Origin of the sequence: Cellulomonas sp. HD19AZ1 (assembly GCF_004535805.1) — a bacterium.
Classification (GTDB): Bacteria; Actinomycetota; Actinomycetes; order Actinomycetales; family Cellulomonadaceae; genus Cellulomonas; species Cellulomonas iranensis.
The window spans coordinates 170,443-228,113 of sequence record NZ_SPHX01000001.1 but is presented as its reverse complement, the minus strand read 5'-3'; the positions used below and the strand labels follow the sequence as shown (position 1 = coordinate 228,113).

Here is a 57,671-nt window from a genome sequence, read left to right as displayed (position 1 = left end):
CCGCGCTGCGCGAGCTCGCGACGCACCTGCCGGAGATCGGGCAGGTCACCGTTACGCCCGACCTGCTCACGGGCGCCCTGGCGGCGCTCACGACCCGGCGGGGCGAGTGACGTGACGCTCGCACCGCGCGCGGTGGTCGTGCACCGCCGCTCGGAGCTCGACGAGCTCGTCGACCGGCACGGCACGCGCGGCCAGGTCGAGTTCTTCCTGCGCACGCGCGGGCGGGACCTGGCCGACGTGCAGGCGCGGCACGACGCGCTCGCCGACGCGCTGCGCACCGTGCGCGCGGCCGTCCCCGCGGACTGGCGGCGCGGGGACGTCGAGCGGGGCGACCTGCACCGGTTCGCGTTCGACCCCGACGACGTGTGCCTCGTGGTGGGACCCGACGGCCTGGTCGCCAACACCGCGAAGTACCTGCGCGACCAGCCGGTCGTGGGCGTCGACCCCGAGCCGGGGCGCAACGCGGGCGTGCTCGTGCGGCACCGCGCCGACCGGGTCGCGCACGTGCTGGGCGACGTCGTGCGCGGCACGGCCGTCGTCGAGGGGCGTGCGCTCGTGCGCGCGACCCTCGACGACGGCTCGGCGCTCGACGCGCTCAACGACGTCTACGTCGGGCACGTCGGCCACCAGTCGGCGCGCTACCGGCTCGCCGCGCCCGAGGGCGTCGAGCGGCAGTCGTCGTCGGGCGTCGTCGTGACCACCGGCACCGGCGCGACGGGCTGGGCGACGTCGCTCGCGCGCGGCCGCACGGACGCTCCCCCGCTGCCCGGGCCCGGCGACGACGCGCTCGCGTGGTTCGTGCGCGAGGCGTGGCCGTCGCCGGCGACCGGCGCCGACCGCACGGCGGGCCTGCTGGCCGCGCGGCAGGAGCTCGCGCTCGTCGTCGAGTCCGACGCGCTCGTGGTGTTCGGCGACGGGCTCGAGGCCGACCGGCTCACCGCGACGTGGGGCCAGACCGTGCGCGTGGGCGTGTCCGACCGGCGGCTGCGGCTCGTCGCCCCGTGACGGCGCAGTGACCGCGCAACGACCACGCAACGACCACGCAGCGACCGCGCCGTCCGGCGCCTGCCGGGGCACGGCGGGCGCGCGCGGGTCAGCCCTGGTCGGCGTCGTCGCGCGCGACGAGGTACACGCGGCCCGACGCGTCGACGACGCGCTCGAACCCGCCGCGCAGCTCGCCCTCGCGCGCCCGCTCGTCCTCGGTCACCTCGCGGCCGGCCCGCCGCGGGTCGGTGACCTGCGCGGGGCCGAGCAGGTAGCGCGCGAGCCAGGCGGTCGCGTCGAACCGGGCCTTGCGCTGCGTCATGGCCGACTCCGTTCGTGCACTCATGGTCAGTGCACTCACTATCGCATGCCTAGGATGGGGCGCGTGACCACGCCCGCGCCCGCCGACCCGCTCGCGGTCGAGGCGCAGGTCTGCCTCGCGCTGTCGGCCGCCGCACGCAGCCTCGTCGGCTTCTACCGGCCGGTGCTCGAGCCGCTGGGCCTGACGCACCCCCAGTACCTCGCGATGCTCGCGCTCTGGCAGCACGCGCCGCTGTCCCTGCGCGACCTCGCCGACCACCTGCACCTCGAGCCCGCGACCACGTCCCCGCTGGTCCGCCGCCTCGAGGCGCTCGGCCTCGTGACGCGCACGCGCGCCGAGGACGACGAGCGCGCGCTGCGCATCGACCTCACCGACGCCGGCCGGGACCTGCGCGCCCGCGCCGAGCAGGTGCCCGCGACGATGGTCGAGCGGCTCGGCCTCACGGTCGAGCAGATCGACGAGGTGCGCCGCGCGTCGCAGCTCGTGATCGACGCCTGCGAGCGCGCGCGCGACTGACCTCGCCCACCCCCTGTCGGCGCACGCCCGATCGGGTGTTGCATGGCTCCCGTGACCCCGAGCGACGCACCGGGCACCGACCCGAGCGGCACCCCGGCCCTGACCCCCGGCTTCCACGGGCGCCCGCGCCCGTCGGGCGTCGCGCTGCCGCCGGGCCAGTACGAGGTCCACGACTTCCCGGTGCTGTCCGCCGGGCCGACGCCGAACGTCGACACCGCGCACTGGCAGCTCGAGGTGCGCACCGAGGACCACGCGACGTGGCGCTGGACGTGGGCCGAGCTCCTGGCGCTGCCGCAGGACGACGCGGTCGTCGACCTGCACTGCGTCACGCGGTGGTCGAAGTTCGGCACGCGCTGGCGCGGCGTGAGCCTCGACGTGCTGCTCGCGGACGTCCCGTCGGCCGCGCAGTACGCGCTGGTCGGCTGCTACGGCGGCTACACCACGAACCTGCCCGTGGCGGACCTGCTGGGCGGTCGCGCGTGGATCGCCCACACGTACGACGGGCGCCCGCTCGACCCGCTGCACGGCGGGCCCGCGCGGCTGCTGGTGCCGCACCTGTACCTGTGGAAGTCCGCCAAGTGGGTGCGGTCGATCACGCTGCTGCGCGACGACCAGCGCGGGTTCTGGGAGCGGTACGGCTACCACGACTACGGCGACCCGTGGCGCGAGCAGCGCTACCAGGGCGACTGAGCGCGCGATGACGACGTCCGACGTCCCCCGGCTCGGCGAGCGCTCCGCGGTGGCGCATGGCTGGCGCACCGCGACCCTGGTCGACGCGTGGCACGAGACGGCCACGGCACGCACGCTCGTGCTCGACGTGCCCGCCTGGCCGGGCCTGCGCGCCGGGCAGCACGTCGACCTGCGCCTGACGGCCGCCGACGGGTACACCGCCACGCGCGCCTACTCCGCGAGCGCGCCCACCGACCCCGCGCACCCGACGCACGTGCAGGTCACGGTGCAGCGCGTCGCGGGCGGCGAGGTGTCGCCCTACCTCGTCGACGACTTCCCCGTCGGCGCCGGCATCGAGGTCCGCGGGCCGGTCGGCGGGTGGTTCGTGTGGGAGCCCGGCGCCGCGGGCGGCGCACCCGTGCTGCTGCTCGCGGGCGGGTCGGGCGTCACGCCGCTCGTCGCGATGGTGCGGGCGCGCCGCGCCGCGGGCGACCGCACGCCGTTCCGGGTCCTGTACTCGGTGCGCATGCCGACCGACGCGATGTTCCTCGACGACCTCACGGGCGCGCGCCTCGACGGCGTCGAGTCCGACGTGTGGTTCACGCGCGCCGCTCCCCCGGACGCGCCGCGCGCCGTCGGGCGCATCGGGCTGCGGGACGTCGCGCAGCACGGCTGGCCCGCCGACCTCGCACCCGTCTGCTACGTGTGCGGGCCGACGGCGTTCGTCGAGGCGATGACGCGCCTGCTGCTCGTGCTGGGGCACGAGGCGCGCGCGATCCGCGCCGAGCGGTTCGGGCCGTCGACGGACTGACGCGTGCCGCCCCGCGCCGCCGGGGGCCCGTGACCCTCGCGTAGGCTGCGGTGCGACCGGACCGGGAGGGGTGACGCACGTGCCACGCACCGACGCCGCGCGCGCACGCCACGCCCCGCGCACGCCCCGGACCCCGCTGACGGCCGTCGTCTCGGTCCGCCTCGGCGTCCTCGTGCCGGTGCTCGCCGGGCTGCTGCTCGCGCTCGGCACGTCGCTCGGCGACCCCGTCGCCCCACCGCTGCAGCTCGTGCTCGTCGCCGCCGTCGGCGCGACCGGCCTGGCCGTCGCGGGTGCGCTGCTCGTCCCGGTCGCCGCGGTCCTGCTCGGGGCGCTGCCCCGCACCGGACCCGCGCCGGCGTCCCACCCACGCGCGCCGCGCACGCCCGCGCGTCAGCAGGACCCGACGGCGGCTGGCCGCCCGCACCCCCGGGCACCGGGAGCGACGACGCTCCCGCGCGCCCTCCGGACCGTCTGACCCCTCCGGCACCGCCCTGACCGGGCGCGGCGCGCGGGACCTCGTCGTCCCGTCCCGCCGTCCTCGCTGGAGTCCGCCGTGCCCTTCCTCGTGCCCTTCGCCCTCCCCGTCGCCGTGCCCCTCGGCGCACCCGCCGCTGCGCCCGTCGCCATCCCCGTGGTGTCCACCCTCGTCCACCCGATCCGCGTCCTCGTCGAGCACGTGCTCGTGGCGTCCCACGACGTGCTCACCGACCTCGGTCTCGACCCCGTGGGCGCGGCGTGGTCGTTCGCGGTCGTCGTGCTGGTGGTCCTCGTCCGCGTCGTGCTGCTGCCGCTCGTGGTGCGGCAGGTGCGCGGCGCCCACGCCATGGCGCTCGTGCAGCCGCGGCTGCAGCAGGTGCAGGCGCGCTACCGCGGGCGCACCGACCCCGCGTCGCGCCGGGCGCTCGTCGCCGAGCAGCAGGCGCTGCTCGGCGAGGCCGGAGCGAGCCCGCTCGCGGGCTGCCTGCCCGCGCTCGCGCAGGCGCCCGTGCTGTACGCGCTGTACCTCACGCTCGCGGGCCTCGGGCACGACGGCGGCGTCGGACCCCTCACCGGTGCCCTCGCGCAGCAGGCCGGCGCCGCGACGCTGTGGGGCGCGCCCCTGGCCGGCACGCTGGGCGCCGCGGCGTCGACCGGCGCGCTCGTCGTCGGCATCGTCCTCGCGGTCGTGCTGTGCGGCGGGCAGGCGCTCGCGGGCTGGCTCGCGACGCGCAACCGGCCGCCGGTCGACCCGGAGGTGCCGATGGCCCGACTGTCCACGACGCTGCCGGTCGTGCTGCCGCTCGTGATGGGCGTCGCGGCGGTGCACGTGCCGCTGGGCGTGGTGCTCTACTGGGCGACGTCGGCGCTGTGGTCGGTCGGGCAGCAGCTCGTCGTCAACCGCGTCCTGCCGCACCCCGGGCGGGCGGGGCGACGCGCGGGCCGGCGCGTCTGAGCGGGGTGCGCCGCGCGCCGGCCGGGACCCGGCTCAGTGCGCGGCGCGGCCCCGGCGCTTGTGCACCTGGTGCATGACGAGCACGACGACGGCGCCGACGACGAGCCCGATGATCGCCGACGCGACGGTCTCGACGAGCCACGCGAGCACCCCGCCGATACCGGCGACGCCGTGCACGGCGTCCTCGAGGTGGTGGACCACGTCGTACAGGCCGTCCCACCCGAGCTCGTGCACGCCGACCAGCAGGATGTGCCCGCCGACCCACAGCATCGCCACGACGCCGACGGTCGAGAGCACGGTGAGGACCTTGGGCATCGCAGCGACCAGCCCGCGCCCGAACGCCGCGGTCGCGCCGTTGCGGGTCTGCGCGAGCCGAAGGCCGATGTCGTCCATCTTCACGATGAGCGCGACGACCCCGTAGACGAGGGCCGTGATACCGAGCGCGACGATCACGAGGATGATCGCGCGCGACACGATCGGCTGGTCGGCGACCTCGTTGAGCGCGATGACCATGATCTCGGCGGACAGGATGAAGTCGGTGCGGATCGCGCTCGACACCATGCGCCCCTCGGCCTCGGGGCCCTGCTCGGCGGCCGTGACCTCGGGCTTCGCGGCGTGGTGCCCGCTCACGGCCTCCCACAGCTTCTCGGCGCCCTCGAACGCGAGGTACGTGCCGCCGACCATGAGGATCGGCGTGAGCAGCCACGGCACGAACTGGCTGAGCAGCAGCGCGGCGGGGAGGATGAACAGCAGCTTGTTGCGCAGCGAGCCGCGCGCGATCTTCGCGATGATCGGCAGCTCGCGCTGGGCGGTGACGCCCTGCACGTAGCGCGGGGTCACGGCCGTGTCGTCGATGACGACGCCGGCCGCCTTCGCGCTCGCGCGGCCGGCCGCCGCGCCCACGTCGTCGACCGACGCGGCCGCGAGCTTCGCGAGCGCCGCGATGTCGTCCAGGAGCGCCGCCAGACCACCAGCCATGTGCCACCTTCTCCGTGCCCGTGGCCGCGCCCGTCGCGCGCCGAAGGACAGGGTAGGGCCGCGCGCGACGTCCACCCACCCGGGGGCGGACCCCCGCGCGGGCGAACCTCGGTGCCGTCCCCGGGCGCCGGGCTCGCGGCCGCCGCGGTCCTCGGCGAGACTCGGCCCGTGAACGCGGCGCACCGGTACGACGTGGAGATCGTCCACCTGCTCGTGTCGCCCGCGCACGCGTACTTCGGCCGCCCGCGCGACGGCGCCGCGGACGTCCCGACCACCGACGCGGACCGCGCCGAGGTCGTGGCAGACAAGGGCGTCGTCGGCGACCGGTTCTACGGCAAGGCCGTGCACCTCGACGCGTCGATCACGCTGATCGCCGCCGAGGCGCTGGACGCCGTCGCCGCCGAGCTGGGCGTGCCGCCGTTCGACCCGTTGCTCGCGCGCCGCAACGTCGTGCTGCGCGGTGCGCACCTCACGCCGCTCGTCGGCCGGGAGGTGGTGCTCGAGTCCGGGGGCGACGCCGTCACGCTGCGCGTCGGGCGCTTCGCGAACCCGTGCGCGTGGATGGACCGCGTGCTCGCGCCCGGCGCGCACCCGGCGCTGCGGGGCGGGCGCGGCGGCGTGCGCTGCCGTCCGCTGACCACCGGGCTCCTGCACCGGGGACCGGCCGTGCTCGTCAGCCCCGTCCCGCTGGACCCGGCCCGCGCAGGCGACGCCCTCCCGCGGCCGCGGCTCCCCTGAGGGTCACGGCGGGCGGGGCGTCCGCCACGTCGTGTCACCCGTCCGGTCGCGCGGGACGCCTCTTCCCCGGAGTCGACGTGCCGCCCGCGCTACTGTCCGCGCATGACCGATCAGCAGTCGCCCTACGCGTCGGGCCCGGCGGACCCGTCGGACCCGTCGCGCCAGCCGCCCGCGCAGGCGTACCCGCCGCCCGTGCCGGAGTACGGCTACGCCGAGCCCGTGGCCGGGCCGCCCGCTGCGCAGCCGGGCTACGCCGTGCCGCCGCCGGGTCAGCAGTCGTACGGGCAGCCGGGCTACCCGCCGCCGGGCTACGGCTACCCGGCGTACGGGCAGCCCGGGTACGGCGTCGACCCCGTGTCGGGGCAGCCGTGGTCGGAGAAGTCGCGCACCACGGCGGGGCTGCTGTCGCTGCTGCTGCCGCTCGTCGGCGTGTGCGGCGTCGGCCGGCTGTACGCGGGCAACATCGGGCTCGGCCTCGCGCAGCTCATCGGCCTGTACGTCGGGTTCGTGCTCACGTTCGTGGGCATCGGGTTCTTCATCGTCCCCGCGGTGTGGATCTGGTCGGTGGTCGACGGGATCGTCCTGCTCACCAACGGCGGCAAGGACGGCACGGGCCGCCCGTTGCGCTGAGGACGACGACGGGGCGGCCCGCCGCAGCGGACCGCCCCGTCGTCGTGCCGGCGGACGTCAGGCCGCGGGCTGGCAGACGTACTCGTAGACCTGCTCGCCGGACGGCGTGGCGTAGGTGTACTTGACCTTCGGGTCGACCGTGATGCCGCCGGCCTCCATGACGGGGAAGACCTGCGACTCGCAGCCGCTCTGCAGCATCGACTCGATGCTCGACAGACCCTCGCGCATCTGGTCGACCGTGGCACCGGCGACCGCGTCCTCGGAGTACGTGTACGAGTAGACCAGCGTGCTGGGCCCCTCCGAGGAGATCGCGATCTCGGAGTACATGCCGGGGAACGCGTCGTACAGCGCCGGGATCGACGACTGCGACTGCGCGACCATGTCCTCGAGCTTCGCCTGCTGCTCCGCGAGGTCCCCGCCGGCCGACTCCTGCGCCGTCTCGGCCGGGGTCGGCTCGCTCTGCGCCGACGTCGCGGCGGGCGTCGGCGTCGCGTCGGCGCCGGCGTCGTCGTCCGACGGGGACGAGCACGCGGCGACGCCGAGCGTGAGCGCGACGGCCAGCGCGAGCGAGCCGGTGGCGCGACGGAACGATGCGGTCATGAAGGCCTTCTCTCCTGCGGGGGCGACGGCATCCTGTGGGACACCTGTGAGAGGCATCGTGCCTGGTCGCGGCCTTGCCGACCACGGCTGGGCGGGTGAGATGCGGCAGACGCGACGAAGGTCACACGTCGCGTCCGACGCGTCTCGCGACGGTCAGGCCGGCAGCACGTACCGGTACACGAGCAGGTAGTGCAGCACCGCGGCGAGCACCACCAGCACGTGCCAGATCTCGTGGAACCCCAGCACGCCGGGCACGGGGTTGGGCCGCTCGACGACGAAGATGACGAACCCGACGCTGTAGAGCAGGCCGCCCGCGGCCATGAGCACGTACGCGCCCGCGGGCAGGGACACCCCGGAGCCGACCAGCAGCACCGGCATCCACCCGAGCGCGATGTACAGCGTGTTGGTGACGTACTTGGGCAGGTCCCGCACGAGCGAGCGCAGCACGATCCCGGCCACGGCCACCGCCCACACCGCGCCGAGCACGGTCCAGCCGTAGGGGGTGCGGAACAGCACGAGGACCAGCGGGGTCATGGTGCCCGCGATCAGCAGGAACACCGAGTCGTAGTCGAGCGTGCGCAGCACCTCGTTGACGCGCGGGCCGCGGTCGATGCCGTGGTGCAGCGTGCTCGCGACGAACAGCGTCAGCACCGACGCCCCGTACACGGCGACGCCGACGATCGTCCACGGGTCGCCCCCGAGGCTCGCCTGCACGACCAGCAGCGCGGCCCCGACGAGCGCGAAGCAGCTCGCGACGAGGTGCGTGACGGTGTTGATGCGCTCGTCCGTGACGTGCACGCTGCCGTCCCTGCTGCGCAGGTCCGACGTCTGGTCCGAGCCCGTGTCCACCGCCACCTTCTCCTGCGACGCGCCTCCGGCGGTCCTCCGCCCGTGAGCCTACCGAGCGTCGCTGTGACGGACGGCGCGTCCGCCGCCCTGCCGGCCGAGTCGTCCGGGGCACGGCAGCCGGCGGGCCTGGGGCACCAACGACGAAGGCCCGGACCTGACGGTCCGCGCTGCAGCACGGGTCCACTCTCCCGCGGCGAGCAAACGCGATCACGTCACGCCGATATCCGGCGGACTATGCAACAGTCGCAATGCCGATGGCTCCAGACAGAGCCACGTCCTCGCAGGCCAGGAGTCAGTCGGCCACCGGGGGTTTCCCTGACGCTCACGACGATACCGAACCGCGCCACGGATGCCCCGTAGGTCGTCCATGCACACTGCGCGCGACGCCCCTTGGAAGCTGGAGTGCTGGGCGGTGCCGTGCTGGCAGACCACCTGACCTGCGTCAACCTCCCCGAATGAGGTCGCGCCCGGTGGGCACAGCATTCGGAGATCCGGCTGCCTGTCACCGATCCGCCCGGCACGAGCCTCTAACGCCGGAAATCCACCCGCGAACTGCCCGAACGGCGTCGCCGAGATGCGGTTGACTTCCTGTCACGCAGACGACGACGTCGAGAGGCCATCGTGTCAGCAGATCAGGCGCCACCACTCGCGCTGCCTCACGTTCTCCAGCACCTCACCGGCTTGGGGCGCGCACTGGCCTCCCCGACAGGGCTGCCAGATGGCCTACGAACGTGGGTTACTGTGCCGACCTCCCGCCTCGCAGTTGCTGCGACCACGCTCGGCGCACTGTCGGCGACACCTGGGTGCGACGGCTGCTTTCACGCTGACGTGCAGGTCGGTCACCGCGCGGTCGCCTACGTGGACCGCAGGTTCGAAGACACGACCGTCACCCAAATCACCGACACTCACATCCGCATCAAGAGTCTCATCCCGCGCTCGACTGCCCCCGCGCCGCGCCTGCCCGACGGCTTCCCTGACCGGAACGCCGTCCGCCTCACCGATGAGGACCGCGATGAACTGGCTAGGGCATATGTCCGTGATCCGCTGCTCGTAGGTCATGAACATGTGCGCGCTTCCATACATCCCGTGATCGTCGTCGGACTGCCAGAACGTGTGCGCGACGACCTAGCGTCCTGGCGTCAGCTCCCTGGCAGCGACCGCCACGCAGTGCGTCGCGCGATGACCGCCACCGTCGACGACTGGTACCGGGCCCCGGTCCTGCCCATCGGTGTCATGCCGTCCCTCGCGCGGCGTCCCTGGCTCGTACAGGTCCGACCGCGACTTGTCATCACGACCACGACCGCTGCGGCACTCGCGGCGACACCTTGGCCGGAGGTACCAGTCCTGTCGCTGCTGTCACGGCGCTCCCCCTCAACCGTCGTCGCAGCCGAGCTCATCCAGCAGATGCATACGACGCCCGCGACCCCCACCGAGGACCACCTGCGCGCCGCCCTCACCCCGGGCCATGGGCTCGAGATTCACGCGGCACACCTGCCAACGGACCAGCCGATGCCGGTAACCGGCGACGACACCGACGAAGAGGAGGAATGGTGAGCACCCTCGCAACATGGCTCGCCGCCAGCTCCCCCGACATCGACGTCCACCGGGTGCCATGGCCGCAACTCGCCACCCTGACCCAGACTGTCCACGGCCTGCGCGAGTTCGATGCCGCCACCGTCGTCGGACGGGTCAGCGGAACCGCCCGCACCGTACGACGAACGCTCACCTCCACCCCGCTCCAACCAGACGACCCCGACGTCGGTCTGGGAAACCTCGTTGCCGACGTCCAGGCGTTCCTCGTCGACCACCCTCAGCACACCGCAACCACCGCCCTGCAAGCAGTTCTCGACGCTGCGACCACGCTGCTCGACCAGCCATCACCACTAACAGAGTGGGTCGGCGACGTCGCCAGCGAGTACGGTGCCGCCCGTCACGGACGCCCCGAAGCGGTCCTGGTCGTCCCGAACGACCGCCTCGTCGCGCCGACGCTCGCATGTCTCGAACGGGAAGGACTGACCTGCGTCGACGTCGCAACCGCTGCCAGCCTGCGCGACCAGTGCGGGCACCTCGCCGCGATAGTCCTCGGCCACCCGGCACTGACGTACTCGACGGCCTTCCGGACCCCCTACGTCGCTGCACGCGAGGCCGGGTGGCTGCTGACCGCACCCCCCGCCGGCCGGGTACGCCTCGCGCTGCTCACGGACGACCCGCCTCTGACTGAACGAGACGTCTGGGTCTGGCCTGACGCCACTGCACATCCCAGATGGCAGCTCAACGTACCGCCGCGCACGACCGCCGCACCCGCCCAGTCCACATGGTTCGTCGAGTCCCCCCCGCCCGAAGCGCCAATCGTTCGCCCTCGTCACGCAAGCGACGACGACGTCGCCGCCACAGCTGTCATCACCGCCTCCGGCCACACCGTCTACTTCGCACCCGACACCGGCGCCAAGCCGCGCTTCCTCGGCCTGGAGGACACCGGCGATGTCACGATCAGCACCATCGCCATCACCCAGCTGCGCCCCGGACGTGTCCTCGTTGAGCACACCAGCGGTGCCGCAAGAAACGAACTGATCGCACGGGCGAACCAGTGGCTGACCGACAGGAAGGACTGGACGCCTAACCGCATCGACGCGACCCGCGACGGATGCATGGCGCTCAAGTTCATCGTGCTGTGGGCCAAGCACCAGCTGACGAAGCCCGGGCTTGCACAAGAGCTCATTCGAACTGGGCTGTCACCTGACTACGCACGAGGCCTGCCCGACCGCGTCATGGATGAGGACTACATCGCGCCACGCCGCACCGGGTTCGACGCCATCGTGCGTGTCGGTGCCCGCCTGGACTGGTCCGGCATCGACCGGGACTTCATCGCCGCCGCCAGAGCAGCGGCGGACGACGTGCCGACGCTGCGGGCCGCGCACCAGCACGCAGGCGACATGGTCCACCGCGACCTACGCGACCGGTTGCGTGACCGTGCCTGGGAAGACGCCGTAACTACCAATGGATGGGCACTCATCAGCGACGACACGCTCGGCGACGTACTGCTTTCCACCGTTGTCGTCGTCGACGGCACCCACCCCGTCCCGCGCGCGTGGCTCGGCGTTCCCAAGCTCCAGGAGGACCGATGACGGCCGAACAGACCCGCGACCAGCTCGTCGACGCTCTGCGCCGCGACCTGCTGGGGCCGCTCGCCGACCCTGACGGGCACTACCCCGCCGCCGTACCCGTCACGCTCGCACCCGGCCATGCGCTCGCAGCCGTGCGGGACCTGTCCCACCTGTACGTCGCCCCCGACGGGTACGAGGTGCTCACCGGAGAGAGCCCGGTCGGCCGGTACGTCACCGGAGCGCTCTACCCGACGCTCGGAGCGCACGACGACACTGACATCGACGTCGCGCAGGCACCGAACGTCGGAGAAGTGCCCGAGACCGAACCTGCCGCCGTCGTGCCCGCGGTGGCCCCGGCCGTCGACGACGACACCCTAGAAGCGGCGACCGACGAGGACCTCGACGCGACGGCCACGACCGTCGACCGCGTGGGCCGCCCGTCGTCGATGGGAATCTCGTTCGTCATCGACGCCGACGTCACCACGCTCGAGGTGCACGTCCACGGCGCCCGGTACGAGTCCTACGACCTGACCGTCGCCGGGCGCCCCCAGCAGGGCTGGCACCGAATCCCTGTGACTGACACCCGAACAGTCGACCTGCCCACCCAGCCTGGACGTGTCACCCGGGACCTCGCGGAGGGTCCGCTGCACGCGCAGGTCGGCGTCGACGTCCGCGCCAGCGCGAACGGCACCCGTGTCGTGACCGCCTACCTGGTCAACCGCACCCCGCGCGGCACCGGGCCTCTGGCCCCACTCGTGCTGTTCACGGCCGCTCTGACGGTGACCATCCCGGCGGGGCACCTGCGCGACTACCCCGAGCCGGACGTGGACACCTCCCCCGAGGCTCGGACGCTTCGACTGCTGTACACGACCGCACCCGTACGCGCCGTCGGACACGGGTGCGACGCCGTCGTCGATGACGGGCCGGCGGGGCACGTCGTACGCACCGAGACGTTCCCGGTCGCACGAGTCGCCCCGACGACCCCGGACATCAGCGACGAGGCCGGCTCGCTCGCGGTGGACATGGACGACCTCGGCGAGTGGAAGGCCTCCGCGCGCGCCGTCGTGGACCGCACACTCACCGCGTACCGCGCCTGGATCGCGACACGTCGCGCCAAGGCCGCCACGCTGAGCGGGGAGGCTGCCGCGACGGCAGCCGAGCACCTGGCCGCGTGCGAGGCGTTCGCAGGCGACATCGAAGCCGGCTGGAAGCTCGCACAGACCGGAACGGTGCACATCGCACTGCGATACGCGTCGCTCGCGATGGCAACCCAGCGGCGGTCGTACTCCGCCAAGACCCGGCCCGTCACGTTCAATAAGGCCACGAAGACGTTCACCGTCGCCCCGGCCGCGGCCGCGACGGGCAAGCGCCCAGCGTGGCGGCCGTTCCAACTCGCGTTCATCCTCGCGAACCTGCCCCCCCAAACCGACCCAGCCCACCCACGTCGCGGCGCCGTCGACGTCATCTGGATGCCGACCGGCGGTGGCAAGACGGAGGCGTACCTCGGCCTTGCGGCTTTCACCATGCTGCACCGGCGACTGCTCGACCCGAGCGCCAAGGGCACGACCGTCCTGATGCGGTACACGCTGCGACTGCTGACCGCCCAGCAGCTCCAGCGCGCCGCGTCGCTGATCTGTGCGCTGAACGACCTGCGCGAGGACGGTCGAACCGGCGAACTCGGCAAGGCCAGGTTCAGCATCGGCGCGTGGCTCGGCAAGGCGTCCACCCCGAACACGCGCAAGGACGCGCAGGCCATGCTGACCGCGCTCGGAAAGGGCACCAGAGGGACACGCAAACGCCCGTTCCTGCTGTCCCGCTGCCCGTCGTGTGCAACCTCGATGGGCGACACGCACGACGGGAAGGTCGCCGGGTACGACATCGCGCCCGTCCCGAACGACCCGACCAAGAATCGCATGCGGGCCATCTGCCCGAACCCGGCTTGCGCGTACTCCAAGGGCGCTGGCCTGCCGGTGTTCGAGGTCGACGAGGACGTGTACGCCGCCCAGCCGACGTTCGTCGTCGCGACCGTCGACAAGTTCGCCCAGCTCGCGTGGAACGACAAGCCGCGCACCCTGTTCGGCATCGGACCGGACGGCACCCGCCGGCTCCCGGCGCCCGAGCTGATCATTCAGGACGAGCTGCACCTCATCTCCGGGCCGCTCGGCTCCCTCGTCGGCCTGTACGAGTCGACGATCGACCAACTCTGCCGATACGACGACGGTACCGCGCCCCGTATCGTCGCCGCGACCGCAACGACCCGCGCCTACGGTCGCCAGGCCCAGCACTTGTACGCATGCCCCGCCGAAGACGTACGACTCGTGCCCCCGCCAGGGCTGAGCGCCGACGACTCGTTCTTCGCGAAGGTGAACCCCGACGTCGCTCCCCGCATGCACATCGGCGTCTGCGCGACCGGGGTGTCCCGCTTTCAACACACCGAGATGCGCGTCCTGTCGTCCCTGACACACGCAGCCGCCGCCATCGAGCAGGCCGACTCGACCGCTGACCTGAACCCGTACTGGACGAACGTGGTCTTCTTCGGGTCTCTGCGAGACCTCGGGCACGCCAAGTCGCTTCTAGCGACCGACGCACGCTCGTACGCGTGGCGACTACACCGCTCCACCGGCGTCAACTCAGGCAACCCCCGCGCCGACGGAACTCGAGCAGCCGTTCGGCATCAGCACGATGTCGAGCTCACCTCAGCGGCGTCGGCGGACGCGGCAGTGAACCTCGACAAGCTCACCAAGGCGAAGGGCGAAGCCGGCTGCGTCGACCTCGCCCTCGCGACATCCGTCATCGAAGTCGGTGTGGACGTCGACCGCCTCGGGCTCCTCACAATGATCCGACAGCCGAAGACCGCCTCGCAGTACATCCAGGTCGCGGGCCGGGTCGGACGAGACGCCACCAACGGGCCAGGCGTCGTCGTCACCGTGCTGAACCCCGCGAACTCCCGCGACATGTCGCACTACGAGCGGTTCACCTCCACGCACGCACGCCTATACGCCGCAGTCGAACCCGCGAGCGTCACCCCGTTCACCGGTGCGGCGCTAACCCGAGGGCTGCGCGGCGCGCTGGCATCGACCGTCCGCCAGATCCGCCCAGTGACCAGCCCCGCCGTCACCGACGCCGACCTGGACCTGCTCGACACGGTGACAGACGCGGTGCGCGCCCGACTGTCGACGCTCCCGCACACGAGCACGGACGTGTTCGACGAGGTAGCCGCCTACGCGCGCGCGCAGGCCACCTCCGCGAACGGGCTGGCGCTCGCATGGGGCACACCGTTCAGCCCGGCGTTCCTGCGTCCGCCGGAGGCACCAGCGCCCGTGGACATGCCGTCGTGGTCGGTGCTGATGTCACTGCGGTCCGTTGACGGCGACGCAGCCGTCCACCTCGACGACCAGGCTCTGCCCGCACGCGCCACCCAACCCGCAGCACCCGTCACTGGCGAGGAGGACGACGCATGGTGAGAAAATACGTCGCGCAGGTGCGACGAGGACACCTCATCACCCCGTCCGGCCCCGGAGCACTCACGCTGCTGCCGAACCGGGTGTCGATCATCGTCACCGGACCGAAGTCGTGGATGCGAACCCGCCCCGTTCAAGAACCCGGTGCGGTCAGCCTCCTGGATCGGCTATCGATCGCCGACCGGCACTTGCAGGTCGCGACCGGCGTGAACCGGTTCGTGCAGCCACCGTCAGCGGACAGCCCACCGCAGGACGCGGACTGGGTGCTCCCCGGCGCTCGCTTCCCGCTGATGGAAGCGTGCATGAACCGTGACTGCCGGCGGATGGTCAAGCGCGACCTCATCGACCCGAACGAGGGTCGCTGCGACGTGTGCGGTGGGAAGCGGAACTGGCCGACGCACCAGGTCGCGACCGTGCTGGCATGCCCCGACGGTCACCTCGATGACGTCGACTGGGCCGGGTGGCTGCACGACGGCGACCCGTGCCAAACGCCTGTAATGAAGTACGCGGTCGCAGCCTCACCGGCGCGCCCGAAGTTGGAGTGCGAGACGTGCCACAAGCAGGCGCAGTTCGACCCGGACGTCGACTTCCCCTGCCCTGGTGCCCGCCCGTGGCTGCCGGGGACCGAACCGGAGCAGTGCCAGCAGCGCGCGCGGCCCCTGGAGCGGTCCTCGACGACGATGTACTACGCCCACCAGGAGACCTCGCTGACGATCCCGGTCGCCGGTACGACGAACCCGGTGCTGACGCACGCGCTCATGGACAACCCGGTCCTGTCGCCGCTGCGGATGCTGGACCAGAACGGGCGACGACAGGACATCCTGTTCCAGATGGTTCAGCTCGCCGGCCAGCTCGGCATCGTCACGAACCTCGACGACCTCGTGGGACACCTCGACGCGCTCGCCAACGAGCAGGACGTCCCGCCAGCCCGCGAGCTGGAGCTCGACGCACTCACGTCCGACCTGTACACCCCGTCGACCGCCGGGCACCTGCCAGACCTCATCGTCGAACAGCGAGACCCATCCGCGTACACCAGCACACATCTGGGCGAAACGCTGACCGGCGTGTCGGCGGTGCCGCGCCTGCGCGAGACCCGTGTCCTGACCGGATTCACCCGCGTCGAACCCGCCGTACCCGACCCAGCGCGCGGGTACGCGCAGATGTGGGGCAAGTCCCGCCCAGAGGTGTTCGCCGCCGGGTCGACGGACGACTGGCTTCCTGGCTACCGCGTGTACGGCGAAGGGATCCTTATAGTTCTCGACCAGGACAGGTGCTTGCGCTGGGCGAACAACTCCGCGCCGAACACCCGTATCACCAGCGCGGGGCGGGCGCTACCGAGCCGGCTCACGAATGACCCGTCCCGAGGCGTGCTCGCGCACACGTTTGCGCACCTGCTGATGCGTGCCCTCGCGCCAGAGTCAGGCTACCCGCTGCCCGCACTGCGTGAGCGACTGTACGTCTCGGACGAGCGGACCGCTGTGCTGATCTACACCGCCGCCGGTGACATCCACGGCACCCTCGGCGGCCTGGTCGATCTAGTGGAGCCGTCCCGGCTGTCGGTCCTGATTGATCAGGCCATCGACTCCGCGACATGGTGCGCGACCGACCCGGTGTGCGGTGAAGCAAACCCAGACCTGGGTGGACGCGGGACGACGCCAGGCGCGTGCCATCACTGCTTGTTCGTGCCAGAGACGTCGTGTGAGGCGTTCAACAAGGGCCTTGACCGGGATGTGGTGACACGCTTCGTGCAATCGCTGGCGTAAAGTCCCCGGCGCCTCGCCTGAGCGAACGCACGGCTACCCGGTCCGCCAAATGCATGCGGTGCAAACCCGCCGCACACCTCGCCGGGCGCGCAGGAGACGGAAGAGCAGATGGGGCGAGGTGTGGCACCGGCTGGGCAACACCACAGTGCCCAGCGCCAGGTCTGCATCTCCACAGGCCGCGTCACGCACCACGAGGATGAGCGGACCATCTGGAAACAAACGACGGCCCCCAGAGAGATCTCTGGGGGCCGTCGCCCAAACCTACACTCGAAGGTTTGCGTTGTAGCGGGGGCAGGATTTGAACCTGCGACCTCTGGGTTATGAGCCCAGCGAGCTACCGAGCTGCTCCACCCCGCGTCGGCTCTGTAACTCTACGTCAGGGGCGCGGGGAGTCCAAATCGGTTCCGCCCGGATCGGCCGTGACGGCCGTCACGGCGCCCGCCGCCCCTTCGGCGGGCACCGCCGGCACCGCACCCGCCCGGGCCCGCGCGGCGCCCTGCGCGACGACCACGCCCAGCACCACGAGCACACCGCCGACCGGCTCGTACCAGTGCAGCCGCTCCCCCAGCACGAGGATGCCGAGCACCACCCCGACCACGGGCGTGAGGTACGTGACGGTCGACGCGCGCTGCGCGCCCCACGCGACCACCACCCGGGTGTTCCAGACGTACGCCATGCCGGTGCCGAGCGCGCCGAGCGTGATCATCGCCAGCACGATCGGCCACGTGAGCGCGACCGGACCGGTCGCGATCACGGGCGCGGCGAGCAGCATGACGGCAGCGGCGACGACGACCTGCCCGGCGGCGACCGACTCGGCGGGCAGCCCGAGGGGCCGCACGAACCGGCGCAGGTACGTCATGCCCAGGCCGTAGCAGGCGGTCGCGCCGAGGCACGCGAGGACGGCGGGCAGCGGCGCCGCGAGCGCGCCGTCGCCGAGGTACGTCCACGGGCCGATGACGACCACCACCCCGAGCGCGCCGACCGCCAGCCCGAGCCGCTGCCGCGCGGTCAGCCGCTCCGCGGGCAGCAGTGCCGCGACCGCGAGCGAGGTCATCAGGGGCGTCGTGGCGTTGAGGATGCTCGACAGCCCCGACGCGAGGTGCTGCCCGGCCCACGCGAACAGCTGGAACGGGACCACGCACAGCAGCACGCCCAGCACCCCCAGGTGCCACCACGCGCGGCGCCCGCGCGGCCACGGCCGACGCAGCACCAGCATGACGGCGACGAGCGTGACCGCGCCGAGCCACAGCCGCCCGGACGCGACCTGGGCGGGCGACATGCCGTCCAGGGCGACCTTCATGAACAGGAAGCTCGAGCCCCACACGAGGGCCGCCGCCCCGTACTGCGCCGCCACGCGGCCGTCCGTCGTCATGCCGTGAGGATCCCCCGTCGCACCCACATGAGTCGAACTCATCACGGTCATGCCCCGATAGGTTCTGCTCATGCCCACCCTCGCCCAGCTCCGCGTCCTGGTCGGCGTGTGCGACCACGCCTCCTTCACCGACGCCGCGGCGGCGCTGGGCGTGAGCCAGTCGGGCGTGTCGCACGCGATCGCGGCGCTCGAGAAGGAGGCCGGCGGGCGGCTCGTCGAGCGCGCCGCACCCGCGCGCCCCACGGGGCTCGGCGAGCGCCTGCTGCCGCACGCGCGCGCCGCGCTCGCGTCGGTCGACGCGTTCGTCGCCGAGAGCGCCGCGCGACGGCACGTCGGCACCGTGCGCCTCGCCGCGGTGCCCACGGTGTGCCAGGGCCTGCTGCCCGGGCTGCTGCAGCGCTGGTCGCGCGACCTGCCCGACGTGCGCGTCCAGGTGTTCGAGGGTGCCGACGACGAGCTGGTCCCGTGGCTCGAGCAGGGCACGGTCGACGCCGCGGTGCTCGTCGACCCCGCACCGGCACCACCCGGGTCGCGGCTCGTCGCGCGCGACGACTTCCGCGCGCTCGTGCGTGCCGACCACCCGCTCGCGACCGAGCCCGCGATCGACCTCGCCGAGCTGCACGAGGACGGGCTGCTCGTCTCGGCGGGCGGGTGCGAGCCGCAGGTCCGCCAGATGCACGCCGACGCCGGCCTGGAGTTCCGCGTCGCGCAGCGCGTCCACGAGCTCGCGACGATGATCCGGATGGTGGCCGAGGGCATCGGCGTCTCGGTCATGCCCGCGCTCGGCGGCACGATGCTGCCGCCCGAGCTGACCATGCGCCCGCTGCGCCCCGGGCTCGTGCGCGAGCTCGTGCTCTCGGGCCCGCAGCACCGCCCGTGGCACCCGCTGGTCCACGCGCTCGTGGCCGCGACCGACGACCGGCCCGTCGACGCGACGCACCGCTGACCCGACCCTCCGCCCGCGACGCTCCCCCGGAGGTTCGCGTCGCGCGGCCCCGTCCCGCCCTGGACGCGACGGAGCCCGGGACCGTGGGGTCCCGGGCTCCGTCGTGCGACGTCAGCAGACGTCAGGGGCGTCAGCCGCCGAGGCCACCCTCGGCGTCCACCGCGTCCTGGATGGCCTGGTCGAGCCTGGCCTGCGCCTCGCCGTAGGCGGCGAAGTCGCCGTCGGCCAGCGCGGCCTGGCTGTCGCGGATCGCCTGCTGCGCCCGGCTCAGCGCCTCGTCGAGCGCCGCGCGCGCGTCGGGGCTGGTCGTGCCGCCGCCGGCGGGCGGCGCGGGCGTCGCACCGTCGGTGGGCTCGGCCGTCGGCGTCGGCGTGGGCTGCACGGCCCCGTCCTCGCCGGTGTCCGGCGCCTCCGGGTCCACGCCCGTGCCCGGGTCCGGCGCGCCCGCGTCACCCGCGTCCGCGCCCGAGTCACCCCCGAACACCTGGTCGAGCGCGCCGTCGAGCGTCTCGGCGTAGCCGATCTCGTCGCCGAACGACACGAGCACGCGCTGCAGCAGCGGGTACGTCGTGCCCGCCGAGGCCTGCACGTACACCGGCTGGACGTACAGCAGACCACCGCCGACCGGCAGCGTCAGCAGGTTCCCGCGTCGCACGGTCGAGTCGCCGCGCGCCAGGATGTTCAGCTGCTCGGACACGGTCGGGTCGGCCGTGAAGTTCGCCGCCGCCTGGCCGGGACCGGGCACGGTCGAGTCGCGCGGCAGCTCGAGCAGCCGCATCTTGCCGTAGTCCTCCGCGACCTCGCCCGGGGTGTTGCCGGCCTCGGCGTCCACCGCGAGGTACCCGGTCAGCACGTTGCGGGCCGTCGAACCACCCGGGATGAACGTCGACATCAGCGAGAACCGCGCCTGGTCCTCGCCCGGCATCTGCAGCGTCAGGTAGTACGGCGGCTGCGGGACGTCCGAGTTGGTGACCGTCGGGTCGGCGGGGTTCTGCCAGAAGTCGTTGCCCGAGAAGAACTCGGCCGCGTTGGTCACGTGGTACTGCCCGAGCAGCGCGCGCTGCACCTTGAACAGGTCCTCGGGGTACCGGATGTGGCTCATCAGGTCGCCCGAGATCTCGGACATCGGCTTGAGCGTCGTCGGGAAGACCTCGGTCCAGGCCTGCAGGATCGGGTCCTCGGCGTCCCACGCGTACAGGTCGACCGACCCGTCGTAGGCGTCGACCGTCGCCTTCACCGAGTTGCGGATGTAGTTCACCTGCTTGGGCAGCAGCGCCTGCACGCTCGCGCTGCGCTCGGTGAGCGAGTCCGTCGTCGCGTCCTCGAGCGACCGGACGGCGGCGTACGGGTACTGGTCCGACGTCGTGTAGCCGTCGATGATCCACTTGACGCGGCCGTCGACCACCGCGGGGTACACGCGGCCGTCGAGGTCGAGGAACGGCGCGACCTTGGCCACGCGGTCGCGCGGGTTGCGGTCGTACAGGATCTGCGAGTGCTCGTTGACGCGCTCCGAGAACAGGATCTGCTCGTCACCGAACTTCAGCGCGTACAGCAGCTTCTGCCACAGGTTGCCGACCGACGGGCCGGCCGACACGTCCTGCGTCGGGAACCGGTACTGCACCGACCCCTGCCCGCCCTCGTCGTCCGGGTAGTCGAACTCCCAGCCGTTGCTGCTCTCGGGGCCGCCGACGATCGAGTACGTCGGCGACTGCTGGCCGAAGTAGATGCGCGGCTCGTACTCGCCGAGCTGGCCCTGCGAGGGGATGCCGCCCTCCCAGAACGCCGGTGCGCCCCGCGCGCCGCGCGTGTTGCCGTACGCGGCGACGACGCCGAACCCGTGCGTGTACACCGTGGTGTCGTTGGTCCAGTTGCGCTGGCCCGCGTTGAGGCCGTTCTGGTCGAGCTCGCGCACGGCGATCACGGTGTCGCGGCTCTCGCCGTCGATCGTGTACCGGTCGACCGCGAGCGAGTCCGGGAAGCTGTAGAAGCCACGGATCTGCTGCAGCTGCTTGAACGACGGCGACACGATGTTCGGGTCCAGCAGGCGGATCGACGCGGTCGTCTCGGCGTTCGCGCGCAGCGCGCCGGGCTCGGCCGTGACGTTCGCGTCGTACTCGCTGGTCTCGACGTCCTCGAGCCCGTACGCCGCGAGCGTCGCGTCGATGTTGCGCTGGATGTAGTCCGACTCGGCGTCCTGCTGGTTCGGCTGCACCTGGAACCGCTGGACGATCGCGGGGTACACGCCGCCGACGACGATCGCGGCGACCACCATGAGGCCCACGCCGATCGCGGGCAGGCGCCAGTTGCCGGAGAACGCGGTCGCGACGAACGCCGCGGCGACCACGATCGCGGCGACCGCGAGGATCGCGCGCGACGGGATCACGGCGTTGACGTCGGTGAAGCCCGCGCCCTGCCAGCGCTGCTCGCCCGTCTGCTGCTTGGTGAGGATCGAGTAGCGGTCCAGCCAGTAGTTCGCGGCGACGAGCAGCAGCACGAGCGCGCCGAGCACCGACAGGTGGACGCGCGCGGCGCGCGTCGTGCGCGGCGTGCCCTGACCGCCGCCGATGCGCAGGCCGCCGTACAGGTAGTGCGTCGCGAGCGCCGCGATGCCGGACAGCACCACGACGGCCATGAGGAACGACACGACGAAGCGCAGCCCGGGCAGCGTGAACAGGTAGAAGCCGAGGTCGATGCCCCACTGCGGGTCGACGGTGCCGACCTCGCCGCCGCGCATCCACAGCTGCACGGTGCTCCACTGCTGCGACGCCGCACCGCCCGCGAACAGGCCCAGCACGACCGGGCCGACGATCAGCACGAGCCGGCGCAGCGGCTCGATCGCCTCGCGGTACTGGTCGAGGTTCGCCTGCTCCTGCGTCGACGGCGCGTACACCGGGCGCGCGCGGTACGCGAAGCGCAGCGAGAACCCGACGCCGGCGGCCATGACGACGAAGCCGGCGACGAACAGCAGGCCGCGCGTCACCCACTCGGTGCGCAGCACCTCGAGGAAGCCGAGCTGCGAGAACCACATCACCTCGGTCCACACCTGCGCGAGGACGAGCAGCACGACGACGAGCGCGGCGAGCGTGACGAGGGTCGGGACCAGCGGGCCGCGCCGGCGCGGCGTGGCGGGTCGGGGGCGGGGCGGGGAGGCGAAGGTCACGGCGTGGCGGTCCTCGTCGTCGGTCGGCGGTGCGGGTGGGCTCTCGGGCGGGCGTGAGCGCCCACCGTGGCAACGGGCCCGGCGCGTCCCAGGTTCCCACACGGTGCGACGATGGTCGCGTGAGCACGCCTTCGACTCCCCCCGAGCCCGCCAGCAGCCCCGAGGACCGCGCGACCCGCGCGCTCGCCGACGCGGTGCGCGAGATCGAGCACCACGTCGCCGCCGCGGGCTGGGACGCCCCCGTGCGCGTGTTCGCGCTCGTGCGCACGCAGGCCGCGCTGGCCGCCGAGCCCGGGCTCGCCGAGCAGCTCGCCCCCGAGGTGCTCGAGGCCGCGCGGGCCGACGACCAGCACCTCACGTCGGTCGAGCAGGAGGGCGTCCCCGCCGCCGAGGACCTCGAGCGCCTGCTCGGGGGGCTGTCGTGGCCCGCGACGGTGGACGGTGCGGCCGTCACGGTCGAGCGCGTCGTGCTGCCCCCGGGCGCGGAGGAGGACCTGCCGTCCGACCCCGACGCGGCCCTCGCGGCGCTCCTGGCGCACCCGCAGCGCCAGGACGTGCGCCTCGCGGTCGGCGTGCTGCGCGGCGGTCCCGCGTGGTGCGCGGTGCGCACGCGCGCGCACGACGCGGACGACGCCGTCGGTCAGGGACCCGACCTCGTCCCCGGGCTGGTCGAGGCCGTGCGCGCCACGCTGCTGTAGCGGGCGCTGCCGGCGGGCCCCGGCGGTCCGGGGCGTCAGCCCGCGGCGGCCGCGGTGCAGGTCGGGAGGTCGTCGGCCGCCCCCGCGCCGATCGCGACCACCGCCTCGCGCGCCTCGTGCAGCGTCGCGACCCGCACGACCCGCAGGCCGTCGGGCACGTGGCCGACGACCTCGTCGCAGTTGGCGGCGGGCGCGAGGAACCACGTCGCGCCGTCGCGCGCGGCCCCCGCGAGCTTCTGCCGGATGCCGCCGATCGGGCCGACCGCGCCCGTGACGTCCATGGTGCCGGTCCCGGCGATGTCCTGGCCGTTCGCCTCGTCCTCGGGCGTCAGCAGGTCGACGATCCCGAGCGCGAACATCGTGCCGGCGCTCGGGCCACCGATCCCCTCGATGTTGATCTCGACGTCGACGGGCAGGTCGAACGACGGGTCGATGTAGACGCCGATCTGCGCTCCCCCGTCCTCGCGCTCGCCCGTGACGACCGGCACGTCCACGGCGGCGCCGTGCCGGGTGACCGTCAGCGTGACGGTCGTGCCCGGCTCGAGGTCGGCGAGCCGCTCGACGAGGGTCTGGTAGTCGGGCAGCGGCCGGCCGTCCAGCGCGGTGATGACGTCGCCCTCCTCGAGGCGCCCCTCGGCGTCGGTGCCCTCGACGGTGCCCGCGACCACGAGCGTGGCCGGGACCTCGTAGCCCAGCTCGGCGAGCGCCGCGACGGTCGCGTTCTCCTGCGACGAGACCATCGCTCCCGCGTTCGACTCGTCGATCTGCTCGCGCGTCGCGTCCTGCGGGTACACGGCCTCGACCGGCTGCACGACCGAGGACGGCGAGAACCAGCCCTGCAGCACGTTCGCGAGGTACGTCGGGAAGCCCGGGCCGCCCGTGCCCGAGATGGTCGTCAGGCGCAGCTCGCCGCTCGACGGGTAGGTCTCGGCGCCCGTGACCTGGATCAGCGGCTCGCCGTCGACCTCGCCCAGCACGTCGCGCGTCGGCCCCGGGCTGTTCACGGCGTAGGGCGCCGGGACGACCGCGAGCACGCCGGCGAGGACCGCGGACACCAGCATCCCGAACGACAGCACGAGCGCGCGCGGCGTCGTCGCGGGGCGCGCGACGGCGTCCGCGGCGTGGTCCGCGGTGTCGCTCGCCCCGGGGGCGACGGCGTCCTGCGACGCGCCGGAGGGGTCGGGCGTGGGCTCGTGGTCTCGCACGGGACCGATCATCCACCACCCCGCCGTGCGTGCCGCGCGGACGACGGGCGGCGCGTGTGCGCCGTCAGCGAACCCGACCCCCCGACGGCGCCCTCGCACAGGCCACGCGGTTACCGTGAGATCTCCCCGGCAGCGCCAGGAGGCACGCATGAGCCCCGACGTCCCTTCCACCGACGGCCCCGACGGCGCCGGCCCCCAGCAGTGGGAGCAGATGCTCCGCGCGATGCTCGGACCCGCGGCCGACGACGCGATCCGCGAGATGCGCGAGCTCGGCGTCGACCCCGCCGCGATGGCCGCGGCCTCGGGCCTGCCCACCGACCCGGCCGCGCTGCAGCAGGCGATGGCCCAGGTCCAGCGCATGCTCGCCGCCTCGGGCGACCAGCCCGTGAACTGGCAGATGGCCCACGACCTGGCGCGTCAGCAGGCCGCGCTCGGCGGTGACCCGTCGCTGTCGCCCGGTCGCGTCAAGGACGTGCGCGACGCGCTGTCGGTGGCCGAGCTGTGGCTCGACGCCGCGACCGAGCTGCCGCCGTCGACCGGTGCCACGCACGCCTGGAGCCGCGCCGAGTGGGTCGAGGCGACCCTGCCGACGTGGCGCGTGCTGACCGAGCCGGTCGCGACGTCGCTGTCGACCGCGCTCGCCGGCGCGCTCGGCCCCGCGTTCGGCGAGCTCGGCGGCGCGCTCCCCGGCGGGCTGCCCGGCGGTGCGGCGGCCGACCCGTCGCAGCTGCTGCGCGGCATCGGCTCGGCCGTGTTCGGGCTGCAGGTCGGCCAGGCCGCCGGGACCCTCGCGCGCGAGGCGTTCGGCACGACCGACATCGGCCTGCCGCTGCTCGAGCGGCCCGCGCCCGCGCTCGTCGCGGCCAACGTCGACGCGTTCGCCGAGGGGCTGGACACCCCCCTGGAGGAGGTGCGCCTGTACCTGGCGCTGCGGGAGGCCGCCGCGAGCCGGCTGTTCGCGCACGTGCCGTGGCTGCGCGCGCACCTGCTGGACGCCGTCGCGGAGTACGCACGGGGCATCACGATCGACGTCGAGCAGCTCGAGGACGCCGTGCGGTCGATCGACCCGACCGACCCGAGCGCGCTGCAGGCGGCCCTCTCGGGCGGCGTGTTCGCACCGCAGACGACGCCCGCGCAGCAGGCCGCGCTGGCACGCCTCGAGACCGCGCTCGCGCTCGTCGAGGGCTGGGTCGACGAGGTCGCCACCGCGGCCGCGACGCCCCACCTGCCGCACGCCGTGCCGCTGCGGGAGATGGTGCGGCGGCGCCGGGCCGCCGGCGGTCCGGCGGAGCAGGCGTTCGCGAGCCTCGTCGGGCTCGAGCTGCGCCCGCGGCGCCTGCGCGACGCGGCGACGGTGTGGGCGCACCTCGCGGCGACGCGCGGGATCGACGGGCGCGACGCGGTCTGGGCGCACCCCGACCTGGTCCCGACGTCGGAGGACCTCGACGACCCGGCGGGCTACGACGCGCGCCGGCAGGCCGCCGTCGACGAGTCCGCCGACCTCGACCGTGCGCTCGCGCAGATCCTCGACGACGCGGACGGCGCGTCGGGCGACGCGCCGGAGGACCGCCCCGCGGGCTGACGGCCCACGGCGGCGGACGGCGGGTCGGCGACCCGCCGCCCGCCGCACGGGGCGGACGGCCTGGTCAGGCGTCGGGCCCCGCGCCGACCTCGTCCGCCACGGCCGGGTCGTCGGACGGCTCGTCGTCCCCGTCGTCGCGCGGCCCGTCGGCGCCGTCGCGCGCGAACGCGCACCCCTCGAGGAAGCCCCGTGCGCGCTGCGTGTGCGGGTACGCCTCGAGCTCGGCCCAGAACGCCTCGCCGTGCCCCGGCTGCAGCAGGTGGGTGAGCTCGTGCAGCAGCACGTAGTCGAGCACCCACCGCGGCATGCCCCGCACGCGGTCGGAGATCCGGATGGTGCCCTCGGACGGCGTGCACGAGCCCCAGCGCCGGCCCTGGTTGGTCGACCACCGCACGCTCGTCGGCACCGCCCGCCCGCCCAGGTACCGGCGGGACAGCTCGGTCGCGCGCGCCGCGAGCTGCGCGTCGGACGGGCGGCGGCGGCGCTCCTGCGCCGCGAGCCGTTCGACCATCCGCCCGACCCACTCACGCTCCTGCGCGCGCGTGAAGCGCGCCGGGATGGCGACGACCGTGCGACCGTCCTCACGCCACGCGCTCACCGTGCGCGAGCGGCGGCGCGACCGCCGGACCTCGACGAGCGGACCGCCCGTGGCGGCGTCGGGAGCCGCGGGCGGCGCGGCGTCACGGCGCGCTCGCGCGCGCGGCGTCGCCTCGCGCGAAGTCGGCACCCCCGCACGCTAGCGCGCCGCACCCCGCGACGGGGCCCGACTCCCCGGTTCACCCGCGCGCGGGTGCGCGGCGCACCCCGACGCGCACGTGCACGGCGGGGGCGACCACTACTGTGTGACCGCACGGCGGCCGATCACGGTCCCTGCCCCGGGCGCGATGCCACCGCCCGGTGACGAGCACGAGGAGGGACCACATGGCCGACACCTGGGCAGGCGAGTTCTACTGCGTGAAGTGCAAGGAGAAGCGCGAGACCGAGGGCGAGGTCGTCGTCTCGGAGTCGGGGCGCCGCATGGCCAAGGCCACGTGCCCCGTCTGCGGCACCAAGCTGAACCGGATCCTCGGCAAGGCCTGACGCACCGACGCACGCGCCGCGGCACGTCCGTGGCGGCACGAGGGCACCGTCGCACGGCGACGGTGCCCTCGTCGTTCCCGGGGGGGTGCCCCCTGTGGACGGGCGCCGACGGCCGACGTCGCGCACTGCCAGGGTGTCCGGCATGCGACGACCGGCGCCCCTCCAGCTGCGTCCCGGCCTGCCCGTGCTGCCCCGCGGCGACCGCGAGGTGCAGGTCGGTCTCGACCCCCGGTGGGCCGTGCGGCTGGTCGACCTGCCGCCCGCCGAGGCGGCGCTGTGGTCGACGGTCGACGCCACCACGGACCTGACGGCGCTGCCCGCGCGGGCCGGGGACGCCGGCGCCGACCCCGCGTCGGTGGCCGCGACGGTCGACGACCTGCGACGCGCGGGCCTCACCCGGGTGCCCCCGCCGGGGCCCGGCACCGCGGGGCCCGCGGGCGCCGACGCACGCGCGTGGTCCCTGCTGGCGGTCGACGGCGGCGGTGACGCGGTGGTCGCGCGACGTGCCGACGCCGTCGCGGGTGTCGTGGGCCTGGGCCCCACCGGCCTGGGCGTCGCGCGGCACCTCGCTGTCGCGGGCGTCGGCACGCTGCTGCTCGACGACGACGCGCCCGTGTCCCCCGCCGACGTCGCGGGCACCCACCGCTGGTCGGACGTCGGCACGCCCCGCGCGCTCGCCGCCGCCCGTGCGCTGCGCGACGCCGTGCCCGGCGTCCGGGTCGACGGCGACGCCGAGCCGGACGTGGTCGTGGTGGTGGAGCACCACGCGGCCGACCCCGGGCGGGCGATGCTGCTCATGGGCGCGCAGGTGCCGCACGTGCCGGTCGTCGTGCGCGACGCCGACGCGATCGTCGGCCCCGTGGTCCGGCCCGGCCTGGACCCGTGCCTGCGGTGCCTCGACCTGCACCGCACGGACGTCGACCCCGCGTGGCCGACGGTCCTGCGGTCGCTCACCTCGGCCCGCGCCCCGGCGGTCACCGAGGTAGGCGTGCTCGCGGGCGCGGCGGCCGCGCTCGCCGCGGCACAGGTCCTCGCCCTGCTCGCGGGGACAGTCCCGGCGCTCTGCTCGGCGAGCGTCGAGCTCGCGCTGCCGGACCTGGTCGCGCGCGAGCGCCGCTGGGCCACGCACCCGGCGTGCGGGTGCGTGACGCCACCGGGGACGACGGACGCCGGGCCGCGCGAGGCGTGACCTCGTGCGACCCGGCGTCATGGGCGGGTGCTGGTGGGTGCCGTGGGCGGGCACGTCCGTGGCCGTCCGGCCTCAGGCGGCGGTGGCGTCCTTGCGCGGCCGGCCGCGGCCGCGCTTGGTCGGGACGACCACACCACCGACGAAGACCTGACCGCCCCAGACGCCCCACGGCTCGGCCCGCTCGACGGCGCCGGCCAGGCAGCCCTCGATGAGCGGGCACTCGCGGCACAGCGCCTTGGCGCGTTCCACGTCGGCCTGGCGCTCGGCGAACCACAGCTCGGGGTCGCCCGAGCGGCACGGGATGAGCTCGGCGACCATCTGGTCGAACTGCGCATCGGTCGTCGCGGTGCTGCCGGTGGGCCAGGGGCCGGATCCGCCCTGGTTCACGGTGTCGAGCAGCGTCGTGAGCCGCACGATGTCCTCCTGGTGTCCTTGCGGGGTGAGCTGGGGGAACCGGATGCCGGGCCGCTCACCCCCGGCGACTGCCGGAGGACAAGAGAAAGGCCGCGGATCCGAAGGGGTTCGGACTCCGCGGCCTGCACGCCGTGCGTGGCTGCTGCTACGGGGTCCTGTGTCGAAGATCGGTGCGGGACGTCGCGGGACGCTGACGGAACTTCTGCCCGACGATGGGCAGAGCGATCCCCTGGAAACCGAAAGTGGGCGCAAGGGTCCGTGCGTACGCGTGCTGCGTCGCCGACATCACGATCGTCGTGGTCTCCATCTGTGCACCCACCTCCTCTCTGGGGAGGGGTCCCGCCTCTTCGGCAGCACCCCGCGAACAAGGACGTGACCACACTAGGGCGGCCCGTCGAGACGTCACAAGCGAATTACCGCAACTTCGTCCGAGCACTTCTCGCGACGTCCGGATCGTCCTCGTCCGCGACGACCCGCAGCAGCTCCTCGCCGTACTCGCGCAGCCGCGTCGCACCCAGCCCCTGGACGTGCCGCAGGTCCGCGGGCGTGGACGGCATCGCGGCCGCGACGGCCTCCAGGGCGACGTCGGGCAGCACGCGGAACGCCGCGACGCCCCGCTCGTCGGCGACGCGCGCACGCCAGCCGCGCAGCCGCTCGAGGACCTCGGGGTCCGCGACCGCGGTCGTGCGGCGCGCGCCCAGCCGCACGCGGTCGCCGGGCCACAGCCCCGCGAGGAACCGCGAGCGGCTGCGCGTCGAGCGCGACCCCGGCGTGCGCGACGCCGCGTACGAGACCTCGAGGTGCGTGCGCGCCCGGGTCACGCCGACGTACAGCAGCCGCCGCTCCTCGGACACGGCCGCCTCGGTCTGCGCGAGCGAGATCGGCAGCAGGCCGTCGGACAGCCCGGCGAGGAACACCGCGTCCCACTCCAGCCCCTTGGCGGCGTGCAGCGACGCGAGCGTCACGCCGTCGACCGTCGGCGCGAGCTGCGACGCCGCGCGGTCGTCGAGCTCGGCGACCAGGTCGGCCAGCGTCACGTCGCCGCGTGCGGCCACCAGGTCGTCGGCGAGACCCACGAGCGCCTGCATCGCGTCCCACCGCTCCCGTGCGGCCCCGCGCGCGGCCGGCGCCTGCGCGGCCCAGCCGACCGAGGTCAGGATGTCGCGCACGGTCTGCCCGAGGGGCACGTCGGGATCCGCCGACCGGGCCCCGCCGCGCAGCAGCACGAGCGCGTCGCGCACGTCGCGCCGCGAGAAGAACCGCTCGCCGCCGCGCACCTGGTACCCCACGCCCGCGGCCGCGAGCGCCTGCTCGAACGCCTCGGACTGCACGTTGGTCCGGTACAGGACGGCGATCTCGCTGGCCGGCACGCCCGACGCGATGAGGCGCGCGGCGCGCGCGGCGATCCCGGCGGCCTCCGCCTCGTCGTCCTCGTAGGCCGTGAAGCGCACGGGCGGGCCGTCGGGCTGCTGCGCCACGAGGTGCAGCGGCACGGGGTCCGACGGACGCCGGGTCGCGGTGAGCACGCGGTTGGCGAGGTCGACCACCTGGGGCGTCGACCGGTAGTCGCGCACGAGCCGCACGACCCGCGCACCGGGGTGGTGGCGGCCGAACGTCAGCAGGTGGTGCGGCGTCGCGCCCGCGAACGAGTAGATGGTCTGGCTCGGGTCGCCGACCACGCACACGTCGTGGCGCCCGCCGAGCCACTGGTCGAGCAGGTACTGCTGCAGCGGGCTGACGTCCTGGTACTCGTCGACCACGAAGTGCCGGTACTGCGCGCGCACCTCCTCCGCGACCTCGCCGCGCTGCGCGAGCATCGCCGCGAGCAGCAGCAGCACGTCCTCGAAGTCGATGACGCCGCGCTCGGTCTTGACGTCCTCGTACGCCGCCATCAGGCGCGCCACGGCCTGCGCGTCCTGACCCGCGGGCGTCGGCCGCCGCGCCGCCGCGGCCGCCCGCTCGTAGTCCTCCGCGGTGACGAGCGACACCTTGGCCCACTCGACCTCGGCGGACAGGTCGCGCACGGCGACGCGGTCGACGCCCACGCCGACCCGGCGCCCGGCCTCGGCGATCAGCGTGGCCTTCTGCTCGACCAGCCGCGGCGGTGCGCCGCCGACGACCTTGGGCCAGAAGTGCCCGAGCTGGCGCAGCGCCGCCGCGTGGAACGTGCGCGCCTGCACGCCGCTCGCCCCCAGGTCGCGCAGGCGGACGCGCATCTCGCCCGCGGCGCGTGCCGTGAACGTCACGGCCAGCACCGACGCGGGGCGGTAGACGCCCGTGCGCACGCCGTACGCGATGCGGTGCGTGATCGCACGGGTCTTGCCGGTGCCCGCGCCCGCGAGCACGCAGACGGGGCCCGTCAGGGCGGTGGCGACGGCACGCTGCTCGGGATCGAGCGCGTCGAGGAGGGAGTCGGCGGACATCGTCGACCAGTCTCCCAGCACCCGCCGACACCCGGGGCCGCCGACTCCCGGCGCGCGTGCGAGGATCGAGGGACGACGACGCAGCACCGCCGTCGGCACCGTGAGGCACCTGCGAGGAACCATGACGACCAGCACCCCGGCACCCGGCACCGTGACGATGTACTCGACGACGTGGTGCGGGTACTGCCACCGGCTGCGCACGCAGCTCGACTCCGCCGGCATCGCCTACGACGTCGTCGACATCGAGCAGACGCCGGACGCCGCGCAGCTCGTCGAGTCGCTCAACGGCGGCAACCAGACCGTGCCGACCGTCGTGTTCCCCGACGGCTCCGCTGCGACCAACCCGTCGCTCGCCGAGGTCCGCGAGCGCCTCGGCCTCTGACCGTCCCACCGGGCCGAGCCACGGACGTCAGCCGGGCAGCGGGCCGCCGTACCACTGCTCGATCAGCGCGCGAGCGATCGACGCCCCGCCGGGCAGCACCACGTCGCCCGCGTCCACCGCGGCCGCGAGCACGGCGCGCGTGAACCAGCGCGCGTCGGCCATCTCGACGCCGTCGACGCGAACGTCGGTCGTCGTCGCGCGCCCGCGGAACCCGAGCATGAGCGAGGCGGGGAACGGCCACGGCTGGCTGCCTTCGTACTCGACCTCGCCCACGACGACGCCGGTCTCCTCGTGCACCTCGCGGCGCACGGCCTGCTCGGCGGCCTCACCCGCCTCGACGAAGCCCGCGAGCGTCGACCACCGGCCCGCCGGCCACGCCGCCGCGTGGCCCAGCAGCAGGCGGTCGTCGGCGTCGACGACCGCCATGATCACGGCCGGGTCCGTGCGCGGGTAGTGCTCCGAGCCGTCGACGTCGCACACGCGCGACCAGCCCGCCTGCGCGGTGCGCGTCGGCGCGCCGCAGCGCGGGCACCGCGGGTGCCGGTCGTGCCACGCGTCGAGCGCGACCGCGGTCGTGGCGAGACCCGCGTCGTGCGCGTCGAGCAGCGCGCCGACCACGCGCAGCGAGCGCCAGCCCGACCGCGCGACGGGCCCGTCGGGCAGGTGCACGAGCACGTCGGCCGGTTCGCCGCCCGCCGGCAGCGGGTGCGCGTCCGGCAGCCGGGCCGCGAGCACGCGCGTGCCGTCGTCCTCGGCGCCGAGCAGCAGCCACGCGTCGTCGGGCTCGGGCGCCGGTGCCGCGCCGGCCGCGCCCTCGCGCCCGGCCGCGAGCAGCGCGGCCGCACCCGCCGGGTCGAGCCAGCGCACGTGCGCGTCGTCGTCGAGCAGCAGCCCGCCGTCACGCACCGCGAGCACGCGCGTGCGCGGGTCGGCGCGCGCGTCGTCGAGCGCGCCGGGCAGCGCACGCAGCTCCGCGGCACGGTCGACGGACGCGCGTGCGAGGGGCAGGTCGACGAGGGCGGGCGGGGCGGGGGCGGACGGGACGGGGGCCGGGCGGGTCACGTCCGTCACGCTACGCCGCGCACCGCGCGGGACGGGACGGAACGGCACGGGACGGGATGGGACGGGACCGCACGGTCCGAACGGCGCGGCGGCGCAGGGCCGGACCGGGCGGCACGGCGCAGCACGGGGCCGGGCGGCGCGGCACGGGACCGGACCGGACGGCACGGCGCGCTACGGGGCCGGATGGCACGGGACCGGACCGGACGGACCGAGCCGGTCCGTCCGGCACCGCGACGCCCCGCCGGGACGACGCGGTCGAGACGGGCGTCCCGGACGAACCGGGCGCCGACACGCGGGGGCGCGCCGCACGGGACACGCCGTACGGCGTCCTACCCTGACGCACGTGACCCGTTCGCCCCTCGCACTCGCGGCCCTCGCGACCGTCGCCCTGCCGGGCCTCGACGCGTACGACGTGCGCCGGCCCCTGCAGCCGGGCACGGACTTCGACGTGGCCGTCGTGATCGACGCGCAGCGGCAGCGGTGGGTCGTGCGCGCGCCGCAGCACGCCGTCGCGGGCGCCGCCCTCGAGGCGGAGGTCGCGCTGCTCGACGCCCTCGGGCCGTTCGCCGACGACGGCCGGCTGCCCTTCGCGGTGCCTCGCCCGGCGGGGTTCGCGCACCTGCCCGAGGGCGGGCGCGCGTGCGTCCACCGCGAGGTGCCGGGCCGTCCGCTGCGGCTCGAGAGCCTGCGCCCCGGCCCGGGTCTCGCGGCCGCGGTGGGGCGTGCGCTCGCCTCCGTCCACGAGCTGCCGACGTCGGTCGTCGAGAACGCGGGCCTGCCCGTGTACGACGCCGCGGGCTACCGCGAGCGCCGCCAGGCGGAGGTCGACGAGGCCGCCCGCACGGGGCTCGTGCCCGCGTCGCTGCTGCGCCGGTGGGAGCAGATGCTCGAGGACGTCGCGATGTGGCGGTTCCGGCCGACGGTCGTGCACGGGGACCTGTCGAGCGACCACGTGCTCGTGCAGGACGGCGCGGTCGCGGGCGTGCTCGACTGGGGCTCGGCCATGGTCGCCGACCCGGCGGACGACCTGTCGTGGCTGCTCGTCGCGGCCCCGCAGGACGCGGTCGACGCGATCCTCGAGGCGTACCTGCTGCGTCGCACCGAGCTGACCGACCCGCACCTGGCCGACCGCGCGCTGCTGGCCGGCGAGCTCGCGCTCGCGCGGTGGCTGCTGCACGGCGTGCGCACGCACCAGCAGGACGTCGTCGACGACGCCGTGCAGATGCTGCACGACCTCGACGAGCACACGCGCGCGGAGGAGACCGCGGCCGCCCACTGACCCTCGCCCGGCCGACGACCGTCCGACGTCGCCCGGCCGACGACCGTCCGACGGTCGGCCCGGACCGACGCCCGGACCGTCAGCGACGACGCGGACCGCGCTCGGGGCACGCCGTCGGCGCGGCCGCGCGCATCCGGCCGGTCGGTCCAGCGACGACGCACGGGCCGGTCGGTCCAGCGACGACGCACGGGCCGGTCGGTCTAGCGACGACGCACGGGCGGGGCGCCGCGTCGGGCTCGCGACCGTGCGGCTCGCCCCTGGCTGTCGGACGCCTCGCCCGACGCGGCGTCGGACGCGGGTGCGGCGGCGGCGAGCAGCCGCGCGAGCTCGTCGGGGCCGGGCAGGTCGTCGGGCACGACGGTGACACCCGCACCGACGTAGCAGAACGCCGCACGGACGACGTCGGGGTCGACGCCAGTCCACCGGGCCCACGCGATCCGGTAGACCGCGAGCTGCAGCTCGCGCGACGCGCGTTCGACGGGGTCGGACGGCGGCGATCCGGTCTTCCAGTCGACGACGACGACCGCGCCGGGCACGTCGGGGCGGTCGGGGTCCGGGAAGACCGCGTCGATGCGCGAGCGCAGCACGTACCCCCCGATCGTGGTCTCGACGTCGACCTCGACCGCGACCGGGGCGCGGTGCGCCCAAGGGGTCCGCAGGAACGCGGCACGGAGCTCGGTCTGGTCGGGGTCCCCCGGCAGCACGTCGTCGTCCGCGCCCGGCAGGTCGTCGACGTCGACGAGCGTCGCCTGCCCGAACCAGGCCTCGACCCACGCGTGGAAGGCGGTGCCGCGGCGGGCCTGCGGCGACGGCTCGCGCGGCACCGGGCGCCGCAGGTGGAGGGCGAACTGCTCGGGCTGCGCGTCGAGCCGCACGAGCGACGACGCCGACAGGTGCGCGGGCAGCGCGACGCGGCCGTCGCCGCGGCGCCGTGCGGCCTGCTCGGCGAGCAGCCGGTCGGCGAGCGCGTCCCAGTCCTCGGCGCCCGGGGCCGGGGGCGGACCGGGCGCCGGCGCGCCGTCCTGCTCGGCACGCAGCCGGTCCGCGGCCGCGCGGACCGCGGCAGCCGCGGCGGTCACGGCGTCACGCCGGGGCGCGGCACCGTCCACCGCGAACGGGTCCGCGGGCCACGTCGCGACCGCGACGCGCGCGGCACGGGGGTTCTCGGCGCCGGCCTCGGGCTCGTCGGCACGCGCGACCACGTCGACGAGCCCCGCGTCGACGAGCTCGGTGAGGAACGGCGAGACGCGGCGCGGCGCCTTCGGGTCGCCCCAGTACGCGGCCGAGAGCAGGAGGTCCTCACGCGCGCGGGTCACGGCGACGTACGCGAGCCTCCGCTCCTCGGCCACCTCGTGGTCGCCCGCGTCGAGGCGGAACCGCTCGAGCCGGTCGGCCAGCTCCTTGGGCGACTCCGCACCGCCGCACGCGAGCTGCGGCAGGTCGTCGGCGTCGCCGCGCAGCGGGTACGGCAGCACGCCGAGCCCGGTGAGCCACGCGGAGTCCTTGGGCCCCTCCTTGCCGAGCATCGGCGTCGCGGGCAGCCCGCCGTCGACCAGGCCCGCCACGGCGACGGCGTCCCACTCCAGGCCCTTCGACGCGTGCACGGTCATGACCTGCACCGCGTCGGGGTCCGGCTCGGTGACGGGCAGCTCGAGGCCGTCCTCGCGCGCGTCGGCGGCCTCGAGCCACGCGAGGAACGCGCCGAGGGTCGGGCGGTCGGCGCCGCGCGCGAACTCGCCGGCGACGTCGGCGAACGCGTCGAGGTGCGCGCGTGCGCGTGCCGGCGTCGTGTCGGCGCGCGCCTGCACCTCGATGTCGAGGCCGAACAGCCGCTCGGCCTCGTTCACCAGCTCGGGCAGCGACAGGCCCTGCTGCGCGCGCACGGCCCGCAGCACGCCCGCGAGGTCGACGAGCCGGCGGCGCCCCTCGGGCGTGAGCGAGCGCCCCGCGGGGCTGCGCCACCCCGCGGGCGGCGGGTCGTCGAGCGCGTCGACGAGGCTGCGCTCGTCGACCACGTCGGCCTCGACGCCGTCGACCTGCGCGACCCGGCCGCCGACGCGCGCGCCCTGGCGCGCCCAGTCGCCGAGCGCGTGCAGGTCGGCGGCCCCCAGGCGCGTGCGCGCGCCCGTGAGCAGCCGGACCACGGCGTCGCCGCGCGTCGGGTCGTGCGCGGCCTGCAGCACCGCGACGAGGTCGACGACCTCGGGCGTCGCGAGCAGACCACCGAGCCCCACGACCTCGACCGGCAGCCCCGCGGCCCGCAGCGCGCGCCGCAGCGGCTCGAACTGCGAGCGCTTGCGGCACAGCACCGCGGCCGTCCGCCGCCCCGCGGGGTGGCTGCCGGGCCGCCACCGGGGCGCGAGCCACGCGGCCACGGCGTCGGCCTCGTCCTCGACCGTGGCCGCGACGACGGCCTGCACGCTGCCCGTGCCGGCCCCCGGGCGCGCGGCCAGCCGCGGCACGTCGACGCGCACGCCCGCGGCCCGCAGCGGTGCCGCGACGTGGTTCGCCGCGTCGAGGACCGCCGTGTCGTTGCGCCACGACGTCGACAGCTGCGCGACGTCCGCCGGGCGGCGGTCGGTCGGTCCCGCGGCGTCGCCGCCGACCACCGGGAACGCGGCCGGGAAGCGCGACAGACCGCCGGGGCTCGCACCGCGCCAGCCGTAGATCGACTGGTGCGGGTCGCCGACCGCGGTCACGGGGTGCCCGCCCGAGAACAGCGCCTGCAGCAGCACGAGCTGCGCGTACGACGTGTCCTGGTACTCGTCGAGCAGCACCACGCGGTAGCGCTCGCGCTCACCCGCACCGACCTCGGGCACGTCGCGCGCGATGCGTGCCGCGAGCGCGACCTGGTCGCCGAAGTCGAGGGTGTCGGCCGCGCGCTTGCGCGACCGGTAGTCGGCCACGAGGTCCAGCACGCGCGACCGCTCGCCGAGCGACGCGACGAGGTCCCGCACGCGCGCGTAGGGCGCGCGCGGCGGGGTCCCCGCCGGCGTCGCCTCGAGGTCGGCGACGATCGCGTCGATCCCTGCGCGCGCCTGCGCGGGGTCGAGCAGGTGCTCGTCGAGCGCGCCCGACAGCGCGAGCACGGCGTCGACGACGGTCGACGTGGCGGCCGACGTCTCGAGGTCCCCCGCCCAGGACTCGACGACCTGCGACGCGAGCTGCCACTGCGCGGCCTCCCCCAGCAGCCGCGCACCCGGCTCGACGCCGAGCCGCAGCGCGTGGTCCGACACGAGCGACGCCGCGTACGCGTGGTACGTCGACACGTGCGGCCGCGCGAGCTCGTCGAGGACCGCCGCGCCCGCCGGCAGCGTCACGCCCTCCGCGGCGGCCACGCGCACGAGCGCGCGCAGCCGGCGCCGGACGCGCTCGGCGAGCTCGCCGGCGGCCTTGCGCGTGAACGTCAGGCCCAGCACCTGCTCGGGTGCGACGAGCCCGTTGCCGACGAGCCACACGACGCGCGCGGCCATGGTCTCGGTCTTGCCCGACCCCGCGCCGGCGACGACGAGCGACGGCCGCAGCGGGGCCTCGATCACGGCCCGCTGCTCGTCGGTGGGCGGGTGCTGCCCCACGAGCTGCGCGATCCGCAGCGCCGACAGCGTGCTCACGCGACCACCTGCCCGCCCTCGCCGCGCAGCGGGCACGAGCGGCGCACGGGGCAGCGGTCGCACAGCTCGTTGCCCCGCGCCTCGAAGCTCGCGGCGGCCATGCTCCCCGCGACCTCGTCGACGAGCGCGCGCGCCCAGCTCGGGCCGTCGTCCTCGGGCCCCAGCCCGTCCTGACGGCGCTGCGTCGGACCCCCGGACCCCTGCGCGAGGTGCACGAGCCGCGCGGCGACGCTCCGTGCGCCGTCCGGCAGGCCCGGCACGGCACCCGCGTCGACCGCGAGCTGGTAGGCGCCGAGCTGCGCGTGCTCGGCGGCCTGCGCGAGCGTCGGCACGCGCGAGCCGGTCTTGAGGTCGACGACCTCGACCGCCTCGGCGCCGCCGTCGGCCTCGGCCACGGCCCGCTCGACGCGGTCGATCGAGCCGCGCACGACCGCGCGGTCGGTCTCGAGCGTGAACGCGCCCTCGACGAGCAGCGGCTCGCCCGACGCGCGCAGGTACGCCGCGAGCCGCACGAGCATCGCGTCGGCCTTGCGGCGCGCCGCGACCGACGGCCAGCCCTCCCCCAGCGCCAGCTCGTGCCAGCGCCGGTCGAGCTCGGCGCGCAGCGTCGGCAGGTCGGCCGTGGGGTGCTCCTGCGCGATCGCGTGCACGAGCGTGCCGAGCGACTGCTGCGCGGACGACGCGGGCGTGCCGCCGGCCGCCTCGAGCGCCCACCGCAGCGCGCAGCGCTGCGCGGTCTCGAGCCGCGACGGCGACACGGGGACCTTCGCGCCCTCGGGCCACAGCGGCGCGTCGCTCGACGGGTCGGCGAGCCCGAACCACTGCGCGGGGTCGGCCCCGGGCACGCCGTGCGCCGCGAGGCGCGCGAGCGTGCGCGCGGCGGCCACGTCCTCGCGCCCCTCGGCCGCCGCACGCTCGAGCGTCGCGCGCAGCCGCGCCACCAGCCCGCGCAGGTCGAGCGGCGCCGGGGCGCTGGTCCGGCGCGGGTCGGGCGCACCGTCGTCCCCGCCCGGCTGCACGAGGTCGACGAACGGCGACGGGGTCGCGTCCTGGTCCTCGACGGCCGTCACGAGCAGCAGCTCGCGCGCACGCGAGCACGCGAGCGTGAACGCGCGCAGCTCGTCGGCGAGCACGGCCGCGCGCGCGGCACGCGCGCGCTCGTCGTCGGGACCGTCGGTCGCGCGGCCGTCGAGCACGTCGGCGAGCGTCTGCGCCCCGAGCATCGAGTCCCGCAGGCGCAGGTCGGGCCACGCACCGTCCTGCACGCCGACCACGGCGACCACGCGCCAGGACGCGCCGGCGGCGCCCGCGGGCGTCAGGACGCCGACGCCCGCGGCGCGCGACGCCGGTGCGAGCGAGTCGGCCGGGAGGTCCTGCGCGAGCACCCAGTCGACGAACGCCGCGGGCGTGGCCTGCGGCAGGCGCTCGACGAACGTCTCGGCCGCACGGAACAGCGCGAGGACCGCGTCGAGGTCGCGGTCGGCGCGCTCGCCCGCCGCACCGCCCGCGAGCGCGGTGCGCCGCCACGGCTCGGCGAGCCCCGCGCGGTCCCAGACGGCCCACAGCACGGCCTGCACGTCGGCACCGGGCGCCGCCGCGACCTCCCGGCCGGCCTGCAGCAGACCGGCGAGCCGCTCGACGGGGCGCCCGACGTGCGGTTCGAGCGTCGCGGCGCGGCCCGGCTCGGCCAGCGCCTCGACCAGCAGCGCGTCGCTCGACCGGCCGCCGCCGCCCGCGAGCTCCTCGGCCCGCAGCGCGCGTCGCACGCGGCGCAGCCCGACGGCGTCGAGCCCGCCCAGCGGCGAGCACGCGAGCCGCGTCGCGACGTCGGCGTCGAGCGCCGCCGCGTCGAGCACGACGCGCACCGCGTCGAGCAGCGGACGCACGGCGGGCTCGTCGCGCAGCGGCACGTCGCTGCCGACGACGCGGACGGGCACACCGGCCTGCGCGAGCGCACGGCGCACGGCTGTCGCGCGTGCGCCCGAGCGCGCGACGACCGCCATGTCGTCCCACGGCACCGCGTCCTGCAGGTGCGCCCGCCGCAGCCGGTGCGCGACCCACGCGGCCTCCTGCGCCGCGCTCGGCAGGATCGCGACGCGCGCCGCGGGGCCCGCGGCGCGGTCCGCGGGCACCTCGGCGCGGCGGTGCGCCACGGTGCCGGCGGCCGGCACGCGCTCGGCGACCCGGGCGGTCACCTCGCGCAGCGGCGCGGTCTGGCGCCACACCGTGCCGAGCACGACGTGCTCGGCACCCAGGCCGTCGGGGGCGGGCGCGAGCGCGCGCGCGACCAGCGTGGGCTGCGCGCCGCGGAACGTCTGCACCGCGACGTCGGGGTCGCCCAGCAGCAGCAGCCGCGCGCCGCGGTCGGCGAACGCCCCGAGCAGGCGCGCGGTCGCCGCCGTGCTCTCCTGGTGGTCGTCCACGACGACGAGGCGTCGGCTCGGGCACGGGACGCCGGGCACGTCGTCGTCCCAGCGGCGCAGCGCGGCGACGGCCGCGTCGACCACGACGGCCGGGTCGAGCCGCTCTCCCGCGTCGGGCGTCGCGGCGGCCAGCGCCATGACGTCGAGGTACTCCTCGTACACGCGCGCGGCGGCGACCCACGCCGGGCGGCCCTCGCGGCGCCCGAGGGCCGCGAGGTCGGACGGCGCGAGGCCACGCTCGGCCGCGCGCATGAGCAGGTCGCGCAGCTCGTCACGGAACGCGCGCGTGCCGAGCGCGACGTCGGGGACGCCCGGCGGCCACGCCGGTCCCGTGACGTCGCCGGCCGCGTGCCCGGCCAGCAGCTCGGCGAGCGCGAGGTCCTGCTCGGGGCCCGAGACGAGGACCGGCGGCGGCTCGCCCAGCGCGCCGGCCCGCGCGCGCAGCACCGCGAACGCGACCGCCGCGGGCGTCTGGACGAGAGGCCGCCCGGCGGTGCGGCCGAGCCGCACCGCGAGCCGGTCCCGCAGCTCGCCGGCGGCGCGACGGTTCGCGGCCAGCACCAGCACGTCGTCGGGCGCGAGCCCCGCCTCGACCGCCGCGGCGGCGGCCTCGAGCGCCACGGTCGTGCGCCCCGTGCCGGGCGCACCGGTGACGACCAGCGCCCGCGCCGGCCCCGTCGCGGCACGGTCCACGGCGTCCTGCTGGCGCGCGTCGAGCACGGGCCGCGCCCCCCGGCCGAGCGCCTCGTGCTCGACCAGCGGCGCGGCCACCAGCCGGGTCGTCGGTGCGGTCGTCACGGTGCCGATCCCATCACGGCGCACCGACATCCCGGCGCACGGTCGCCGCCCGGTGGACGTCACCGGCCGTGGCTACCCTGTGCGGATGGTCGACGCCCACGACGCAGCCGCGGACCGCCCGCCCGCGCGGCGCATGGCGCGCGCCGAGCGTCGGTCGCAGCTGCTCGCCACGGCGCTGGAGCTGTTCGCGACCGAGGGCTTCCACCACGTGTCGATGGACGACATCGCGGTGCGGGCCGAGGTCAGCAAGCCCGTCCTGTACCGGCACTTCCCGTCTAAGCTCGACCTGTACCTCGCGGTCGTCGACGAGCAGGGCGCGGGCCTGCTCGCGGCGGTCGAGCACGCCGTCGCGCCGCTGCAGGCCGGTCCGCTGGGCCGGGGCGAGGGCCGTGCCGTCGTGGCGGCCGTCGTCGAGGCGTACCTCGCGTTCGTGCAGGTCGCCGGCCAGTCGTCGTCGCTGCTGTTCGAGTCGGACGTCACGCGCGACGCGCAGGTGCGCGGCCGCGTCGAGCACGCCACCGCGGTCGTCACGCACCGCATCGCCGACGTGCTCGTCGACGTCACGGGGCGCGACCGCCCGGACGCCGACGTGCTGGCCGCGGCGCTCGTCGCGAGCGCGCAGGGCGCCGCGACCTACTGGCTGCGCCACGGCGCGGGCCGCGACGCGCACCGGGTCGTCGGGCTCGTCACCGACCTGCAGTGGCGCGGCGTGGCCGGGCTCGTCCGCCCGGACTACCCGTACGAGGGCGCCTAGGATCGACGACGAACCCGCCCGGCACCGCAGTGCCGGACGAACGTGTCGACGAGGGAGTGCCCGTGGAGATCACGATCGGCGTGCAGCACCAGGCGCGCGAGCTGACGCTCGAGTCCGACCTGACGGCGGACGAGGTCGCCGCAGTCGTGCAGGCCGCGCTGACCGACAAGACCCCGACGATCGAGCTGACGGACACGCGCGGTCGTCGCGTCATCGTCCCGACCGCGGCGCTCGGCTTCGTCGAGATCGGCGCCGAGACCAAGGGGCGCGTGGGCTTCGGCTCCATCTGACCCCCGGCCGGCGTCCGGCTCGCCCGGGCGCCGGCCCGCTCGTCGGCTCAGGCCGTCAGGTGCAGGCGCGACATGCGCCGCGTGTGCTCGGCCGTGAGCTCGTTGAAGACCGTGGCCGGCACCTGCTCGACGGGCGCCGCGGCGGTCGCCGCGTCGTCCGCGCCACCCGCGCGGCTCAGCACGCGCGCGACCTCGGGCCGCTGCGCCACGCGCTGCACGACCCCGAGCGCCTCGCCGACCAGGCGGCGCCCCCACAGCGCGAGCCGCGACGACAGCACGTCGTCGCCCGCGCACGCCTCGTCCAGCTCGCGCACCGCGAGCTCGCCGTGCGACGCGTCGTCGAGGACCTCGGCGACGAGGCGCGCCGACGCGTCGTCGAGGCCGCGTGCCACGACGCGGCAGAAGTCGTCCGCGACCCCGTAGCCGACGTACGCCTTGAGCAGCCGCTCGGCCCACGACGTCGGCGGCGTGCGGGCGTCGAAGTCGTCGAGCAGGCCGACGAAGCGCCCCAGCGCCGCCACGCCGTCGCCCCCGAGCTCGTCGATGCGGGCCAGGACCCGGTCGCGGCGCTCGGTGCAGCGTGCCGCGAGGCGGCTCAGCGCGAGGGCCTGCTCGAGCCCCGGCGCCTGCGCGCTGTCGGTCGCGAGCCGCGCGAACGCCTGGTGCTCGAGGCTCGCGACCAGCCCGAGGACCTCGATCGCGTCGGCCGCGTCGGCCGCACGGGCCGTCGACGCGTCCTTGCCGGGGTTGGCGGAGCGGTCCTCCGCCGCGCCCTCGGGGCGCAGGGAGCTGGCGTTGCCGGCGCTGGAGGTCATCCGGCGATCGTAGCGCCGGGCGGCGCGTCACCCGCCGGCTCCCGGCCGCGCGCGACCCCCGTCCGGTACGCTGGGCGTGTACAACCCGTACATCGGTTGCCCGGTCGTCTCGGTTCCCGGTCCGGCACACGCCCGGCCACACCTCGCACGACGCGCACCGCCGCCGCCCGCCGGTCACCGGCCGGGCGTGCCGGCCGGGTGCGCCGCGCGGGGCGACTTCTACGATCGGCTGCCGGCCGACCCGCGTGGCGCCCGTCGCCGCCCGGTCCGGACGCGCACCTCGCGCCGTCCGCCGGGCCCGCACGTGAGCCGCCACCCTGGCAGTGAAGAGCCACACGTGAGCACCGACCAGACCCTCGCGCAGGCGCCGCTCGACGACGCCTCCGCCGTCACCCCCGCCGCCGACGCCACCACCGACCAGCACCGCACGGCCGCCGACGCGGTCCCCACGCAGGTGACCGGCACGCGCCGCGCCGCCTCGGTGCAGGCCGTCGACGCGACCTTCGCGGACTTCGACGTCCGGCCCGAGATCGTCGCGGCCCTCGCCGCGGCCGGCATCGAGCGGCCGTTCCCGATCCAGGCCATGACGCTGCCCGTCGCGCTGTCGGGCCACGACATCATCGGCCAGGCCAAGACCGGCACCGGCAAGACCCTCGGCTTCGGCGTGCCGCTGCTGCACCGCGTGATCGCCCCCGGCGAGGAGGGCTACGAGCAGCTCGCCGCACCGGGCGAGCCGCAGGCCCTCGTCGTCGTGCCGACGCGCGAGCTGGCCGTGCAGGTCGCGGGCGACCTCGCGATGGCCTCGACGGGCCGCAAGGTCCGCATCGTGCAGGTGTACGGCGGGCGGGCCTACGAGCCGCAGGTCGAGGCGCTGCAGCGCGGCGCCGACGTGGTCGTCGGCACGCCGGGCCGCATGATCGACCTGCTGAACCAGCGCCACCTGCGACTCAAGCACGCGACCGAGGTCGTGCTCGACGAGGCCGACGAGATGCTCGACCTGGGCTTCCTGCCCGACGTCGAGAAGCTGCTCGCGGCCACGCCGCCGAACCGCCACACGATGCTGTTCTCGGCGACCATGCCGGGCGCGGTCGTCGCGATGGCGCGCCGCTACATGTCCCAGCCCACGCACATCCGCGCCTCGGCGCCGGACGACGACGGCGCGACGGTCAAGAACATCAAGCAGGTCGCGTACCGTGCGCACGCGCTCGACAAGGTCGAGCTGCTCGCGCGCATCCTGCAGGCCCGGGGCCGCGGCCTGACCATCGTGTTCGCGCGCACCAAGCGCACGGCCGCCAAGGTCGCCGACGAGCTCGTGGACCGCGGGTTCGCCGCGGGCGCGCTGCACGGCGACCTCGGGCAGGGCGCGCGCGAGCAGGCGCTGCGCGCGTTCCGCCACGGCAAGGTCGACGTGCTCGTCGCGACCGACGTCGCGGCGCGCGGCATCGACGTCGAGGACGTCACGCACGTCGTCAACTACCAGTGCCCCGAGGACGAGAAGACGTACCTGCACCGCACGGGCCGCACGGGCCGCGCGGGCAACAAGGGCACGGCCGTGACGTTCGTCGACTGGGACGACCTGCCGCGCTGGGGCCTCATCGACAAGGCGCTGGGCCTGGGCATCCCCGACCCGGTCGAGACGTACTCGTCGTCCGACCACATCCACACCGACCTCGACATCCCGCAGGGCGTGACGGGCCGGCTGCCGAAGGCGCAGCAGACGCGCGCGGGCCTGGGCGCCGAGGTGCTCGAGGACCTCGGCGAGACCGGCAAGCGCGGCGGCGGGGCCCGCCCGGCGCGCTCGGACGAGCGCTCCGGCGGCCGCCGCGAGGGTGGCCGGGACGGCGCGCGCGACCGTGACCGCGCCCCGCGCCAGGAGGGCGACGGCGAGCGCGCCGAGGGTGCGGGCCGTCGCCGCAGCCGCGGCGGTCGTGGTCGCTCGGGCGGCGAGGGCGCGGCGCGCGCCGAGCAGCCCGTCGGTTCGTCGGCCGCCGTGAGCGCCCCCGCGACGGACGGTGCCGCGTCGACCGGCGCGACCTCGACCGGCGAGGCCGGTGACGCACCGCGTCGCCGCCGTCGTCGTCGCTCGCGCGGCGGCGCGTCGGGCGCCGGTGCGCCCGCGGCTCCTGCGGAGTCCTGACCGACGCCCCCGCGACGTGACGGAGGCCCTCCCACCGCCCGGTGGGAGGGCCTCCGTCGTCCCGGGTGGTCGCCCGCGTCAGACCTGGCGCGCGAACGTCAGCACGGCGTCGGCGAGGAGCTGCACCGCGATCGCGGCGAGCAGCAGACCGGCGATGCGGCTGACGAGCATCGTCCCGGAGTCCTTCAGGACGCGGTGGATCGCGTTGGCGAACCGCATGGACAGCCACAGGCACAGGTGGACGAGCACGACGCCGATCGCGATGGCGACCCAGTCGGTCGCCTCGCTGGCCTGCTGCACGAACACCATGGTCGCGACGATGGCGCCGGGCCCGGCGAGCAGCGGCGTGCCGAGCGGCACGAGCGCGACGTTGCCCTGCGTGCCCTCGAGGCCCTCGTTGCTGTCCATCTTGCCGGTGAGCAGCTCCATCGCGACGAGCAGCAGCAGCAGGCCGCCCGCGCCCTGCAGCGCCTCGACCGAGACGTGCAGGTAGTTGAGCAACGATTGGCCGAACAGCGCGAAGCCGACGATGACGCCGAACGCGACGAGGATCGCCTGGCGCGCGGCGCGTGCGCGCTGCTGGCGCGTCATCGAGCCGGTGAGCGCGAGGAAGATCGGCACGGTCCCCGGGGGGTCCATGATGACGAACAGGGTGACGAACACCGAGATGAACAGCTGCACGTCGAGCACGGCGCTCACGCCGCCACCACCTCCGTCGTTCCCTGCCGGACGATCTCGTCCAGCACCTCGGGCCGGGTCAGATTCTCCCCCAGCCGGTTGACCTTGCCGTCACCGTGGTAGTCGCTCGACCCCGTGACGAGCAGCCCGAGCCGGTCGGCGAGGCGCAGCAGCCGCTCGCGCTGCTCGGCCGAGTGGTCGCGGTGGAAGACCTCGAGCCCCGCGAGCCCGGCCTCGGCGAGCTCGTCGAACACGCGGTCGGGCACGATGCGCCCGCGCGCGTCGGCCGCGGGGTGCGCGAACACGGGGACGCCGCCGGACGCGCGGATCGCGGCGACCGCCGCGGGCGCGTCGGGCGCGTAGTGGTCGACGTGGTACGGCCCGGACGACGCGAGCAGGTGCGCGAACGCGGCGTCGCGGTCGGGCACCACGCCGAGCGCGACGAGCGCGTCGGCGATGTGCGGGCGGCCGACGACGACCGCGTCGCGGGCCTGCTCCTGCACGTCCTGCCACGTGATCGGCACGTCGCGCGCCATCCGCTCGACGATGCTGCGCGCGCGGTGCACGCGCGAGTCGCGGGCCCGTGCGAGCTCGCCCGCGAGCGCCGGGTGCGCGGGGTCCTGCAGGTAGGACAGCAGGTGCACGCTCACGCCGTGCGAGCGCGCGGACACCTCGGTGCCGCGCACGAGGGCGACGCCCGCGACGGGCGCGGCGGCGGCCGCCTCGTCCCAGCCGGCCGTGGTGTCGTGGTCGGTGAGGGCGACGACGTCGAGGCCCGCGGCGCGGGCGGCGGTCACGAGCTCGGTGGGGGTCTGCGTGCCGTCCGACGCCCGCGAGTGCGTGTGGAGGTCGATGCGCACCGGCACACGCTAGCCGGTCGCGACCGGGACCCCGGACGGCCGTCGTGCGGCCCGCGGTGCCAGACTGGGGGCGTGAGCACCGAGAGCGCGGACGACCTCACGTCCGAGACCCCGACCCCCGCCCAGGACGAGCAGCCGCTGGAGTCGCGCGGCTCCAACCGCTCGCACCGCCCGCAGTCGCGACGGTTCGTCGAGTTCGTGACGTCGGGGTGGGGCGAGCGTCCGCCGTCGACGGCCGCGCGCGCCGAGGTCGCGGACTTCACGGCGGCGCGCCGCAGCGCGCTGTCGGCGCGGTTCCCCGGCCGTCGCCTGGTGGTCCCGGCGGGGCGGTTCAAGGTGCGGTCGAACGACACCGACTTCCGGTTCCGCCCGCACGCGGCGTTCGCGCACCTCACCGGCCTGGGCACCGAGCAGGAGCCCGACGCCGTGCTGGTGCTGCACCCGGTGGCCGACGGCACGGGCGACGACGGCAGCGCGCACCACGCGGTGCTGTACATGAACCCGCTCGCGGGGCGCGACACCCCCGAGTTCTTCTCCGACGCGCGGTACGGCGAGTTCTGGGTGGGCGCGCGCCCGACGCTCGACGAGGTCGCGACCGTCACGGGCGTCGAGACGGCGCACCTGGACGACCTGCGGGACGCGCTCGCGAAGGACGTGGGCGCCGGCGGCGTGCAGCTGCTCGTGGTCCCGGGGGCCGACGAGGCCGTCGACGAGGTGGTCGCGCAGATCCGCGGCGAGGAGACGACCGGCGAGGCCGACGCGCTGCTCGCCGAGGCCGTGTCCGAGCTGCGCCTGCTCAAGGACGCGTACGAGGTCGCGCAGCTGCAGCTCGCGGTCGACGCGACGGTCGCGGGCTTCGAGAAGGTCGTGCGCTCGCTGCCGCGCGCGGTCGCGCACCGGCGCGGCGAGCGCGTGATCGAGGGCACGTTCCTGGGGCACGCGCGCGAGGAGGGCAACGACGTCGGCTACACGACGATCGCGGCCGCGGGCGAGCACGCGACGACGCTGCACTGGACCGACAACGACGGCCGGGTGCGCGCGGGCGAGCTCGTGCTCGTCGACGCGGGCGTCGAGGTCGACTCGCTGTACACGGCGGACGTGACGCGCACGCTGCCCGTCGACGGCACGTTCACCGACGTGCAGCGCCGCGTGTACCAGGCCGTGCTCGACGCGGCGGACGCGGGCTTCGCGGCGGCCGTGCCGGGGGCGCGCTTCCGTGACGTGCACGACGCCGCGATGCGTGTGCTCGCTGCGCGCCTCGAGGAGTGGGGGCTGCTGCCGGTGAGCGCCGAGGAGTCGCTCGACCCCGACAACCAGCACCACCGCCGGTGGATGGTGCACGGCACGAGCCACCACCTGGGCCTCGACGTGCACGACTGCGCGCAGGCGCGCGCCGAGCTGTACCTCGACGGCGTGCTGGAGCCCGGCATGGTGTTCACGATCGAGCCGGGCCTGTACTTCAAGTCCGACGACCTGCTGGTGCCCGCGGAGTACCGCGGGATCGGCGTGCGCATCGAGGACGACGTGCTGCTGACGGCCGACGGCAACGTCAACCTGTCGGCCGCGCTGCCGCGCGACCCCGACGCGGTCGAGGCGTGGATGGCGGCCCTGCGCGAGGGCTGACCGCCCGCACGGGCAGTGACGCGGACGCACGAGGGCCGCACCACCCGCGGGTGGTGCGGCCCTCGTCGTGCGTCGTCGTGCGCGCGGGGTCAGACGCTCCCCGGGCCCGGGGGCGGCGGCGGGGTGCCGGGCTGCGCGGGCGTCCCGGCCTGGGGCGGCGCGGCCGGCGGGTACGGCGTCCCGGGCTGCGGCGGGGCGGGCGGCCCGGCGGGCGCGTCGGCCACGGGCGGCGGGTACCCCGTGCCGGGGGCCGAGGGCGGCGGACCGACGGGCGGCGCGGGCGGCGCGACCGGCTCCGGCCAGCCGGACACGACTCCCCCCGTCTCGGCGAGCAGGTTCCGGGCCTTGTGCGCGTGCTCGGCCTGGCACAGCACCGAGTACGACGTCGCGACGATCTGGCTCGCGGACGCGAAGTCCCGGCGCCCGCGCGTGAACGAGTAGCCGATGACCGACAGCAGCAGGCCGAACGCACCGCCGAGCAGGATCGCGGGCAGCATGATGCCGGGCCCGCCGGTCGGCGAGAACAGCGTGAGGATCAGGCCCACGAACAGCCCGAACCACGCGCCGGAGAGGAAGCCGCCGAGCGCCGCGCTCGGGTAGGAGAGCCGCCGGATGACGCGCTCGACCATGCGCAGGTCGCTGCCGACGATCGTCACGGCGCGCACCGGGAACGACTTCTCGGCGAGCAGCTCGACGGCCTTCTGCGCCTCGAGGTAGGTGCCGTAGCGCGCGACGGTCTCGCCCGTCGGGAGCGTGGGCGTCGTCGGGATCCGCTGGGGCTGCGTGAACGCCATGGGGTGATCCTCCCGCACGAGTCTGGGAGCCGCCAGGGAGCGGGCCGGACGCGGCAGCCGCACGGCCCGGCCCGCTGTCGCCCGGCGTCACGCCGCGGACGCGGGACGTCCACCGCGCGCGCCGGGGCACGTCCGGCCGGGCGGGGGTCCGGCGTCTAGGCTGACGGCCGTGAGCAGCGTCGGGACCCGGGTGTTCGTCGCGCGCCTCGCCGGGACCACCGTGTTCGACCCCATCGGGGACGAGGTGGGGCGGGTGCGCGACGTCGTCGTGCTCGTGCGCCTCACGGGTGCGCCGCGCGCCGTGGGGCTGGTCGTCGAGGTCCCTGGGCGCAGACGCGTGTTCCTGCCGCTCACGCGCGTCACGGCGGTCGACGCGGGCCAGGTCATCTCGACGGGCCTGCTGAACATGCGGCGGTTCGAACAGCGCGCGTCCGAGACGGTCGTCATGGGCGAGCTGCTGGACCGCACGGTCGAGCTCGCCGACGGCTCCGGGCAGGCCCGCGTCGAGGACGTCGCGATCGAGCTGCAGCGCAACGGCGACTGGCTCGTGACCAAGGTGTTCGTGCGGCGCGTCGACCCGCGCGGCGGGCTGCTGCGCCGCCGCGGCGAGACGCTGCTCGTGCCGGTCGAGGACGTCGTGGGCCTGGGTCGGCCGTCGGCCGCGCAGGGTGCGCAGCTGCTGCTCGCGCAGTACGAGGACCTCAAGCCCGCCGACCTCGCCGACGTGCTGCACGAGATGGGCTCGACCCGACGCCTGGAGGTCGCGTCCGCGCTGGACGACGAGCGCCTCGCGGACGTGCTCGAGGAGCTCCCGGAGGACGACCAGGTCGCGATCCTCGGCAACCTCGAGCGAGGCCGCGCGGCCGACGTGCTCGAGGCCATGGAGCCCGACGACGCCGCCGACCTGCTGGGCGAGCTGCCCGACGACCAGGCCGCCGAGCTCCTCGCGCTCATGGAGCCCGAGGAGGCCAAGGACGTGCGCCGCCTGCTGGCGTACGAGGACAACACCGCCGGCGGCCTCATGACGACCGAACCGGTGATCCTCGGGCCCGAGACGACGATCGCGGCGGCGCTCGCGCACGTGCGGCGCCAGGACCTGACGCCCGCGCTCGCGTCGCTCGTGTTCGTCGCGCGGCCGCCGCTCGAGACGCCCACGGGGCGCTACATCGGCGTCGTGCACCTGCAGCGCATGCTGCGCGAGCCCCCGCACGAGTCGATCGGGCAGATCGTCGACACCGACCTCGAGCCGGTCGCGGTCGACGCGCCGCTGCTGTCGGTGACGCGCCAGCTCGCGACGTACAACCTGCTCGCGCTGCCGGTGGTCGACGAGCAGCGCCGCCTGCTGGGCGCGGTGTCGGTCGACGACGTGCTGGACCACCTGCTGCCGGACGACTGGCGCGAGACCGACGACGTGCACGCGGGGCCGCCGACGCGTCCCACGCCCGTGGTGCGCAGCGCGCCGCCGGGGGTGACCCGTGCCTGAGCGCCTGGACCAGCCGCGCACGCGCGGCCTGTCGTTGCTGTCGCGGGGCGGCACGCGGGACGAGGACGCGTCGGGCCGGATCTCCGAGTCGATCGCCCGGTTCCTGGGCACGCCGCGGTTCATCGTGTGGCTCACGGTGTTCTGCGTCGTGTGGCTCGCGTGGAACACGTGGGGCCCGCGCGAGCTGCGGTTCGACCAGGCGTCGAACGGGTTCACGGCGCTCACGCTCATGCTGTCGCTGCAGGCGTCGTACGCGGCCCCGCTGATCCTGCTCGCGCAGAACCGGCAGGCGGACCGTGACCGCGTGCAGGCCGAGCAGGACCGGCAGCGCGCCGAGCGCAACCTCGCCGACACCGAGTTCCTGGCGCGCGAGATGGCGTCGCTGCGCATCGCGCTGTCGGAGGTCGCGACCCGCGACTTCGTGCGCTCGGAGCTGCGCAACCTGCTCGAGGACCTGCAGGCGGAGAACGCGGGGCACGAGGACGTGGGCGACGAGCACCGGGCGCCGGACCCGGGCCGGCGGGGCGCGCCCGAGCGCTGAGCGGGCCCCACGGCCCGCGGACCGCCCGTCCGCCCGACCTACGATGGTCGCGTGCCGCCCCTCGACGACTCCTCCCCCGCCGACCCGCTGCTCGACGCCGTGCGCACCGCGCTCGCCGGCGTGCAGGACCCGGAGATCCACCGCCCGGTCACCGAGCTGGGGATGATCCGGTCGGTCGACCTCGAACCGCGCGACGGGGGCACGTTCGTCGTCGTCGGGCTGGACCTCACGACGCCGGGCTGCCCGCTCAAGGACACGCTGACGCGCGACGTCACGGCCGCGGTCGCGCCGCTCGACGGCGTCGTGGGCGTGCGGGTCGACCTGGGCGTCATGACGGCCGAGCAGCGCAGCGCGCTGCGCACGATGCTGCGCGGCACGGACGCCGAGCCGCAGATCCCGTTCGCGCAGCCGGGTTCGCTGACGAAGGTGATCGCCGTCGCGTCGGGCAAGGGCGGCGTCGGCAAGTCGTCGGTGACGGCGAACCTCGCGGTCGCGATGTCGGCGGACGGGTTGCGCGTGGGCGTGGTCGACGCCGACATCTACGGCTTCTCGATCCCGCGGATGCTGGGCGTCGACCGCCCGCCGACGAAGGTCGACGACATGTTGCTGCCGCCCGAGGCGCACGGCGTGAAGGTCGTGTCGATCGGCATGTTCGTGCCGGTCGGGCAGCCCGTGGTGTGGCGCGGTCCGATGCTGCACCGCGCGCTGCAGCAGTTCCTGGCCGACGTGTTCTGGGGCGACCTGGACGTGCTGCTGCTGGACCTGCCGCCGGGGACGGGCGACATCGCGATCTCGGTGGCGCAGCTGCTGCCGGGCTCGGAGATCGTCGTGGTGACGACGCCGCAGGTGGCGGCGGCCGAGGTCGCCGAGCGCGCGGGGTCGGTCGCGGTGCAGACGCGGCAGCGGGTCGTGGGCGTCGTCGAGAACATGGCGTGGCTCGAGCAGCCCGACGGCTCGCGCCTGGAGCTGTTCGGCGCGGGCGGCGGCGAGCGGGTAGCGGCCAACCTCACGCGGCTGATCGGCTCGGACGTGCCCGTGCTGGGGCAGGTGCCGATCGACGTGCGGCTGCGCGAGGCCGGTGACGGGGGCACGCCCGTGGTGCTGACTGCGCCCGACTCGCCGGGGGCCGTGGCGCTGCGTGAGGTGGCGCGGGGTCTCGCGGGACGTCCGCGCAACCTCGCGGGCCGCCCGTTGGGCCTGTCCCCCGTCGGCCGCTGACCGCCGGGGCGTCTCCCCCGTCCGGCCTCTCCCGGTCGCGCCCGTCAGTGCGGGGTTCTGCCGGTTCTCGACGCCGCGGACCGGCAGAACCCCGCACTCGGGCGTGGAGGGGCCTGCCGACGGTGGGTCACAGACCCCAGGGCTGTTGGTTTTTGTTCGGGCGTGATGGATACTGTTCGCATGCTCGCGACGCAGAGGCAGGAGCGCATCCTCGCCGAGGTCCGTGCGCACGGGGCCGTGCGCGTCGCCGACCTCGTCGCGGCGCTCGACGTCTCCGACATGACCGTGCGGCGCGACATCGCCGAGCTCGCGGGTGCCGGACTCGTCCGGCGCGTGCACGGCGGCGCGGTCGCCCCCGAGACGCCCGCGCGCTCGACCGACGAGCCCGGCTTCGAGGCCAAGCGCACGTGGGCGTCCGCCGAGAAGGCCGGCGTCGCGCGGGCGGCGCTCGCCGACGTCGAGCCCGGCCAGTCGCTCGCGCTGTCGGCGGGGTCGACGACGTGGCTGCTCGCCTCGATGATCGCCGCCGACCCCGCGCTGCGGCCCCTCACCGTCGTCACCAACGGCCTGCGGGTCGCCGACGTCCTGCACGGCGCCGACGACGTCGAGGTCGTCCTCACCGGCGGGACCCGCACGCCCTCCGACGCGCTGGTCGGGCCCGTCGCCGACGCGACCCTCGCGAGCCTGCGCGTCGACCGCGCGTTCCTCGGCGTGCACGGCCTGGACACCGACGGACCCACGACCCCCAACCTCGCCGAGGCCGCGACCGACCGCGCGCTCGTGCGCTGCGCGGCCGCGACGACCGTGCTCGCCGACCACACCAAGTGGGGCACCGTCGGTCTCGCCCGCATCTGCGGGTTCGACGAGATCGACACGCTCGTCGTCGACACCGGGCTGTCCGCCGACGCCCGCACCCACCTCGAGGCCGCCGTCGACCGGCTGGTCCTCGCAACCCCCGCACCCGTCACCGGAGACGCCCCGTGAGCACCCCCGACAGCCCCTCGGACAGCACCGCGCCCGACCTCGCCGCGCGCGTGCGCCGCACGTCCACCCGCCTCGCCGACGGTCGCGAGCTCCTCTACTTCGACGACTCCGAGCCGTACGTCTCGGGCGCCGCGACGCGACGCCTCGACGACCCGCGCCCGCTGCCGGACCGGTTCGCACCGGTCGTCGACGCGGACGGCGTCGCGCACCCCGTCACCGGCCCCGAGCTGCGGCTGGACCCGCTCACGGGCGAGTGGATCCCCATGGCCGCGCACCGCATGAACCGCACGTTCCTGCCCCCGGCCGACGCGAACCCGCTCGCCCCCGCCAAGCCCGGCGCGACGTACCAGGACGGCGAGATCCCCGACACCGACTACGACGTCGTCGTGTTCGAGAACCGGTTCCCCTCGCTCATGGCCGTCCCCGGCGTCGACGACGCGACCGAGCTCGTCGACGGCGAGCCGCTGTGGCAGCGCCGGCCGGCGAACGGCCGCTGCGAGGTCATCTGCTTCTCGTCCGACCCGACCGCCTCGCTCGCCACCGTGAGCCCGCGCCGCATGCGCACGATCGTCGAGGCCTGGACCGACCGCACGCGCGAGCTGTCCGCGCTGCCGGGCGTCGAGCAGATCTTCTGCTTCGAGAACCGCGGCAAGGAGATCGGCGTCACGCTGCACCACCCGCACGGGCAGATCTACGCGTTCCCCTACGTCACGCCGAAGACCCGCGCGATGCTGCGCCAGGCGCGCGCGCACCACGACGCGACGGGCCGCGTGCTGCTGCGCGACGTGCTCGACGCCGAGCTGCGGCACCGCGAGCGCGTCGTGCTGGAGTCCGAGCACTGGGTCGCGTACGTGCCGTACGCCGCGCGCTGGCCCGTCGAGGTGCACCTCGCGCCGCGCCGCGACGTGCCCGACCTGCCCGCGCTGACGGACGCCGAGAAGGCCGACCTCGCGACGACCTACCTCGCGCTGCTGCGCCGGCTCGACCAGTTCTTCGTCGACGGCGACGGGGGCGCGATCCCGCTGCCGTACATCAGCGGCTGGCACCAGGCGCCCGTGCGCGAGGGCCGCGACGTGTCGCGCCTGCACCTGCAGGTGTTCTCGGTGCTGCGCGCGCCGGGCAAGCTCAAGTACCTGGCTGGCGTCGAGTCGGCCATGGCCTCGTGGATCAGCGACACGACCCCCGAGCGCATCGCGCGCCGCCTGCAGGAGCTCGCGTGAGCCCGGCGGGCGACGCCGCCCGGACCCCTGCCACGACCCCTGCCACCACGCCCGCCCCGACCGACGCGACAGCCCCGGAGCACGACATGACGACACCCGTCTGGACCCCCGCGTGGGACCGCACCGAGGGTGAGCGACGCGCGCGCGACCTGTTCGTCGCGACCTACGGCGCCGCTCCCGAGGGCGTGTGGTCGGCGCCGGGGCGCGTCAACCTCATCGGCGAGCACACGGACTACAACGGCGGCCTGGCGCTGCCGATCGCGCTGCCGCACCGCACCTACGCCGCGGTCGCGCGGCGCGACGACGACGTCGTGCGCCTGGTCTCGGCGCAGGAGCCCTCGGGCGTGCGCGAGGTACGCCTGGCCGACGCGGCACCGGGCGCGGTCGGCGGCTGGGCCGCGTACGTCGTGGGCGTCGCGTGGGCGCTGCGCGAGGCGGGCCACGCCGTGGGCGGGTTCGACCTCGCGATCGACTCGTGCGTGCCGTTCGGCGCGGGCCTGTCGTCGTCCGCCGCGCTCGAGGCGTCGGTGGCGGTCGCGCTCGACGCGCTGCACGGCCTGGGCCTGGCCGGGACGGTGGACGCCGCCGGTGCGGCGACCGACGACGCGGGCCGCGCGACCCTCGCCGCGGTGTGCGTGCGCGCCGAGAACGAGATGGCCGGCGCCCCGACCGGCGGCATGGACCAGGCCGCGTCGCTGCGGGCGCGCGCGGGCCACGCGCTGCTGCTCGACTGCCGCGACGGCGCCGTGCGGCACGTGCCGTTCGACCTCGCGGCGCACGGGCTGGCCCTGCTCGTGGTGGACACGCGCGCCGAGCACTCGCACGTCGACGGCGAGTACGCGCAGCGGCGGGCCGCGTGCGAGGAGGCCGCGCACCGCCTCGGCGTCGGCTCGCTGCGGGACGTCGCGGACGACCCGCGCGGCGACGCGTGGGCGCTCGAGGCGCTCGCCGCGACGCCCGACGGTGAGGCGCTGGTGCCGCGCGTGCGGCACGTGGTCTCCGAGATCGCGCGCGTGACGGCGTTCGTCGCGGCGCTCGACGCCGACGCCGTCGAGGCCGTGGGCCCGCTCATGGACGCGTCGCACGCGTCGCTGCGCGACGACTACGCGGTGTCGTGCCGCGAGCTCGACGTCGCGGTCGACGCGGCCCGGGCCGCGGGCGCACGCGGCGCGCGCATGACGGGCGGCGGGTTCGGCGGCTCGGCGATCGCGCTGGTCGGGGCGGACGACGTCGCCGGGGTCGCCGGCGCGGTGGCCGCGGCCTTCGCCGAGCGCGGCCTCGCCGCACCCGCGTTCGCGGTGGCCGTCGCGGCACCGCCGGCGGGCTGACGGCCCCGGACCACCGACCCGAGGGCGCTCGCCTCGCGGCGGAGCCCCGTGCACGACCGCGGCGGATCCGGTCGCCGATTCGGGCCCGCTACTCCTCACCGCGTAGTAGCGTGCGACGCGCCAGGTGGCCGACGCGCCCTCCCGTCGCCGCGGTCCGTCGTCGACCCCCGTGAGGAGCACCACGCACCGTGGTCCGCCGATACGTCTTCCCCAGCCTGCGACTGCTCGTCTGGGCGGTGATCGCCGTCGCGCTCGTGAAGATCGCGTTCGCGGGTGCCGACGTCAGCACCCAGGCCACCGGCGAGCAGCCCACCGGCCGCGTCGTCGAGCCGACCGTCGAGGCGACCACGGGCAGCATCACCAACACCGTGAAGGTCACCGCCTCGGTCGCCGCGGACCCGCCGGTCGCCGTCCGCGCCACGCTCGCCGGCACGGTGTCGACGCTGCTGGCGACCGACGGCCAGCACGTCGACGCCGGCACACCCGTCCTCGAGATCCGCCAGGAGACCCCGCGCGACCCGCTCACCAGGACCGACCCCGAGACGGGCGAGACCACGGTGACCGAGCGCGCCCCCAAGGTCGTCCTCGAGAAGGTCACGGCACCGGTCGCGGGGACGCTGTCACTGCCGACCCTCAAGGACCAGGTCGTGTCGGTCGGCGACACGCTCGGCAACGTCGCCCCCGGGTCGCTGTCGGTCACCGGCACGCTCACGCCCGACCAGCAGTACCGCCTCGTCGGCGCGCCGACCGAGGCCCAGGTCACCCTCAAGGGTGGCCCCGCACCGTTCGTGTGCACGCAGCTGCGCGTCGGCGCCGCCGCGCCGCCGCCGGGCGCCGACCCCGCCGAGCCGGGCACGGACGGCGCGTCGGCGTCGGGCACCGTGACGTGCGCGGTGCCCGCGGACGTCACGGCGTTCCCCGGCCTCGGCGCCGACCTCGAGATCGTCAACGGGACGGCCGCGGACGCGGTCGTCGTCCCCGTCACCGCGGTCCAGGGCACCGTCCAGCGCGGCAACGTGTGGGTCGTCGCGTCCCCCGACGCCGAGCCCGAGCAGCGCAGCGTGGGCCTCGGCCTGACCGACGGCGAGGTCGTCCAGATCACCGAGGGCCTCGCGCTGGGCGACCAGGTCCTGCAGTTCGTGCCGGTCCCCGGCGGCGAGGGCGAGGTCGACTGCGCCGACCCGAGCCAGTACGACCCGAGGGTGTGCGGCGGATGAGCCTGCTCGAGCTCACCGAGGTGACGCGGTCGGTGCGGCTGCCCGACGACCGCCTGCTCGAGATCCTGCGGGGCGTGACCCTGACGGTCGGGGCGGGCGAGCACGTCGCCGTGGTCGGGCGCTCCGGCACCGGCAAGTCGACGTTGCTCAACATCCTCGGGCTCCTCGACGCGCCCACGGCCGGCGAGTACCGCCTCGAGGGCGTCCCCATCGGGCGGCTGTCCGGCCGGGAGCGCACGCGCCGCCGGGGCCGCGACTTCGGCTTCGTGTTCCAGCAGTTCAACCTGCTGCCGGGTCGCACCGCGCTGGAGAACGTCGCGGCACCGCTGATGTACGCCCCGGGCCGGCAGTTCTGGCGCCGGCGCGCGATCGCCGCGCAGATGCTCGACCGCGTCGGGCTGGGCGACCGGCTCGACACCATGCCCGAGAAGCTGTCGGGCGGCGAGCAGCAGCGCGTCGCCATCGCCCGCGCGCTCGTCCGCGGGCCGCGCGTGATCCTCGCCGACGAGCCGACCGGCGCGCTGGACGTCGAGACGGGCCAGGAGGTCATGGCGCTGCTCGACGAGATCGCGTCGATCACCGGCGCGGCGCTCGTCACCATCACGCACGACCTGGCGGTGGCGGCCCGCGCGCAGCGCCACTACCGGCTCGCCGAGGGCGTCCTCGTGCCCGTCGACCTGCACGGGGCCGCCCACGAGTGGGTGGGCGACGTCCCGACCCTGCCGGGGACGCGCCGGCTCCCCGGCACCGCCGACGTGCCCGAGATCGGCCCCTCGGTCCCCGCGCAGGTGCAGCCGTGACCGGGGTCGTCGGCGCGGTCGTCGAGGCCTGGGACGAGCTGCGGCTGCACAAGCTGCGGGTCCTGCTCGCGCTCGTGGGCGTGGCCGTCGCGGTCGCCGCGATCACCGCCGTGACGGCGGCGGTCCAGATGCTCACGCAGGGCTACGCGGAGACCCTGGAACGCGACTCGGGCCGGCAGGTGACCCTCGGGGTCGACGCGTGGCCGCAGTCCGAGCAGGCGGCGGCACCGAGCGAGCTCGACGCCGCGTACGCGCGCGCCCTCGAGCGCTACGACATCACGTGGGCCTCGCGCGACTGGTACACCCAGGTCCCGTTCCGCTTCCCCGAGGGCACCCGGCGCGTCGACGTGCGGGCCGTGGACCCCGACCTCGGGGTCATGCAGCGCATCTCGGTCGAGGACGGGCGGTGGTTCGCCGACGCCGACGCCGACGCGTTCGCCCCCGTGCT

The 57,671-nt window shown here is 75.4% G+C and carries 50 protein-coding genes and 1 tRNA gene (2 of these 51 only partly in view); 33 read left to right on the top strand and 18 right to left on the bottom strand.

Features of this window, described 5'->3' with window-relative positions; genetic code table 11:
• Nucleotides 1-110: the 3' end of an SPFH domain-containing protein gene (locus E4A51_RS01090; RefSeq protein ID WP_062101469.1), read on the top strand. It extends 895 nt beyond the left edge of the window; only the last 110 of its 1,005 coding nucleotides appear in the window; its start codon lies beyond the left edge, outside the window; the stop codon is at nt 108-110.
• 1 nt (nt 111) lies between these two features.
• Nucleotides 112-1,005: an inorganic polyphosphate kinase gene (locus E4A51_RS01085; protein ID WP_046528833.1), complete on the top strand. Its 894-nt coding sequence runs from the start codon at nt 112-114 to the stop codon at nt 1,003-1,005.
• 88 nt (nt 1,006-1,093) lie between these two features.
• Here E4A51_RS01085 and E4A51_RS01080 read toward each other — a convergent pair whose 3' ends face one another.
• Nucleotides 1,094-1,306, bottom strand: a complete 213-nt coding sequence (locus tag E4A51_RS01080; protein WP_046528834.1) for a hypothetical protein — start codon at nt 1,304-1,306, stop codon at nt 1,094-1,096.
• A 63-nt stretch (nt 1,307-1,369) separates the two neighbouring features.
• Here E4A51_RS01080 and E4A51_RS01075 point away from each other — a divergent pair, with 63 nt between their 5' ends.
• The 5 genes from E4A51_RS01075 (at nt 1,370) to yidC (ending at nt 4,734) form a co-directional block, all read left to right on the top strand.
• Nucleotides 1,370-1,822, top strand: coding sequence for a MarR family winged helix-turn-helix transcriptional regulator (locus tag E4A51_RS01075; RefSeq protein WP_226239074.1), 453 nt, complete (start codon nt 1,370-1,372; stop codon nt 1,820-1,822).
• A gap of 42 nt (nt 1,823-1,864) precedes the next feature.
• Nucleotides 1,865-2,512, top strand: a complete 648-nt coding sequence (locus tag E4A51_RS01070; RefSeq protein WP_062101466.1) for a sulfite oxidase-like oxidoreductase — start codon at nt 1,865-1,867, stop codon at nt 2,510-2,512.
• 7 nt (nt 2,513-2,519) lie between these two features.
• Complete coding sequence (locus tag E4A51_RS01065) at nt 2,520-3,302, top strand: FAD-binding oxidoreductase (protein WP_134850658.1); 783 nt, start codon at nt 2,520-2,522, stop codon at nt 3,300-3,302.
• Between the two features lie 79 nt (nt 3,303-3,381).
• Entirely contained in the window at nt 3,382-3,777 is a 396-nt protein-coding gene (locus tag E4A51_RS01060) for a hypothetical protein (RefSeq protein WP_206119932.1), read from the top strand.
• 78 nt (nt 3,778-3,855) lie between these two features.
• A complete protein-coding gene (gene yidC, locus E4A51_RS01055; protein WP_134850657.1) occupies nt 3,856-4,734 on the top strand; it encodes a membrane protein insertase YidC in 879 nt (292 codons plus the stop codon).
• A gap of 33 nt (nt 4,735-4,767) precedes the next feature.
• Here the strand turns inward: yidC and E4A51_RS01050 are convergent, their stop codons facing one another.
• The gene (locus E4A51_RS01050) at nt 4,768-5,712 is read right to left on the bottom strand and encodes a DUF808 domain-containing protein (protein WP_134850656.1); all 945 of its coding nucleotides are present in this window, start codon (nt 5,710-5,712) and stop codon (nt 4,768-4,770) included.
• A gap of 168 nt (nt 5,713-5,880) precedes the next feature.
• Here E4A51_RS01050 and E4A51_RS01045 point away from each other — a divergent pair, with 168 nt between their 5' ends.
• Together E4A51_RS01045 and E4A51_RS01040 are read left to right on the top strand one after the other, a co-directional pair.
• Nucleotides 5,881-6,450 carry an MOSC domain-containing protein gene (locus tag E4A51_RS01045; protein WP_134850655.1) on the top strand — a complete coding sequence of 190 codons (570 nt, stop codon included), beginning with the start codon at nt 5,881-5,883 and terminating at the stop codon, nt 6,448-6,450.
• Nucleotides 6,451-6,552: 102 nt separating this feature from the next.
• Nucleotides 6,553-7,080, top strand: a complete 528-nt coding sequence (locus E4A51_RS01040; protein WP_134850654.1) for a TM2 domain-containing protein — start codon at nt 6,553-6,555, stop codon at nt 7,078-7,080.
• 57 nt (nt 7,081-7,137) lie between these two features.
• Here E4A51_RS01040 and E4A51_RS01035 read toward each other — a convergent pair whose 3' ends face one another.
• A complete protein-coding gene (locus tag E4A51_RS01035; RefSeq protein ID WP_070319974.1) occupies nt 7,138-7,680 on the bottom strand; it encodes a hypothetical protein in 543 nt (180 codons plus the stop codon).
• A 153-nt stretch (nt 7,681-7,833) separates the two neighbouring features.
• Nucleotides 7,834-8,529, bottom strand: coding sequence for a hemolysin III family protein (locus tag E4A51_RS01030; RefSeq protein WP_070319984.1), 696 nt, complete (start codon nt 8,527-8,529; stop codon nt 7,834-7,836).
• A gap of 741 nt (nt 8,530-9,270) precedes the next feature.
• On the opposite strand from E4A51_RS01030, the gene E4A51_RS01025 reads away from it, so the two are divergent.
• The 4 genes from E4A51_RS01025 to drmB are packed head-to-tail and all read left to right on the top strand — an operon-like array spanning nt 9,271 to nt 16,857.
• Entirely contained in the window at nt 9,271-10,083 is an 813-nt protein-coding gene (locus tag E4A51_RS01025) for a hypothetical protein (RefSeq protein WP_134850652.1), read from the top strand.
• Entirely contained in the window at nt 10,080-11,654 is a 1,575-nt protein-coding gene (locus tag E4A51_RS01020; protein WP_134850651.1) for a hypothetical protein, read from the top strand. The genes E4A51_RS01025 and E4A51_RS01020 overlap by 4 nt, the downstream gene beginning before the upstream one ends.
• Nucleotides 11,651-15,097 (top strand): helicase-related protein, encoded by a 3,447-nt coding sequence (locus E4A51_RS01015; protein WP_134850650.1) that lies wholly within the window; start codon nt 11,651-11,653, stop codon nt 15,095-15,097. Before E4A51_RS01020 ends, E4A51_RS01015 begins: the two co-directional genes overlap by 4 nt.
• On the top strand, nt 15,091-16,857 hold the full coding sequence (gene drmB / locus E4A51_RS01010) for a DUF1998 domain-containing protein (protein ID WP_134850649.1): 1,767 nt from the start codon (nt 15,091-15,093) through the stop codon (nt 16,855-16,857). The genes E4A51_RS01015 and drmB overlap by 7 nt, the downstream gene beginning before the upstream one ends.
• 283 nt (nt 16,858-17,140) lie before the next feature.
• Here the strand turns inward: drmB and E4A51_RS01005 are convergent.
• Nucleotides 17,141-17,214: transfer RNA gene (locus E4A51_RS01005), tRNA-Met, on the bottom strand.
• Nucleotides 17,215-17,233: 19 nt separating this feature from the next.
• A complete protein-coding gene (locus tag E4A51_RS01000) occupies nt 17,234-18,229 on the bottom strand; it encodes a DMT family transporter (protein WP_134850648.1) in 996 nt (331 codons plus the stop codon).
• A 70-nt stretch (nt 18,230-18,299) separates the two neighbouring features.
• Here E4A51_RS01000 and E4A51_RS00995 point away from each other — a divergent pair, with 70 nt between their 5' ends.
• A complete protein-coding gene (locus E4A51_RS00995; protein ID WP_070319976.1) occupies nt 18,300-19,175 on the top strand; it encodes a LysR family transcriptional regulator in 876 nt (291 codons plus the stop codon).
• Nucleotides 19,176-19,305: 130 nt separating this feature from the next.
• On the opposite strand, the gene E4A51_RS00990 is transcribed toward E4A51_RS00995, so the two are convergent.
• Nucleotides 19,306-22,335, bottom strand: coding sequence for a UPF0182 family protein (locus E4A51_RS00990; protein ID WP_070319977.1), 3,030 nt, complete (start codon nt 22,333-22,335; stop codon nt 19,306-19,308).
• Between the two features lie 119 nt (nt 22,336-22,454).
• On the opposite strand from E4A51_RS00990, the gene E4A51_RS00985 reads away from it, so the two are divergent.
• Nucleotides 22,455-23,033, top strand: coding sequence for a PPA1309 family protein (locus tag E4A51_RS00985; protein ID WP_070319978.1), 579 nt, complete (start codon nt 22,455-22,457; stop codon nt 23,031-23,033).
• 35 nt (nt 23,034-23,068) lie between these two features.
• Here the strand turns inward: E4A51_RS00985 and E4A51_RS00980 are convergent, their stop codons facing one another.
• Entirely contained in the window at nt 23,069-24,238 is a 1,170-nt protein-coding gene (locus tag E4A51_RS00980) for a PDZ domain-containing protein (protein ID WP_370297399.1), read from the bottom strand.
• Between the two features lie 148 nt (nt 24,239-24,386).
• On the opposite strand from E4A51_RS00980, the gene E4A51_RS00975 reads away from it, so the two are divergent.
• On the top strand, nt 24,387-25,820 hold the full coding sequence (locus E4A51_RS00975; RefSeq protein ID WP_134850646.1) for a zinc-dependent metalloprotease: 1,434 nt from the start codon (nt 24,387-24,389) through the stop codon (nt 25,818-25,820).
• Between the two features lie 64 nt (nt 25,821-25,884).
• Here the strand turns inward: E4A51_RS00975 and E4A51_RS00970 are convergent, their stop codons facing one another.
• Nucleotides 25,885-26,547, bottom strand: coding sequence for a M48 family metallopeptidase (locus E4A51_RS00970; protein WP_134850645.1), 663 nt, complete (start codon nt 26,545-26,547; stop codon nt 25,885-25,887).
• A gap of 194 nt (nt 26,548-26,741) precedes the next feature.
• On the opposite strand from E4A51_RS00970, the gene E4A51_RS00965 reads away from it, so the two are divergent.
• Together E4A51_RS00965 and E4A51_RS00960 are read left to right on the top strand one after the other, a co-directional pair.
• Nucleotides 26,742-26,900, top strand: coding sequence for a DUF5679 domain-containing protein (locus tag E4A51_RS00965; protein ID WP_087509199.1), 159 nt, complete (start codon nt 26,742-26,744; stop codon nt 26,898-26,900).
• A 142-nt stretch (nt 26,901-27,042) separates the two neighbouring features.
• Nucleotides 27,043-28,089 (top strand): ThiF family adenylyltransferase, encoded by a 1,047-nt coding sequence (locus tag E4A51_RS00960; protein ID WP_134850644.1) that lies wholly within the window; start codon nt 27,043-27,045, stop codon nt 28,087-28,089.
• A gap of 72 nt (nt 28,090-28,161) precedes the next feature.
• Here E4A51_RS00960 and E4A51_RS00955 read toward each other — a convergent pair whose 3' ends face one another.
• Together E4A51_RS00955 and E4A51_RS00950 are read right to left on the bottom strand one after the other, a co-directional pair.
• Nucleotides 28,162-28,503 carry a WhiB family transcriptional regulator gene (locus E4A51_RS00955; RefSeq protein WP_046528850.1) on the bottom strand — a complete coding sequence of 114 codons (342 nt, stop codon included), beginning with the start codon at nt 28,501-28,503 and terminating at the stop codon, nt 28,162-28,164.
• Nucleotides 28,504-28,916: 413 nt separating this feature from the next.
• Complete coding sequence (locus E4A51_RS00950; protein ID WP_070319982.1) at nt 28,917-30,926, bottom strand: ATP-dependent helicase; 2,010 nt, start codon at nt 30,924-30,926, stop codon at nt 28,917-28,919.
• A gap of 121 nt (nt 30,927-31,047) precedes the next feature.
• Between E4A51_RS00950 and E4A51_RS00945 the strand changes: the two genes are divergently transcribed.
• Nucleotides 31,048-31,308 (top strand): mycoredoxin, encoded by a 261-nt coding sequence (locus E4A51_RS00945; RefSeq protein ID WP_046528852.1) that lies wholly within the window; start codon nt 31,048-31,050, stop codon nt 31,306-31,308.
• A 27-nt stretch (nt 31,309-31,335) separates the two neighbouring features.
• Here E4A51_RS00945 and nudC read toward each other — a convergent pair whose 3' ends face one another.
• On the bottom strand, nt 31,336-32,370 hold the full coding sequence (gene nudC, locus E4A51_RS00940; RefSeq protein WP_134850643.1) for an NAD(+) diphosphatase: 1,035 nt from the start codon (nt 32,368-32,370) through the stop codon (nt 31,336-31,338).
• A 343-nt stretch (nt 32,371-32,713) separates the two neighbouring features.
• On the opposite strand from nudC, the gene E4A51_RS00935 reads away from it, so the two are divergent.
• The gene (locus tag E4A51_RS00935) at nt 32,714-33,649 is read left to right on the top strand and encodes a phosphotransferase (protein ID WP_070319983.1); all 936 of its coding nucleotides are present in this window, start codon (nt 32,714-32,716) and stop codon (nt 33,647-33,649) included.
• Between the two features lie 200 nt (nt 33,650-33,849).
• Here E4A51_RS00935 and E4A51_RS00930 read toward each other — a convergent pair whose 3' ends face one another.
• Together E4A51_RS00930 and E4A51_RS00925 are read right to left on the bottom strand one after the other, a co-directional pair.
• Nucleotides 33,850-37,260: an ATP-dependent DNA helicase gene (locus E4A51_RS00930; protein WP_134850642.1), complete on the bottom strand. Its 3,411-nt coding sequence runs from the start codon at nt 37,258-37,260 to the stop codon at nt 33,850-33,852.
• Nucleotides 37,257-40,481 (bottom strand): ATP-dependent DNA helicase, encoded by a 3,225-nt coding sequence (locus E4A51_RS00925; protein WP_134850641.1) that lies wholly within the window; start codon nt 40,479-40,481, stop codon nt 37,257-37,259. The genes E4A51_RS00930 and E4A51_RS00925 overlap by 4 nt, the downstream gene beginning before the upstream one ends.
• A gap of 85 nt (nt 40,482-40,566) precedes the next feature.
• Between E4A51_RS00925 and E4A51_RS00920 the strand changes: the two genes are divergently transcribed.
• Both E4A51_RS00920 and E4A51_RS00915 read left to right on the top strand, forming a co-directional pair.
• Nucleotides 40,567-41,235: a TetR/AcrR family transcriptional regulator gene (locus E4A51_RS00920; RefSeq protein ID WP_134850640.1), complete on the top strand. Its 669-nt coding sequence runs from the start codon at nt 40,567-40,569 to the stop codon at nt 41,233-41,235.
• A 62-nt stretch (nt 41,236-41,297) separates the two neighbouring features.
• Nucleotides 41,298-41,525, top strand: coding sequence for a DUF3107 domain-containing protein (locus tag E4A51_RS00915; protein WP_046530681.1), 228 nt, complete (start codon nt 41,298-41,300; stop codon nt 41,523-41,525).
• A 47-nt stretch (nt 41,526-41,572) separates the two neighbouring features.
• Here the strand turns inward: E4A51_RS00915 and E4A51_RS00910 are convergent, their stop codons facing one another.
• Nucleotides 41,573-42,340: a ferritin-like fold-containing protein gene (locus E4A51_RS00910; RefSeq protein WP_134850639.1), complete on the bottom strand. Its 768-nt coding sequence runs from the start codon at nt 42,338-42,340 to the stop codon at nt 41,573-41,575.
• A gap of 337 nt (nt 42,341-42,677) precedes the next feature.
• Between E4A51_RS00910 and E4A51_RS00905 the strand changes: the two genes are divergently transcribed.
• Entirely contained in the window at nt 42,678-44,477 is a 1,800-nt protein-coding gene (locus E4A51_RS00905) for a DEAD/DEAH box helicase (protein ID WP_134850638.1), read from the top strand.
• A 78-nt stretch (nt 44,478-44,555) separates the two neighbouring features.
• Here E4A51_RS00905 and E4A51_RS00900 read toward each other — a convergent pair whose 3' ends face one another.
• Nucleotides 44,556-45,176 (bottom strand): MarC family protein, encoded by a 621-nt coding sequence (locus tag E4A51_RS00900; RefSeq protein WP_046528857.1) that lies wholly within the window; start codon nt 45,174-45,176, stop codon nt 44,556-44,558.
• Nucleotides 45,173-46,015 (bottom strand): PHP domain-containing protein, encoded by an 843-nt coding sequence (locus E4A51_RS00895; protein ID WP_134850637.1) that lies wholly within the window; start codon nt 46,013-46,015, stop codon nt 45,173-45,175. Before E4A51_RS00895 ends, E4A51_RS00900 begins: the two co-directional genes overlap by 4 nt.
• 72 nt (nt 46,016-46,087) lie before the next feature.
• Between E4A51_RS00895 and E4A51_RS00890 the strand changes: the two genes are divergently transcribed.
• The gene (locus tag E4A51_RS00890) at nt 46,088-47,638 is read left to right on the top strand and encodes an aminopeptidase P N-terminal domain-containing protein (protein WP_134850636.1); all 1,551 of its coding nucleotides are present in this window, start codon (nt 46,088-46,090) and stop codon (nt 47,636-47,638) included.
• A gap of 89 nt (nt 47,639-47,727) precedes the next feature.
• On the opposite strand, the gene E4A51_RS18900 is transcribed toward E4A51_RS00890, so the two are convergent.
• On the bottom strand, nt 47,728-48,432 hold the full coding sequence (locus tag E4A51_RS18900; protein WP_264158701.1) for a general stress protein: 705 nt from the start codon (nt 48,430-48,432) through the stop codon (nt 47,728-47,730).
• Nucleotides 48,433-48,601: 169 nt separating this feature from the next.
• Here E4A51_RS18900 and E4A51_RS00880 point away from each other — a divergent pair, with 169 nt between their 5' ends.
• The 9 genes from E4A51_RS00880 to E4A51_RS00840 form a co-directional block, all read left to right on the top strand.
• Entirely contained in the window at nt 48,602-49,915 is a 1,314-nt protein-coding gene (locus E4A51_RS00880; protein ID WP_087508111.1) for a magnesium transporter MgtE N-terminal domain-containing protein, read from the top strand.
• Nucleotides 49,908-50,456: a DUF1003 domain-containing protein gene (locus tag E4A51_RS00875; protein WP_087508112.1), complete on the top strand. Its 549-nt coding sequence runs from the start codon at nt 49,908-49,910 to the stop codon at nt 50,454-50,456. Before E4A51_RS00880 ends, E4A51_RS00875 begins: the two co-directional genes overlap by 8 nt.
• Before the next feature lie 51 nt (nt 50,457-50,507).
• A complete protein-coding gene (locus E4A51_RS00870) occupies nt 50,508-51,674 on the top strand; it encodes an Mrp/NBP35 family ATP-binding protein (RefSeq protein ID WP_134850635.1) in 1,167 nt (388 codons plus the stop codon).
• Nucleotides 51,675-51,854: 180 nt separating this feature from the next.
• On the top strand, nt 51,855-52,658 hold the full coding sequence (locus tag E4A51_RS00865; protein ID WP_134850634.1) for a DeoR/GlpR family DNA-binding transcription regulator: 804 nt from the start codon (nt 51,855-51,857) through the stop codon (nt 52,656-52,658).
• Nucleotides 52,655-53,878, top strand: a complete 1,224-nt coding sequence (gene galT, locus E4A51_RS00860) for a galactose-1-phosphate uridylyltransferase (protein WP_134850633.1) — start codon at nt 52,655-52,657, stop codon at nt 53,876-53,878. The genes E4A51_RS00865 and galT overlap by 4 nt, the downstream gene beginning before the upstream one ends.
• Before the next feature lie 86 nt (nt 53,879-53,964).
• Nucleotides 53,965-55,206: a galactokinase gene (gene galK / locus E4A51_RS00855; RefSeq protein ID WP_134850632.1), complete on the top strand. Its 1,242-nt coding sequence runs from the start codon at nt 53,965-53,967 to the stop codon at nt 55,204-55,206.
• A 188-nt stretch (nt 55,207-55,394) separates the two neighbouring features.
• The gene (locus E4A51_RS00850) at nt 55,395-56,423 is read left to right on the top strand and encodes a secretion protein HlyD (RefSeq protein WP_070319863.1); all 1,029 of its coding nucleotides are present in this window, start codon (nt 55,395-55,397) and stop codon (nt 56,421-56,423) included.
• Nucleotides 56,420-57,223, top strand: coding sequence for an ABC transporter ATP-binding protein (locus tag E4A51_RS00845; protein ID WP_134850631.1), 804 nt, complete (start codon nt 56,420-56,422; stop codon nt 57,221-57,223). Before E4A51_RS00850 ends, E4A51_RS00845 begins: the two co-directional genes overlap by 4 nt.
• Nucleotides 57,220-57,671, top strand: partial view of an ABC transporter permease gene (locus E4A51_RS00840; RefSeq protein ID WP_134850630.1) — the start only. 757 nt of this gene lie beyond the right edge of the window; the window shows 452 of its 1,209 coding nt (coding positions 1-452); its start codon is at nt 57,220-57,222; its stop codon lies off the right edge, out of view. Before E4A51_RS00845 ends, E4A51_RS00840 begins: the two co-directional genes overlap by 4 nt.

What these genes read in the sequence shown, in the direction of transcription:
- galK (WP_134850632.1), top strand. Translation starts at nt 53,965, where the DNA reads ATGACGACACCCGTCTGGACCCCCGCGTGGGACCGCACCGAGGGTGAG.
- E4A51_RS01050 (WP_134850656.1), bottom strand. Translation starts at nt 5,712, where the DNA reads ATGGCTGGTGGTCTGGCGGCGCTCCTGGACGACATCGCGGCGCTCGCG.
- E4A51_RS01080 (WP_046528834.1), bottom strand. Translation starts at nt 1,306, where the DNA reads ATGACGCAGCGCAAGGCCCGGTTCGACGCGACCGCCTGGCTCGCGCGC.
- E4A51_RS00945 (WP_046528852.1), top strand. Translation starts at nt 31,048, where the DNA reads ATGACGACCAGCACCCCGGCACCCGGCACCGTGACGATGTACTCGACG.
- E4A51_RS01065 (WP_134850658.1), top strand. Translation starts at nt 2,520, where the DNA reads ATGACGACGTCCGACGTCCCCCGGCTCGGCGAGCGCTCCGCGGTGGCG.
- E4A51_RS01000 (WP_134850648.1), bottom strand. Translation starts at nt 18,229, where the DNA reads ATGACGACGGACGGCCGCGTGGCGGCGCAGTACGGGGCGGCGGCCCTC.
- E4A51_RS00965 (WP_087509199.1), top strand. Translation starts at nt 26,742, where the DNA reads ATGGCCGACACCTGGGCAGGCGAGTTCTACTGCGTGAAGTGCAAGGAG.
- E4A51_RS00950 (WP_070319982.1), bottom strand. Translation starts at nt 30,926, where the DNA reads ATGTCCGCCGACTCCCTCCTCGACGCGCTCGATCCCGAGCAGCGTGCC.
- E4A51_RS18900 (WP_264158701.1), bottom strand. Translation starts at nt 48,432, where the DNA reads ATGGCGTTCACGCAGCCCCAGCGGATCCCGACGACGCCCACGCTCCCG.
- drmB (WP_134850649.1), top strand. Translation starts at nt 15,091, where the DNA reads ATGGTGAGAAAATACGTCGCGCAGGTGCGACGAGGACACCTCATCACC.
- E4A51_RS00910 (WP_134850639.1), bottom strand. Translation starts at nt 42,340, where the DNA reads ATGACCTCCAGCGCCGGCAACGCCAGCTCCCTGCGCCCCGAGGGCGCG.
- E4A51_RS01015 (WP_134850650.1), top strand. Translation starts at nt 11,651, where the DNA reads ATGACGGCCGAACAGACCCGCGACCAGCTCGTCGACGCTCTGCGCCGC.
- E4A51_RS00975 (WP_134850646.1), top strand. Translation starts at nt 24,387, where the DNA reads ATGAGCCCCGACGTCCCTTCCACCGACGGCCCCGACGGCGCCGGCCCC.
- E4A51_RS00960 (WP_134850644.1), top strand. Translation starts at nt 27,043, where the DNA reads ATGCGACGACCGGCGCCCCTCCAGCTGCGTCCCGGCCTGCCCGTGCTG.
- E4A51_RS00995 (WP_070319976.1), top strand. Translation starts at nt 18,300, where the DNA reads ATGCCCACCCTCGCCCAGCTCCGCGTCCTGGTCGGCGTGTGCGACCAC.
- E4A51_RS01035 (WP_070319974.1), bottom strand. Translation starts at nt 7,680, where the DNA reads ATGACCGCATCGTTCCGTCGCGCCACCGGCTCGCTCGCGCTGGCCGTC.
- E4A51_RS01070 (WP_062101466.1), top strand. Translation starts at nt 1,865, where the DNA reads ATGGCTCCCGTGACCCCGAGCGACGCACCGGGCACCGACCCGAGCGGC.
- E4A51_RS00920 (WP_134850640.1), top strand. Translation starts at nt 40,567, where the DNA reads ATGGTCGACGCCCACGACGCAGCCGCGGACCGCCCGCCCGCGCGGCGC.
- E4A51_RS00845 (WP_134850631.1), top strand. Translation starts at nt 56,420, where the DNA reads ATGAGCCTGCTCGAGCTCACCGAGGTGACGCGGTCGGTGCGGCTGCCC.
- E4A51_RS00865 (WP_134850634.1), top strand. Translation starts at nt 51,855, where the DNA reads ATGCTCGCGACGCAGAGGCAGGAGCGCATCCTCGCCGAGGTCCGTGCG.
- E4A51_RS01040 (WP_134850654.1), top strand. Translation starts at nt 6,553, where the DNA reads ATGACCGATCAGCAGTCGCCCTACGCGTCGGGCCCGGCGGACCCGTCG.